At 45.0% G+C, this 54574-nt stretch carries 70 protein-coding genes and 2 pseudogenes (1 of these 72 cut by a window edge); 47 read left to right on the forward strand and 25 right to left on the reverse strand.

The window, feature by feature from the left end; genetic code table 11:
- Positions 1-42 precede the first annotated feature (42 nt).
- The 15 genes and pseudogenes from BP688_RS08590 to BP688_RS08660 form a co-directional block, all read left to right on the forward strand.
- Entirely contained in the window at positions 43-225 is a 183-nt protein-coding gene (locus BP688_RS08590; RefSeq protein WP_290624599.1) for a hypothetical protein, read from the forward strand.
- Positions 226-227: 2 nt separating this feature from the next.
- Complete coding sequence (locus BP688_RS08595) at positions 228-476, forward strand: ATPase (protein WP_290624011.1); 249 nt, start codon at positions 228-230, stop codon at positions 474-476.
- 5 nt (positions 477-481) lie between these two features.
- A complete protein-coding gene (locus BP688_RS08600; protein ID WP_290596509.1) occupies positions 482-1048 on the forward strand; it encodes a V-type ATP synthase subunit E in 567 nt (188 codons plus the stop codon).
- Positions 1049-1053: 5 nt separating this feature from the next.
- The gene (locus BP688_RS08605) at positions 1054-2070 is read left to right on the forward strand and encodes a V-type ATP synthase subunit C (protein ID WP_290596510.1); all 1017 of its coding nucleotides are present in this window, start codon (positions 1054-1056) and stop codon (positions 2068-2070) included.
- On the forward strand, positions 2067-2372 hold the full coding sequence (locus BP688_RS08610; RefSeq protein ID WP_290596511.1) for a V-type ATP synthase subunit F: 306 nt from the start codon (positions 2067-2069) through the stop codon (positions 2370-2372). The genes BP688_RS08605 and BP688_RS08610 overlap by 4 nt, the downstream gene beginning before the upstream one ends.
- The gene (locus tag BP688_RS08615) at positions 2363-4108 is read left to right on the forward strand and encodes an ATP synthase subunit A (RefSeq protein WP_290596512.1); all 1746 of its coding nucleotides are present in this window, start codon (positions 2363-2365) and stop codon (positions 4106-4108) included. The genes BP688_RS08610 and BP688_RS08615 overlap by 10 nt, the downstream gene beginning before the upstream one ends.
- Positions 4109-4113: 5 nt before the next feature.
- Positions 4114-5526, forward strand: coding sequence for an ATP synthase subunit B (locus BP688_RS08620; RefSeq protein ID WP_290596513.1), 1413 nt, complete (start codon positions 4114-4116; stop codon positions 5524-5526).
- A gap of 26 nt (positions 5527-5552) precedes the next feature.
- On the forward strand, positions 5553-6182 hold the full coding sequence (locus tag BP688_RS08625; RefSeq protein WP_290596514.1) for a V-type ATP synthase subunit D: 630 nt from the start codon (positions 5553-5555) through the stop codon (positions 6180-6182).
- Positions 6183-6363: 181 nt separating this feature from the next.
- Positions 6364-6993 (forward strand): cation:proton antiporter domain-containing protein, encoded by a 630-nt coding sequence (locus BP688_RS08630; RefSeq protein ID WP_290596515.1) that lies wholly within the window; start codon positions 6364-6366, stop codon positions 6991-6993.
- 49 nt (positions 6994-7042) lie between these two features.
- The gene (locus tag BP688_RS08635) at positions 7043-7300 is read left to right on the forward strand and encodes a hypothetical protein (RefSeq protein WP_290596516.1); all 258 of its coding nucleotides are present in this window, start codon (positions 7043-7045) and stop codon (positions 7298-7300) included.
- Positions 7301-7496: 196 nt separating this feature from the next.
- Entirely contained in the window at positions 7497-8207 is a 711-nt protein-coding gene (locus tag BP688_RS08640) for a hypothetical protein (protein WP_290596517.1), read from the forward strand.
- A gap of 49 nt (positions 8208-8256) precedes the next feature.
- Complete coding sequence (locus tag BP688_RS08645; RefSeq protein ID WP_290596518.1) at positions 8257-8460, forward strand: hypothetical protein; 204 nt, start codon at positions 8257-8259, stop codon at positions 8458-8460.
- Positions 8461-8477: 17 nt separating this feature from the next.
- The gene (locus BP688_RS08650) at positions 8478-8942 is read left to right on the forward strand and encodes a hypothetical protein (protein WP_290596519.1); all 465 of its coding nucleotides are present in this window, start codon (positions 8478-8480) and stop codon (positions 8940-8942) included.
- 559 nt (positions 8943-9501) lie between these two features.
- Positions 9502-9678: a hypothetical protein gene (locus BP688_RS08655; RefSeq protein ID WP_290596520.1), complete on the forward strand. Its 177-nt coding sequence runs from the start codon at positions 9502-9504 to the stop codon at positions 9676-9678.
- Between the two features lie 84 nt (positions 9679-9762).
- Positions 9763-10268: pseudogene (locus BP688_RS08660) on the forward strand (transposase); the annotation flags it as partial.
- A gap of 178 nt (positions 10269-10446) precedes the next feature.
- Here the strand turns inward: BP688_RS08660 and BP688_RS08665 are convergent.
- Genes BP688_RS08665 through BP688_RS08700 form a run of 8 tightly spaced genes read right to left on the reverse strand, consistent with a single transcriptional unit; the run spans position 10447 to position 16212 of the window.
- Positions 10447-11070, reverse strand: a complete 624-nt coding sequence (locus BP688_RS08665) for a Dph6-related ATP pyrophosphatase (protein ID WP_290597890.1) — start codon at positions 11068-11070, stop codon at positions 10447-10449.
- An 11-nt stretch (positions 11071-11081) separates the two neighbouring features.
- A complete protein-coding gene (gene cbiX / locus BP688_RS08670; RefSeq protein ID WP_290597889.1) occupies positions 11082-11465 on the reverse strand; it encodes a sirohydrochlorin cobaltochelatase in 384 nt (127 codons plus the stop codon).
- Positions 11462-12046, reverse strand: a complete 585-nt coding sequence (locus BP688_RS08675) for a cobalt-precorrin-7 (C(5))-methyltransferase (protein ID WP_290597888.1) — start codon at positions 12044-12046, stop codon at positions 11462-11464. The genes cbiX and BP688_RS08675 overlap by 4 nt, the downstream gene beginning before the upstream one ends.
- Positions 12000-12899, reverse strand: a complete 900-nt coding sequence (locus BP688_RS08680; protein ID WP_290597887.1) for a cobalt-precorrin-5B (C(1))-methyltransferase — start codon at positions 12897-12899, stop codon at positions 12000-12002. The genes BP688_RS08675 and BP688_RS08680 overlap by 47 nt, the downstream gene beginning before the upstream one ends.
- Positions 12880-14232, reverse strand: coding sequence for a precorrin-3B C(17)-methyltransferase (cobJ, locus tag BP688_RS08685; protein ID WP_290597886.1), 1353 nt, complete (start codon positions 14230-14232; stop codon positions 12880-12882). The genes BP688_RS08680 and cobJ overlap by 20 nt, the downstream gene beginning before the upstream one ends.
- Positions 14216-14947 (reverse strand): cobalamin biosynthesis protein, encoded by a 732-nt coding sequence (locus tag BP688_RS08690; protein WP_290597885.1) that lies wholly within the window; start codon positions 14945-14947, stop codon positions 14216-14218. Before BP688_RS08690 ends, cobJ begins: the two co-directional genes overlap by 17 nt.
- Positions 14919-15623, reverse strand: coding sequence for a cobalt-precorrin-4/precorrin-4 C(11)-methyltransferase (locus BP688_RS08695; RefSeq protein WP_290597884.1), 705 nt, complete (start codon positions 15621-15623; stop codon positions 14919-14921). The genes BP688_RS08690 and BP688_RS08695 overlap by 29 nt, the downstream gene beginning before the upstream one ends.
- A 1-nt stretch (position 15624) precedes the next feature.
- The gene (locus BP688_RS08700; RefSeq protein ID WP_290597883.1) at positions 15625-16212 is read right to left on the reverse strand and encodes a precorrin-2 C(20)-methyltransferase; all 588 of its coding nucleotides are present in this window, start codon (positions 16210-16212) and stop codon (positions 15625-15627) included.
- Between the two features lie 135 nt (positions 16213-16347).
- On the opposite strand from BP688_RS08700, the gene cbiM reads away from it, so the two are divergent.
- From cbiM to BP688_RS08740, 8 genes and pseudogenes are all read left to right on the forward strand, one after another.
- Positions 16348-17001 carry a cobalt ECF transporter S component CbiM gene (gene cbiM / locus BP688_RS08705; protein WP_349677353.1) on the forward strand — a complete coding sequence of 218 codons (654 nt, stop codon included), beginning with the start codon at positions 16348-16350 and terminating at the stop codon, positions 16999-17001.
- A complete protein-coding gene (locus BP688_RS08710; protein ID WP_290597882.1) occupies positions 16998-17267 on the forward strand; it encodes an energy-coupling factor ABC transporter substrate-binding protein in 270 nt (89 codons plus the stop codon). The genes cbiM and BP688_RS08710 overlap by 4 nt, the downstream gene beginning before the upstream one ends.
- On the forward strand, positions 17251-17973 hold the full coding sequence (cbiQ, locus tag BP688_RS08715; RefSeq protein ID WP_290597881.1) for a cobalt ECF transporter T component CbiQ: 723 nt from the start codon (positions 17251-17253) through the stop codon (positions 17971-17973). The genes BP688_RS08710 and cbiQ overlap by 17 nt, the downstream gene beginning before the upstream one ends.
- Positions 17961-18953 carry an energy-coupling factor ABC transporter ATP-binding protein gene (locus tag BP688_RS08720; protein ID WP_394329820.1) on the forward strand — a complete coding sequence of 331 codons (993 nt, stop codon included), beginning with the start codon at positions 17961-17963 and terminating at the stop codon, positions 18951-18953. Before cbiQ ends, BP688_RS08720 begins: the two co-directional genes overlap by 13 nt.
- Entirely contained in the window at positions 18931-19425 is a 495-nt protein-coding gene (locus BP688_RS08725; protein WP_290597879.1) for a methyltransferase domain-containing protein, read from the forward strand. Before BP688_RS08720 ends, BP688_RS08725 begins: the two co-directional genes overlap by 23 nt.
- 39 nt (positions 19426-19464) lie before the next feature.
- Positions 19465-19583: pseudogene (locus BP688_RS08730) on the forward strand (IS630 family transposase); the annotation flags it as partial.
- 85 nt (positions 19584-19668) lie between these two features.
- Positions 19669-19794, forward strand: coding sequence for a hypothetical protein (locus BP688_RS08735; protein ID WP_290624009.1), 126 nt, complete (start codon positions 19669-19671; stop codon positions 19792-19794).
- A gap of 368 nt (positions 19795-20162) precedes the next feature.
- Positions 20163-21890, forward strand: a complete 1728-nt coding sequence (locus tag BP688_RS08740; protein WP_290624007.1) for a long-chain-fatty-acid--CoA ligase — start codon at positions 20163-20165, stop codon at positions 21888-21890.
- On the opposite strand, the gene BP688_RS08745 is transcribed toward BP688_RS08740, so the two are convergent.
- The 3 genes from BP688_RS08745 to BP688_RS08755 are packed head-to-tail and all read right to left on the reverse strand — an operon-like array spanning position 21887 to position 25112.
- Entirely contained in the window at positions 21887-22900 is a 1014-nt protein-coding gene (locus BP688_RS08745) for an adenylosuccinate synthetase (protein WP_290624005.1), read from the reverse strand. The genes BP688_RS08740 and BP688_RS08745 overlap by 4 nt on opposite strands.
- 24 nt (positions 22901-22924) lie before the next feature.
- Entirely contained in the window at positions 22925-23935 is a 1011-nt protein-coding gene (locus tag BP688_RS08750) for a carbon-nitrogen hydrolase family protein (RefSeq protein WP_290596012.1), read from the reverse strand.
- 37 nt (positions 23936-23972) lie between these two features.
- Positions 23973-25112: a geranylgeranyl reductase family protein gene (locus tag BP688_RS08755; RefSeq protein ID WP_290596011.1), complete on the reverse strand. Its 1140-nt coding sequence runs from the start codon at positions 25110-25112 to the stop codon at positions 23973-23975.
- 48 nt (positions 25113-25160) lie between these two features.
- On the opposite strand from BP688_RS08755, the gene BP688_RS08760 reads away from it, so the two are divergent.
- Together BP688_RS08760 and BP688_RS08765 are read left to right on the forward strand one after the other, a co-directional pair.
- The gene (locus tag BP688_RS08760; protein WP_290596010.1) at positions 25161-25451 is read left to right on the forward strand and encodes a hypothetical protein; all 291 of its coding nucleotides are present in this window, start codon (positions 25161-25163) and stop codon (positions 25449-25451) included.
- A gap of 1 nt (position 25452) precedes the next feature.
- Positions 25453-26370: a B12-binding domain-containing radical SAM protein gene (locus BP688_RS08765; protein WP_290624003.1), complete on the forward strand. Its 918-nt coding sequence runs from the start codon at positions 25453-25455 to the stop codon at positions 26368-26370.
- Positions 26371-26392: 22 nt separating this feature from the next.
- On the opposite strand, the gene BP688_RS08770 is transcribed toward BP688_RS08765, so the two are convergent.
- Positions 26393-26677, reverse strand: a complete 285-nt coding sequence (locus tag BP688_RS08770; protein WP_290596008.1) for a GYD domain-containing protein — start codon at positions 26675-26677, stop codon at positions 26393-26395.
- A 102-nt stretch (positions 26678-26779) separates the two neighbouring features.
- On the opposite strand from BP688_RS08770, the gene BP688_RS08775 reads away from it, so the two are divergent.
- Genes BP688_RS08775 through BP688_RS08785 form a run of 3 tightly spaced genes read left to right on the forward strand, consistent with a single transcriptional unit; the run spans position 26780 to position 28966 of the window.
- Positions 26780-27751: a tyrosine--tRNA ligase gene (locus tag BP688_RS08775; protein ID WP_290596007.1), complete on the forward strand. Its 972-nt coding sequence runs from the start codon at positions 26780-26782 to the stop codon at positions 27749-27751.
- Positions 27748-28041, forward strand: coding sequence for a translation initiation factor eIF-1A (eif1A, locus tag BP688_RS08780; protein WP_290596016.1), 294 nt, complete (start codon positions 27748-27750; stop codon positions 28039-28041). The genes BP688_RS08775 and eif1A overlap by 4 nt, the downstream gene beginning before the upstream one ends.
- A 1-nt stretch (position 28042) precedes the next feature.
- A complete protein-coding gene (locus BP688_RS08785) occupies positions 28043-28966 on the forward strand; it encodes a DUF1152 domain-containing protein (protein ID WP_290596006.1) in 924 nt (307 codons plus the stop codon).
- Positions 28967-28969: 3 nt separating this feature from the next.
- Here the strand turns inward: BP688_RS08785 and BP688_RS08790 are convergent, their stop codons facing one another.
- Both BP688_RS08790 and BP688_RS08795 read right to left on the reverse strand, forming a co-directional pair.
- Positions 28970-29647: a hypothetical protein gene (locus BP688_RS08790; protein WP_290596005.1), complete on the reverse strand. Its 678-nt coding sequence runs from the start codon at positions 29645-29647 to the stop codon at positions 28970-28972.
- Between the two features lies 1 nt (position 29648).
- The gene (locus BP688_RS08795) at positions 29649-30587 is read right to left on the reverse strand and encodes a replication protein A (RefSeq protein ID WP_290596004.1); all 939 of its coding nucleotides are present in this window, start codon (positions 30585-30587) and stop codon (positions 29649-29651) included.
- Between the two features lie 79 nt (positions 30588-30666).
- Here BP688_RS08795 and BP688_RS08800 point away from each other — a divergent pair, with 79 nt between their 5' ends.
- The 4 genes from BP688_RS08800 to BP688_RS08815 are packed head-to-tail and all read left to right on the forward strand — an operon-like array spanning position 30667 to position 33590.
- Positions 30667-31605: an L-threonylcarbamoyladenylate synthase gene (locus BP688_RS08800; RefSeq protein ID WP_290596003.1), complete on the forward strand. Its 939-nt coding sequence runs from the start codon at positions 30667-30669 to the stop codon at positions 31603-31605.
- A gap of 45 nt (positions 31606-31650) precedes the next feature.
- Positions 31651-32484, forward strand: coding sequence for an alpha/beta hydrolase (locus BP688_RS08805; RefSeq protein ID WP_290596002.1), 834 nt, complete (start codon positions 31651-31653; stop codon positions 32482-32484).
- Between the two features lie 19 nt (positions 32485-32503).
- The gene (locus BP688_RS08810; RefSeq protein WP_290596001.1) at positions 32504-32719 is read left to right on the forward strand and encodes a hypothetical protein; all 216 of its coding nucleotides are present in this window, start codon (positions 32504-32506) and stop codon (positions 32717-32719) included.
- A complete protein-coding gene (locus BP688_RS08815; protein ID WP_290596000.1) occupies positions 32709-33590 on the forward strand; it encodes a hypothetical protein in 882 nt (293 codons plus the stop codon). The genes BP688_RS08810 and BP688_RS08815 overlap by 11 nt, the downstream gene beginning before the upstream one ends.
- Here BP688_RS08815 and BP688_RS08820 read toward each other — a convergent pair.
- Positions 33562-34293: a histone deacetylase family protein gene (locus BP688_RS08820; RefSeq protein WP_290595999.1), complete on the reverse strand. Its 732-nt coding sequence runs from the start codon at positions 34291-34293 to the stop codon at positions 33562-33564. The two genes, BP688_RS08815 and BP688_RS08820, sit on opposite strands and share 29 nt — an antisense overlap.
- Positions 34294-34342: 49 nt before the next feature.
- On the opposite strand from BP688_RS08820, the gene mvk reads away from it, so the two are divergent.
- Genes mvk through BP688_RS08850 form a run of 6 tightly spaced genes read left to right on the forward strand, consistent with a single transcriptional unit; the run spans position 34343 to position 38894 of the window.
- The gene (gene mvk, locus BP688_RS08825; protein ID WP_290623999.1) at positions 34343-35203 is read left to right on the forward strand and encodes a mevalonate kinase; all 861 of its coding nucleotides are present in this window, start codon (positions 34343-34345) and stop codon (positions 35201-35203) included.
- Entirely contained in the window at positions 35190-35915 is a 726-nt protein-coding gene (locus BP688_RS08830) for an isopentenyl phosphate kinase (protein ID WP_290595997.1), read from the forward strand. The genes mvk and BP688_RS08830 overlap by 14 nt, the downstream gene beginning before the upstream one ends.
- On the forward strand, positions 35912-36955 hold the full coding sequence (gene fni, locus BP688_RS08835; protein ID WP_290623997.1) for a type 2 isopentenyl-diphosphate Delta-isomerase: 1044 nt from the start codon (positions 35912-35914) through the stop codon (positions 36953-36955). Before BP688_RS08830 ends, fni begins: the two co-directional genes overlap by 4 nt.
- 1 nt (position 36956) lies before the next feature.
- Positions 36957-37910: a polyprenyl synthetase family protein gene (locus BP688_RS08840; RefSeq protein ID WP_290595995.1), complete on the forward strand. Its 954-nt coding sequence runs from the start codon at positions 36957-36959 to the stop codon at positions 37908-37910.
- 49 nt (positions 37911-37959) lie between these two features.
- Positions 37960-38199: a PRC-barrel domain-containing protein gene (locus BP688_RS08845; RefSeq protein WP_290595994.1), complete on the forward strand. Its 240-nt coding sequence runs from the start codon at positions 37960-37962 to the stop codon at positions 38197-38199.
- Positions 38196-38894 (forward strand): DUF1614 domain-containing protein, encoded by a 699-nt coding sequence (locus tag BP688_RS08850; RefSeq protein ID WP_290595993.1) that lies wholly within the window; start codon positions 38196-38198, stop codon positions 38892-38894. Before BP688_RS08845 ends, BP688_RS08850 begins: the two co-directional genes overlap by 4 nt.
- Here BP688_RS08850 and BP688_RS08855 read toward each other — a convergent pair.
- Positions 38877-39794: an NAD-dependent epimerase/dehydratase family protein gene (locus tag BP688_RS08855; RefSeq protein ID WP_290623995.1), complete on the reverse strand. Its 918-nt coding sequence runs from the start codon at positions 39792-39794 to the stop codon at positions 38877-38879. The genes BP688_RS08850 and BP688_RS08855 overlap by 18 nt on opposite strands.
- 63 nt (positions 39795-39857) lie before the next feature.
- Here BP688_RS08855 and BP688_RS08860 point away from each other — a divergent pair, with 63 nt between their 5' ends.
- The 3 genes from BP688_RS08860 to lonB are packed head-to-tail and all read left to right on the forward strand — an operon-like array spanning position 39858 to position 42364.
- On the forward strand, positions 39858-40082 hold the full coding sequence (locus BP688_RS08860) for an LSM domain-containing protein (RefSeq protein WP_290623993.1): 225 nt from the start codon (positions 39858-39860) through the stop codon (positions 40080-40082).
- Complete coding sequence (locus tag BP688_RS08865; protein ID WP_290595990.1) at positions 40079-40465, forward strand: helix-turn-helix transcriptional regulator; 387 nt, start codon at positions 40079-40081, stop codon at positions 40463-40465. Before BP688_RS08860 ends, BP688_RS08865 begins: the two co-directional genes overlap by 4 nt.
- Before the next feature lie 33 nt (positions 40466-40498).
- Positions 40499-42364, forward strand: coding sequence for an ATP-dependent protease LonB (gene lonB, locus BP688_RS08870; protein ID WP_290623991.1), 1866 nt, complete (start codon positions 40499-40501; stop codon positions 42362-42364).
- Here lonB and BP688_RS08875 read toward each other — a convergent pair whose 3' ends face one another.
- A complete protein-coding gene (locus BP688_RS08875) occupies positions 42365-42892 on the reverse strand; it encodes a ribbon-helix-helix protein, CopG family (protein ID WP_290595988.1) in 528 nt (175 codons plus the stop codon).
- A gap of 228 nt (positions 42893-43120) precedes the next feature.
- On the opposite strand from BP688_RS08875, the gene acs reads away from it, so the two are divergent.
- Together acs and BP688_RS08885 are read left to right on the forward strand one after the other, a co-directional pair.
- Entirely contained in the window at positions 43121-45100 is a 1980-nt protein-coding gene (acs, locus tag BP688_RS08880; protein WP_290623989.1) for an acetate--CoA ligase, read from the forward strand.
- A gap of 1 nt (position 45101) precedes the next feature.
- A complete protein-coding gene (locus tag BP688_RS08885; protein ID WP_290624602.1) occupies positions 45102-45683 on the forward strand; it encodes an acetate uptake transporter in 582 nt (193 codons plus the stop codon).
- A 30-nt stretch (positions 45684-45713) separates the two neighbouring features.
- Here the strand turns inward: BP688_RS08885 and BP688_RS08890 are convergent, their stop codons facing one another.
- Both BP688_RS08890 and BP688_RS13520 read right to left on the reverse strand, forming a co-directional pair.
- Positions 45714-46145, reverse strand: coding sequence for a hypothetical protein (locus BP688_RS08890; RefSeq protein ID WP_290595985.1), 432 nt, complete (start codon positions 46143-46145; stop codon positions 45714-45716).
- An 85-nt stretch (positions 46146-46230) separates the two neighbouring features.
- Complete coding sequence (locus BP688_RS13520) at positions 46231-46374, reverse strand: helix-turn-helix transcriptional regulator (protein ID WP_349677311.1); 144 nt, start codon at positions 46372-46374, stop codon at positions 46231-46233.
- Between the two features lie 175 nt (positions 46375-46549).
- Between BP688_RS13520 and BP688_RS08895 the strand changes: the two genes are divergently transcribed.
- Positions 46550-47773 (forward strand): translation initiation factor IF-2 subunit gamma, encoded by a 1224-nt coding sequence (locus BP688_RS08895; protein ID WP_290595984.1) that lies wholly within the window; start codon positions 46550-46552, stop codon positions 47771-47773.
- Complete coding sequence (locus BP688_RS08900) at positions 47740-48150, forward strand: type II toxin-antitoxin system VapC family toxin (RefSeq protein WP_290595983.1); 411 nt, start codon at positions 47740-47742, stop codon at positions 48148-48150. The genes BP688_RS08895 and BP688_RS08900 overlap by 34 nt, the downstream gene beginning before the upstream one ends.
- 3 nt (positions 48151-48153) lie before the next feature.
- On the opposite strand, the gene hisG is transcribed toward BP688_RS08900, so the two are convergent.
- Together hisG and prs are read right to left on the reverse strand one after the other, a co-directional pair.
- Positions 48154-49068, reverse strand: a complete 915-nt coding sequence (gene hisG, locus BP688_RS08905) for an ATP phosphoribosyltransferase (RefSeq protein WP_290623987.1) — start codon at positions 49066-49068, stop codon at positions 48154-48156.
- 24 nt (positions 49069-49092) lie between these two features.
- The gene (gene prs / locus BP688_RS08910) at positions 49093-49950 is read right to left on the reverse strand and encodes a ribose-phosphate diphosphokinase (RefSeq protein WP_290595981.1); all 858 of its coding nucleotides are present in this window, start codon (positions 49948-49950) and stop codon (positions 49093-49095) included.
- Positions 49951-50021: 71 nt separating this feature from the next.
- On the opposite strand from prs, the gene tgtA reads away from it, so the two are divergent.
- On the forward strand, positions 50022-51470 hold the full coding sequence (gene tgtA, locus BP688_RS08915; RefSeq protein ID WP_290595980.1) for a tRNA guanosine(15) transglycosylase TgtA: 1449 nt from the start codon (positions 50022-50024) through the stop codon (positions 51468-51470).
- Complete coding sequence (gene arcS / locus BP688_RS08920) at positions 51457-53046, forward strand: archaeosine synthase subunit alpha (RefSeq protein WP_290595979.1); 1590 nt, start codon at positions 51457-51459, stop codon at positions 53044-53046. The genes tgtA and arcS overlap by 14 nt, the downstream gene beginning before the upstream one ends.
- On the opposite strand, the gene BP688_RS08925 is transcribed toward arcS, so the two are convergent.
- The 4 genes in view from BP688_RS08925 to BP688_RS08940 are tightly spaced (at most 19 nt apart) and all read right to left on the reverse strand, a layout consistent with a single transcriptional unit that may run on beyond the window.
- On the reverse strand, positions 53047-53475 hold the full coding sequence (locus BP688_RS08925) for a hypothetical protein (protein ID WP_290623985.1): 429 nt from the start codon (positions 53473-53475) through the stop codon (positions 53047-53049).
- On the reverse strand, positions 53472-53744 hold the full coding sequence (locus BP688_RS08930) for a DUF7521 family protein (protein ID WP_290595978.1): 273 nt from the start codon (positions 53742-53744) through the stop codon (positions 53472-53474). The genes BP688_RS08925 and BP688_RS08930 overlap by 4 nt, the downstream gene beginning before the upstream one ends.
- Positions 53744-54187, reverse strand: a complete 444-nt coding sequence (locus BP688_RS08935; RefSeq protein WP_290595977.1) for an Lrp/AsnC family transcriptional regulator — start codon at positions 54185-54187, stop codon at positions 53744-53746. Before BP688_RS08935 ends, BP688_RS08930 begins: the two co-directional genes overlap by 1 nt.
- A 19-nt stretch (positions 54188-54206) precedes the next feature.
- Positions 54207-54574, reverse strand: partial view of a DUF2298 domain-containing protein gene (locus BP688_RS08940; RefSeq protein WP_290595976.1) — the final stretch only. 1531 nt of this gene lie beyond the right edge of the window; 368 of the gene's 1899 nt are visible here — the last part of the coding sequence; its start codon lies beyond the right edge, outside the window — the gene reads right to left on this strand; it ends in the stop codon at positions 54207-54209.

Here is a 54574-nt window from a genome sequence, read left to right on the forward strand (position 1 = left end):
ATACTGATGTTCGCCTACGGGTAAATGATCGGAGAAGAGTTTGTGCACAAAATCGCAAGGAGAATTGCGACGGAAAAGAACGTAGAGAGGTTTGTCAGATACTACTGGATAGTATCGACATTCAGACTCTCGCTCGGCGCTTCAATAGCGCTCCTGATATTATTTTTTGGATACAGGTTTGAAGATACTGTAAAGTGGATCGACATACTGTTAGGAGGTGGTTAGAAATGGTTGATGCCCTGATAAGTGATGAAGCATTCATAAAGGGATGCGCTGCTGTAGGAGCTGGACTTGCTGTAGGACTTGCAGGAATTGGTGCTGGTGCTGGTGAGAGCGGTATTGGTGCAGCGGCAGTAGGAGCGATTGCAGAGGACAGAGGTTTCCTCGGTTTGGGTCTGCTGTTCACAGTTATTCCAGAGACCATCGTTATATTCGGTCTCGTTATTAGCTTCATACTGATGTTCGCCTACGGGTGAAAGAGATGCCTCTCGAACCCGTACTGGAGGAGATACAAAAAAGAGGCGATGAGACAGTAAAGAAGATAAAGGAGGAGGCAGAAAAAGAGGCCGAAAAGATAATAGAAGAGGCCAAAAGAGAGGCAGAGGAAATACTGAAGAGGGCAAGATATGAGGCAGAGAGGGAGGGTGAGGCTCTTAAAAAGCAGGAAATATCGGCTGTTACACTTGAAATGAAAAGATTGTTGCTAAACAAGCAGAAGGAGATAGTAGAGCAGGTATTTGATCTTCTGAGGCAGAAAGTGCGAGACATGGACGAGGGAACAAGAAAGGAGATCATTAAAAAGTTGCTAAGCAAAAATGCTTCACCCGGCATGCTTGTATACTCAAGGAAGGAGGACGAGGGAATCGTGAAGGATGCTCTAAAAGAGCTGAAGCTTGACCTCAATTATGCCGGAAACATCGAATGTATTGGTGGAATAATACTTGAAGACCCTAAGGGGGAGGTGAGGATCAACCTTACATTCGATGAGTTGCTGAATCAAGTTTACGAGCAGAAACTGGCTGAGGTCTCGAAGATTTTGTTCGGGTGATTGCAATGATTTCGAGGACGAAGGCTGCCTACGCCTACATAGTCGCAAGAACAAAAGTGATGAAGAGTAGACTGCTAAAGGGAGAGGACTTTAGAAAGCTTTTGAACATGTCCTTCGATGAAATAGTGAGATTCTTAGAAGAAACAGAATACAGGAAGGAAATTGATGAGATAGGTTACAGGTATTCGGGTCCTCGGCTGCTCGATTACGCTCTTGCCTCAAATCTTGCAAAAACCTACAGGAAGATACTTCAGGTCTCCTTCGGAGATGCGAAGATTCTCATCAGGGAGTATCTGAAAAGATGGGATGTCTGGAATATTATCAATATAATTAGAGGCAAAAACGCTGGTGTACAGCCAGAGCTAATGGAAGAGACCATTGTCCCAGCCGGGGAGTTCAGTGAAGAATACCTAAAATCACTGATGGTTAAAGAGATGGATGAAATAGTCAAAGAGATGGAGGGTACGCCTTACTACGAAGCTTTATCCAAGATAGGCTCAGTTCCCATGAACGTCGTTGAGGATGAGATGTACAAGGCCTACTACAGAAAAATCGTCGAGATGCCGGCAAGAGAGTTTGAAACCAAGCTCTTTGTAAACTTCATCAAAATGGAGATTGACATAAGAAACATAAAGACAATTCTCAGGTTGAAGATTGATGGCGCATCAACGGAGGAGATTCTGGAGAGGATAATACCCGGTGGATACGAGTTAACGGAGGATGAAGCAAGAAAGCTTGCAGCGATGTCCTTTGATGAGATATCGAAATCCTTGGAGGGATACTGGTTCTGGAAGGAGGTCGAGAATGTTACTGAAGAACTTTCGGAGATTGAAGTCAACTTCGACAAGGCCTGGATTTCTGCAATTGCGAGGAGGGCGAGCAATTATCCGCTGAGTGTATTGCCAGTTCTGCAATACATGGTTCTGAAAAAGGTCGAAGTGGACAACCTCAGAATACTTGGCTGGGGTAAGTATTACGGGTTGCCGAACGATGAAATTGAGAGACAGATGGTGATAATATGAAGAAGCTTGCGGTAATCGGCGATACAGACTTTAGCCTTGGTTTTATGCTTGCAGGGATACCTGAGACATACGAGGTTTCATCGGACGAGGAGATTGTTAAAGCTGTTGAAGAGGTTTTAAAGAGAGACGACGTTGGTGTTGTTATTATCAAGCAAGAATATCTCCAGAAGCTCCCTCCTGTGCTGAGGAGGGAGATTGATGAAAAGGTAGAACCCACCTTTGTTTCGGTGGGTGGAACTGGAGGTGTGGAAGAGATTAGGGAGAAAATAAGAAAGGCGATAGGTGTTGACCTATGGAAGTGAAAGAAGCTGGATTGGTAGGAGAAATTTACAGGATATCTGGGCCCCTTGTCGTAGCCGAGGGACTCAAGGCGAGAATGTATGATCTGTGTAAGGTCGGTGAAGAGGGGCTGATGGGAGAGGTAGTTGGTTTAGTAGGTGAGAAAGTTCTCATTCAGGTTTACGAGGATACTTCTGGTGTCAAACCTGGTGACAGGGTGGAGAACACTGGAATGCCGCTCAGCGTTGAACTCGGGCCTGGGTTAATCAGAAACATATACGACGGTGTCCAGAGACCTCTTCCTGTTCTGAAGGATGTAAGTGGAGACTTCATCGGTAGAGGTATTGAAGCTCCCGGTTTGGACAGAAAGGCAAAGTGGGAGTTCAAGCCAATTGTAAAGAAGGGTGACAAGATAACTCCAGGAGAGATCATAGGAACGGTTCAGGAGACTGAAGTTGTAGAGCAGAAAATACTGGCTCCACCAAACATCAAGGAAAGTACGGTAGCGGAGGTTTACGAGGGCAGCTTTACCGTTGAGGATACCGTTGTGGTTCTTGAAGACGGGACTGAACTCAAACTCTACCACAAATGGCCTGTCAGAATCCCGAGGCCATACGTGGAGAAGCTTCCACCTGTAGTGCCACTCATCACGGGACAGAGAATTCTTGACACGTTCTTCCCGGTTGCAAAGGGTGGTACTGCAGCAATTCCCGGTCCGTTCGGAAGCGGCAAGACTGTGACACAGCACCAGTTGGCGAAGTGGAGTGATGCACAGATTATCGTTTACATTGGATGCGGTGAGAGAGGAAACGAGATGACGGAGGTTCTTGAGGAGTTCCCAGAACTTGAAGACCCAAGAACTGGCAAGCCGTTGATGGAGAGAACCGTTCTCGTCGCTAACACATCCAACATGCCTGTCGCTGCGAGAGAAGCTTCAGTTTACACTGGAATCACAATTGCAGAGTACTTCAGAGACATGGGGTACGACGTGGCAATTCAGGCAGACTCGACAAGCAGATGGGCAGAGGCAATGAGAGAGATTTCGGGAAGGCTTGAGGAGATGCCCGGTGAAGAAGGGTATCCGGCTTATCTGGCATCGAGGCTTGCAGAGTTCTATGAGAGAGCCGGGAGAGTCAAGACTCTCGCAGGAAACGTAGGAAGTGTTACGGTTGTTGGTGCGGTTTCTCCACCGGGTGGAGATTTCAGTGAGCCTGTTACCCAGAACACACTCAGAATTGTTAAAGTGTTCTGGGCTCTCGATGCGAAGCTTGCTGCAAGAAGACACTTCCCCGCCATCAACTGGCTGCAGAGCTACAGCCTCTACATTGACACCCTGAGAGATTGGTTCACAGAGAATGTTAGTGAAGAGTGGGACGAGTTGAGGAAGTGGGCAATGGAGGTGCTGCAGGAGGAAGCGAACTTGCAGGAGATCGTGCAGCTTGTCGGTAGTGATGCTCTGCCAGAGTCCCAGAGACTGCTGCTTGAAGTTGCGAGAATCATCAGAGAGGTTTATCTTGTGCAGTATGCATACCACCCGGTTGACACATACTGCAGTGTTGAGAAGCAGTATGACATGCTGAAGGCGATAAAGCAAATTAACGACTGGTTCTTCAAGGCGCTCGAAGCAGGAAAGACAATTGACGAGATCACAGGAGTTGAAGGTATGGAGGAGTTTGCAAGGTCAAAGCTTGAGGAGGACTACAAGACTGCAATGAATGCTGCGCTTGAGAAGATTAGGAAGAATTTGCTTGGAGAGTGATAAAAATGAAGGAGTATAAGACCATAACTCAGGTTGCCGGACCTCTCGTTTTTGTTGAAAAAACAGAGCCAGTTGCCTATGGAGAGCTCGTTACGCTCACACTTCCCGACGGCTCAACCAGAAGAGGACAGGTTCTCGACACGTCGAAAGATATTGTCATAGTTCAGGTTTTTGAGGGAACGAGAGGTGTTGATACCACAAGCACTGTGAGATTTACGGGAGATATTGTTAAGCTGAACTGTTCCAAGGACATGCTGGGAAGAATTCTGAGTGGTTCCGGTGATCCGATTGATGGTGGTCCGAAGATAGTGCCTGAAGAGAGGAGACCAATTGTAGGTGCTGCAATTAATCCCTATGCGAGGCAGTATCCGAGAGAGTTCATCCAGACCGGTATTTCGGCTATTGACGGGATGAACACTCTCGTCAGAGGTCAGAAGCTTCCGATATTTAGCGGTTCAGGTTTGCCGCACAACGACATTGCTCTGCAGGTTGCGAGACAGGCGAAGGTTCTCGGAGAGGCTGAGGAGTTCGCTGTTATATTCGCGGCTATGGGTATTACTTACGAAGAAGCTTATCAGTTCATGAAGGAGTTCGAGAGAACCGGAGCTCTTGAAAGAGCCGTTGTTTTCCTGAACCTTGCCAACGATCCTGCTATCGAAAGGTTGCTCACCCCACGTATGGCACTGACAGCAGCAGAGTTTCTCGCATACGAATATGACTTGCACATCCTCGTCATCCTGACGGATATGACCAACTACTGCGAAGCTCTGCGAGAGATCTCTGCAGCAAGAGAAGAGGTTCCGGGAAGAAGAGGTTATCCGGGTTACATGTACACTGACCTCGCTACGATATACGAGAGAGCAGGAAGAATTAGAGGTAGAAAGGGAACGATTACGCAGATGCCAATCTTGACGATGCCCGGTGACGACATCACCCACCCGATTCCCGACCTGACAGGCTATATCACTGAGGGACAGATCGTTCTGAGCAGAGAGCTGCATGCTAAGGGTATTTATCCGCCAATCAACGTTCTGCCGTCTCTCAGCAGGCTGATGAAAGAAGGTATTGGTGAGGGCTTCACAAGAGATGACCATCCGCAGTGGAACGACCAGATGTATGCTGCCTACGCTGAGGGTGTTGATCTCCGTGGATTGGTTGCTATTGTCGGTGAAGAAGCTTTGTCAGAAAGAGACAGGCTCTTCCTGAAGTTTGCAGATGAATTCGAGAGGAGATTCGTCCAGCAGGGCAGATACGAAGACAGAGACATCGAGCAGACCCTCGACCTTGGATGGGAATTGCTCGCAATGCTACCTGAGAGAGAACTGACCAAGGTTGAGAGGAAGTTCATCGAGAAATATCACCCCAAGTATAGAAAAGGGCAGGCTAAGGCAGAGGAGGCTGCAGAGGAGGCCTCCTGAAAATATTTTTCAGGGGTGACAAAGAAATGGCAGAGGTTCAGCCAACACGAATGGAACTCATAAAGCTCAGAAGAAGGATAAAGATGGCCACCCGTGGTCATGCTCTGCTGAAGATGAAGAGAGATGGTCTCATCATGGAGTTCAGACAGCTCCTGGAGGAGGCTAAAGAAGTCATAAGCGGAATGGTCGAGAAGTACAAGAAGGCTCAGCAGAAATTAACTCTGGCAATAGCTGTTGACGGAATTGTGGCTGTAAAGTCAATTGCCCTTTCATGCTGCCAGATTCAGCCTGAGTTCAGCATGAAGAGGAAAAACATAATGGGTGTAGTTGTTCCAGTGATAAAGCGTGAACCAGTTAGGAAAAAAGCAACTGAGAGAGGTTACGGTATTTTGAGCACATCAATGAGAGTTGATGAAGCAGTAGAAGCATATGAAGAGCTTGTTGACGCCATTCTTGAGGTGGCTGAGATTGAGACTACACTGAGAAAGCTGATAGAAGAAATCGAAAGGACTAAAAGGAGAGTTAACGCTCTTGAATACAGAGTTATTCCAACAATGGAAGAGCTTGCGAAGTTTATTGCCTTCAAGCTTGAGGAAATGGACAGAGAGAACATTATCAGGCTGAAGAAGCTTAAGACGAAGAAGGCTGCAACATAAATTTTTTTCTTCGTATAGTTTTAAAGTGGAGCATCCCACCTATGTGGAATCTTTCATGGGTATTTGGTCAGCAGATTGATAAAGCTTCCTTCCTCTTTAGCATGTAGTAGATGCATACCAGCATTTTTCTTGATTCTTAGATAAAAGTTGCGAAGGTATCCATCGTGATAACGGAAATAAGATGCTCCCCTTAATTGTCACCGCTGCTGCGATTGCCGCAATACTTAGCAGAAAACTCAGAATAACACCGATTCCAGCATACATTTTCGTAGGCATCGCTCTTAACCAGTTGGGATTACATCTGGCTGAAGACATTGAGATTATAGGGAAGCTGGGTGTTGTTTTTCTTGTTTTACATTGGGATGAAAATAAGTCCTGCTACGTTGAAGGCGAGAGGTTCGAAGATACTGCTAAGCGGTTTTGTAGACTTTGCCTTCAACTTTTCCCGGCTTTTCTTGTTCTACTTTACCTCGGCTTCAACATTCACGATTCGCTCATCCTTGCTTCCGTAGTTTACATCAGCAGTTCTGCAATTAATTTGAAGATGCTGGTAGATAACAGAAAGCTGATTTTTGCCTTTGCGGAAATTGTCATCCTTTTGATGGTCTTTGAAGCAGCAGCCTTTGATATTTACCTTCTTTATCCGTTCTTAGGGAATTTGATGGATAGAGAGGATGAGATTCCATACCTTTTGACTTTCTCCATCCCGTCCATTTCCCTCTTTCTGGTGGAAAAAGCTGAAAGTTTCCGAAGCACTGGTTGCGGTGCTTTTGGCATTTCTCTTCACAGAAGCAAGTTTGACAAATTCTGATTTCCTTTAAGGAAGTTTTCATAGCCGTCTTTTCATCTTTTTCGGGACGATGATAGATTTCAGGCTGGATTACCTCGCTCTCCTGCTCGTAATTCTGGCAGTGGTCGGGAAGATGGCGGGAGCTTGTTTCATTGGAGAAATTGTTCACAAATCAAAGAGGGATGCAAAGGAGATTTTCAACTACACTCTGGTGATAGGTGAGTTCCCGGCAATCTTTCCCGCCCTCTTTGCTCCCGAATACGTTCCAGCGGTGGCGGTTGTTGTTCTTTATACGTCAATTGTGGGTTTGTTGATGGCGAGGGGTTAGGTTTGGCAAGAGCATTAATGTAGTTTGTTGATAACATGCAACATAAAATATATATGCTATAGCATCTCAGATTGGTTGGTGATGGCATGGCAGGCAGGAAAGTGTTAAACCTGCTGCTGGTTTTGGTGATGCTTGGAAGTGGAGTGGTGCCGGTGATGGCTGCAGACAAAAAGAGTTTAAAACAGAAAGTGAACTAATGGCTAAAGAAAAACATCTGATTTCGGCGGTAGACTCGAGTAGGGTAATAAAAAGCAGCAAAGAAGTAGAAAAACTGTTAGAAATCGTACATGAAATGGCAAAAAGTGGAATCGAAGAATCTGTAAAAGCTTTTAGTAACAGTTTCACAACAAAGTCAACGGTTTATTTGGGTGTTGACGAGACGTTTTATGATTCCAATTGTGGTGACAAGGGAGCTTCACGATGGGGAGCTGCACCAGCATGGTATGGTTCCGAGTATTATTTTTCCCAAAACAAAATAGAGGTAGCGACTTTGTTAGGGCCAGGTGGATATGGAGGAGCCTCTGCATGGGGATGGATAGGGAAATCATTTTATGTCAGTGGAAGTGGTATGAAGCCAGCTAACATAATAATGCGTGGACACATTTATGGACTAACAAGTGCCTTCGCAGGGGGAAACAGCAATGTAAATGTAAATCTGGTTGTTTATGACGCTACAACAGGTACTAAATACTCAACAACGATTTATCAGCACTCCGAAGGCGGTGTTGGGTGGACTGGTGTAGATGATGACTTTAACAACGGGATTTCAGTAAATCTACAAGCAGGTCACACATACATAGTTTACGTCGAAGTAATTACCAGTGCAGCAGTATACGGGGCTGGAGAGGCAGGCTCAGACTTTGGACGATTTGATGGAGATTACCTGGGGGGGAGTGTGGTATTATAGCATCACAATAGATTTTTAAATCTATTTTTTTAACTGAGGTGTGAGAAGAATGAAAGAAGAGACACTTGAGGCTGTAGAGATTGTGGGAAAAATTCTAATTCTGTTCCCAACGTTAAGTAGCTTAATTCTTTTACTGTATTTCGGCATAACAGGCAACTCCATAGAGTTGGGTCCAGGTTTCTGCTTGGGGACAATAGTGGTCTCTGGTATAATAATGGTTGGATACAGCACGCTGAAGAAATTATGTAATTAAGTATAGCGAAAGGATTTATGAAGCTACTGAACGTAACGCTCTACAACGAAACTTTCAGCTACAGCTTCCAGATTCTTGCCTACGGTGTAGAGTACGAGCAGTACAATGTGAGCATTGTGACAAGAATAATGCCAGTAAACGATACGAACCTCTTCATGACGATTGTAAACATCGACCCGAGGGATGACAAGGCTCAGCCAGTAGCGGATGTGGTGTTTTTCGCAAACAAGACAACTCTAGCGGAGCACTACAGATTGCTTGACAAGGTGCTAAATGAGATCAGGAAGAACGATAACACGAGCCGGATTTGGAACAAGGTTAAAGTTGAACTCAATGACTTGGCGAGGGGGGGGGTCGAGAGGGGTTTGAGGGAGTATAACGTTGAGGGGTTCGGTGGTGCTGTGGTAATTGACGATCTTTGTACTGAAGCTTGTAAGTTTAGTTTGCAGTATGGCAGGAGCGGACGTGTCCACTTAACATAAACAACAGTATGCGGTCCGCTATTGTCTCAGTTTTGTTAAATATGAATCTCAAAATCCTATTTTTAAATTTTGTAAGGAACGATTTTATTAGCTGCAGTATTCAGCGCTGTTCTTTTCTTACATTTCGGAACGAGTGTGCTGTTTGCTGCAATGATTTCTCTGTTCATTGATTTGGCGTACGTTTTGCGCAAAAAAGGAGTTCTGAGGAGAGGAGAAATTAAAGTTCATAACTACTGGCCAAAGTTGGCATTAAAAGAGTTTGTCGTGGTAATTTGCTCGATAACAAGTTTCTTTTTACGCGTTAACATCTTAAAAGCTCTCGGAATTGGATCCTTCTTTTTCATCATAGCAGAAATTTATTAATACGTCGTTACCCAACCTGATAAGATTCTCTCACACGGCTCTTACTGTAAGAAAAATTCTGTGTTTTCTCAGCGTTACAATGGGCTGGTATTCGCTGATGGAATTGAATTTTGTCTTGAGCATATTAGCGGGGTTTGTGACGTTCTTACTCATCGAATCTAACCGGAAAGTAACAAAAAGGTTATACAAACTGAATATGCTTTCAGAAGAAGATTTGAGAAAAAGTGCGGATAGAGTTCTTATGACCCTCGGATTGGTATTGGGCATGGCAGCAGGCTGGATGATCGGAAAAGGAGTATTTGAAACTGATTGGTTACCTCAATTATTCAAGTTCTATCCACTAACTATTTTATTCTATCTTTCAATCTACTAACTGGCTTAAAGTATATCTAACATGAGCGAAAGTATAGGTGAAGATGTATGTTAACTAAACTCTTCTTAACGGTCTTTGGAATGTACCTTGACGCCCCTATTCTTTTACGTATATCTACAAGTTCACGAAAGCAGGATTTACCTGATCTTAAAAATGCTTAGGAGAAAGAAGCTGATCAGGTTTGGAGATTCAATAATTGGATAAGGGATTTTACAGCTACAGAACTTTAATCGGGATTAGATACGGCATAATACTGATTATCTCAAAAATTTCAGGTTTGAGAGGCTTAGAGGTTTGATAAGCTATCCTCTTTTCATATTTAACTCGAAGAACGTTGAGAAGGAGAAGAAAAGGTATAGAAGGCTGATTAAGAAGTTGTTTGAAGGATTAAGTCTAAATCTTAAGAGTTTTGAGGAGCATAATAGAGGACGTAATAAAACTGGGGAAAGAGGCTTTCAGTTTGAAGAAGTTGCACTGCTATGATTGCGAGCCAGTTAAAAAGAGGTGTTCTCTTTCTGTCCTGTTGACAGTGACTTTTAAGCTCAGATTCAGGGGAAAAGAGGGTTATTCAGAAATTATCTGAGTGGTGAGATGGAGAAGACCCCACTCCTTTTTTAGTATTTTTGCAATACAATTGCGTTACACCTGTATCCCTCATACACTTCATCTATGGCTTTTATTTCCTTCTCTAATAATTATTTTCTCAGATTTCTGCCCGTTCTGGCTAAAGTGGGAAATAATTTCGAGAAAAGACATTAAAATAAAAATTCAGAGAGCTTTTATCCTCAAATGGTAATATTTTTCGCTCTCAAAAACCTCTCCAAACTCGAAACTAACCCTTTCTCTGAAAATCGGCCCATCAACGACAATTGTATGGAACTCCCCGTCCTCTCCGCAGGGGTCAATTCCGTTTTTCAATGCAAAGTCAATTAGCTGCCTGTCAAACCTTCTGCCAAGAATCTCCTCTAAATCCTTTCTCACTGCGATAACGTAAGCCTCGAATCCAGCATCAATGAATTCCTCCGCAAGCCTTTTTGTATCTTCACCCCAAAGAGGGAAAACGGGCTCAACTCCAGCTTCGCTGCAAACCCTCTCTATCCAGTCTCTGTGCTCCTGCAGGTAAATGTCCCCGAAAATCGCCTTGTTAACACTAAACTTTCTGAAAACACTCTTTAACCTCTCCTCGTAGCTTTTCCATGTCACCTCTTCAATAAAGATTTCTTTGCCCATCGCCCTCTCCTGAGCTCTGATAATCTCGACATCAATGCCATGTGCCCTTGCCTTACCCTCGTGAACCATGCAAAGCAATCTGTCAACGTTCATTTCTTTCGATGCTCTCCACAAAGCGAGGCTGCTGTCCTTTCCCCCACTCCACATTGCTATGGTACTCATCTTTCATCCCTCTATTCTCTCCCGATTCTGTAAACCGAGTTAAGTATTGCATACGTCACAAAGTAATCTTCGCCAATTGGCTCGCAAATAACAACTTTCTTACCCTCAAACTCGCCTTCCTTTATCCCCCTCCCCCTCGGAAATCCGAGTATGTCAGGCAGGTCTTCTGTGACGTGGAGGCCATAGGAGATGAAGAGCGGTACAACGTAAACGACATCACAGTCCATCTCTCTTATGGCCTCGTCAGGCATCGGTCTCCTTTTCCTCGCAGCGAAGGCTATTTTAACCTCATCAAAAGCTCCACTATCCTCAATTCTCTTCCTGTGCAGCTCCATAACCTCTCTGTAATGGTTTAGCTGGCTCCCGTGTCCAACAATCAACAAACCCTTCCTCATTCAACCACCTCCTTTTCGAGGAAAATTATCGTATAATCAGATTTGATCTCAGCTGAGTCTGCAAAATCCTCTCTTACCATTTCATTCTCCATACAGAGATTTTCAAGGATTACAACCCTCCTCTTTCCAAGCTTGGTAAGATCAAATCTTCTGTCAGCTAAGATGAGCAAATGGCGATATCTAAGAAAATCAAGCAGTGATGAATCGAAATCCCTCGCATGGCAGTCAACAACCACAACCTCTGTGAGATCGACCTTGAGCTTTGCCAGAGCGAGCTGAACGCTCGAAATTCCCGGCTCTATCTCTACCTCTGCATCAATCCCCCGAATTCTTCTCCCAAGCCCGGCGACCATCGGATCTCCGGTGGAGAGCACAACCACTTCTTTCCCTGCTCCCTCTCTTGCAATCTCCTCGAAAACAGAATCGTCAAATCTGGTAAGGATTCTCTTTTCCTTTACCTCGACATTCATTAGTTCAAACGCCCTTCTGCTCCCGTAAACGACATCTGCTCTTCTCAGCAATTCCCTACCTCTCTCAGTGATCTGCCCCTGACAGATACCAGCTCCAACTACCCATATCATCCTCAATTACCTCCACTCTCGCTCCAGCTTTCTCAGCTTTTTCCTGAATCTTCTCCCTCCCACCAGCCCAGATTGAAAGCAAACCGGGAAAGCCGACGATAATTTTCTCCCCCGGATGCTTCAACGCTTTGTCGATATGAACGCCAAAAACAAAGGGCTGGTAATTGGGATACTTTTTCAAAGCGTAAAACCACGCTTTCCTGCCGGTTGTAATGGCAATCTTCCTGTACTGCATCGCAATTTTCAGCTTGGTTTCTACAAGCTTCCTGCACCACGGCTCCACTAATCCGGTGGTCCCCAGAATGGATATACCTTTCATCACTCCCACTCTTTCGTTTCCAGTCTTCTTTGCCACCTTTCTCCCCTCAGGGACTTCAACGACAACTCCGCCTCTGTATCCAAACTTCCTACTGTAAAAGTCGAAGTTCTCGACAATCTGCTTCATCGCAGATTCACTAACAGCCTTTTCACCTTTTTTCTCACCAATTCCCTCACCGAACTTTATCCCAGCATCAATTAAACGAGCCTCGAAAACAAGACCGTCAGTTACGTCAAACTCGTGGTCACCTGCAAATTTCCTAACCCTCGCAAAGCCATTCTCAGCCTCCTCCACCTTAACCCTGACTTTGATTCCTACTGGCGTGAAAACCTCTACCTCCTCAACTTCATCAAATTTCGAGCAGATTGCTGCTGCAACCGCTGCTGAAGCAGCTGTCCCAGTCGTTATCCCTCTCCTCAGAAAACCGTCCTCTGTAAGAATGTAAAGCCCTGACTTCACCTTATCAGCCAATTCTGCATCTCCTCTGTGCCAGTCAAAGGGATACTCGTAGAGTTCAATCGGATCTCTCAGCATGCTCAATCAGGCAGTTAACTATTGCAGCACAGATTCCACTCCCTCCTATCGACCCCTCAGTTGTGACCGATGGAATTTCAAGGCTCCTTATTGCCTCTTTGGACTCTGCAGCGTTCACGAAACCAACGGGTGTGGCCACAATGAATCTCGGCGGATAATCTTGAGCAATCTCATACAAGGCCAAGGCAGCCGAAGGTGAATTGCCTATTGCAACAATACTCCCTTCAATCAAATCGCTGAGATTTCTTAAACCTGAAGCGGTCTTCGTGCTTCTATCACCATCAGCAAAATCAACGGCGGCTATCGAATCTCTCCTCAAACCGGCCTTTACCATGTGAACGTCAACAATTATCCTGCATCCATCCTTCAAAGCCCTTACACCCTCATAAACGTCTCCCTTAAACCTCAAAACGTCCCTGATGGAAGCATCTCCAGTAGTTGCGATGCATCTCCTCACGATATCCCCTTTCAACCCTTCTTCTGGGTGTAAGGCTTTAAGAATTTCCTCGCTCTTCCTCGCAATCTCTACAGCTTCTCTTGTTTCTGCGCCCATCTTAGCTACTTGTTTTTGTTCTGCTGAAATGCTGTACTTCCTCGAATAGCCCCTTGGAGTGTACATAACCTCTTTCGCCCCTTTTCTCACGACGGTCTCAGAATTCCCGACAATCAGAATCGTGTTCATGTCCACCTCATCGTCTTCAAGCTCCGAAACTCTCTTCATTGTAATGCTCTCGCAATCTCTGAAAGCATTTCTTACAACTCCAACCCAGACGTCCCCTCTGAACTTTCTTATCAGTTTCAGAGCCTTCTTTAGATTTTCCTTCCTTCTCCTGCTCGAAGGATTGTAAATTGCAGTGACAAAGTCTCCCTTAAGTGCGTGAACCAGCCTCTTCTCTATCTGATTCCAAGGAACTAGAAGGTCGCTAAGGCTCACAACCGCATGATCGCCGCTTATTGGAGAGCCAAGAAGTGCAGAAGCGGCATTCAAGGCTGTAACGCCCGGAACAACCTCGATTGTGACGTCCAGATTGTTCTCAACCACATACTCAATAACGAGAGGTAGTATGCCATAAACCGACGGATCACCACCGCTTATGAGAGAAACGACATGCTGCCTTGCAAGATTCAGAGCAATTTCAACCCTCTCAACCTCTTTCCTCATTGGAGTCGTCATTACCTTCTTACCCTCCAGCAAATCCGAAATTCTGTCAACGTACGTTTTGTAACCTATAACGTAATCCGACTCCTCGATGGCTTTCTTCGCCCTTACGGTCATCAGCTCAACATTTCCGGGTCCTATGCCAACGACGTAAAGCTTACCTTGCGATTGCAACCGTTACACCTCCGTAAACCGTTTTTGGGAGTAAAAGCTCGCCAGTATTTGATGCGTAAATCGCACAGCCTTCAGCAACATTCTTAACTCCAATTTTGACCGCCTTGGTTTCCCTCAAATCCATCGAATTAAGCTCTTCGGCCCTAACAAAAACAAGGGGCTTTTTCAACCTGTCCGCAACCTCCACAATTGCACTTCCTCTTTTAGCATCCAGGGTCGCAATGACTCTAACATCCCCCATCTCCGCTCCAATCTCGGCAAGAGCTCTGTTTATCGCATCAATAATCTCATCGGCTTTAACGTCCTTCCTGAATCCCACGCCTAAGCTAAGTCCGTTGCTGTATTCCATGGCTGTGCTTATCACCGCCTTCAAACCTACACTTTCAAGAAGCTTTGCAACATCATTTCCACCATGATGCCCCCCAAGCAGGACAACCGCATGTTTCAGGGGCTTATCAAGCACGACCACAGCAGGATCAGCCCACTTGCTCCTCAAATGTCCGCAAATCCCCCTAACAACTATGCCGGCAGCAAGGTAGGCAACAATGCAGTCGTAAACCATCAGCCTGCTCCAGACACCTCCTGAATATAGCACAAATTCGACTTCAGCATAGCTTTTCAGCAAATCGTAAATTTCTTCCAGCCTGTCCCTATCTTTTTCAAAGCACAGAAGAGCAATTTTCATTCTATCCGTAGAGGTGTGACCTTTCTTCATAACCCTCAACCACCTTACCCACAATTATCGTTGCCGTCTTTTCTATTCCTCTTTTCCTTACCTCTTCACCTATCTTTCCAAGTGTCGAGACAATTTTAACCTCATCTTCCCTCGAAGCATGAAATACTACAGCACATGGCTCTTCTTCGCCCCTGACTTTCGAAATCTTCTCTGCCACATACTCTATTCTGTCTGTCCCAAGAAGAATGACGAGTGTTAAAGGCAGCTTTGCCAGTTCGTCGAGGGGGTCCTCTTTAAGAGTCCTCCCTGCTGGCCTGACAATTGCCACGCCGGGTACGGATGGAGATGTAAGCTCTATGCGGAGCGAAGCAGCAGAGGCAAAAACGCTGCTAACTCCGGGTATAACCTCGCAATCAATTCCTCTCTTCCTCAACTCTCTTATCTGCTCCCAGATTGCTCCAAAAATTGATGGATCACCGCTCTGCAACCTTACGACTCTCTTACCCTCCCTCACTGCCCTTTCTATAATCTCCACAATCTCCTCAAGCTTCATTCCGTGACTGTTGATTTTCTCTCCACCAAATTCATCCAGAAATCTCTCTTCTACGAGTGATCCGGGATATATGATTAGATCAGCCTCCTTCAAAAGCCTGTAGGCTTTGAGTGTAAGAAGCTCAACATCTCCCGGCCCAAAACCAACAAAATAGACCTTCATACTACCTCCTCGCAACAAGAACGCTGAAGTAGCTCGAGTTTTCGGGCATCTCTTCGTAAAAAGCCTCACCCTCCATAAACATCTTTTCAAGAAGGAAGAACTTCTTAAACCCTTTCTCCCTGAGCTTTTTCTCTACGTCCTTTGGATTCTTAACCTTCAGAATGACAGCAACCTCTGTTTCACTGAAATCTGGGGTTGATATTATAGCTGAATTGCTAACGAAGGTCTCAGTGAGGGCCATAGCAGTTGAAATGCTGCTTATTCCAGGAATAATCCTGATTTCAGCGTCCGGTTTAATATTTCTCAACTCATCGACAAGGTGGTGAAATGTGGAGTAAAATACCGGGTCACCAATGCAGCAAAAAGCTATTTCCTCATTCAGCCTGCTGGCAATCTCCATTGCAAGATTTTTTACCACCTCTTCACTTTTACCCATCAGGAACTCCACTATTCTCGGTTCCCTGATATCCTTAATAATCTCATAAGCCATTTTACCTGGAACTATAACTTCATCAACCTTTTTTATGACTTTGATGGCCTCAAGTGTTAGATGCTCTTTAGTTAGCCCAATTCCCACTCCGTAAAGCAATCAAACCACCCCAACATTACGAATTTTCCTTAACCACTACACCAACCCTACTTTATCGAAGTTAATTAAACTTTACTCAACATCCAAAAAATTTAAATAAAGTTTTCTTGACGTAGAGTCAAAGGAGGTGGTTTAGTGCACATAATGGAGGGTTTTCTTCCCGCTGAGTGGAGTGTTGTATGGTATGCTTTTGCCATTCCCATCGTAATTTACGGGGCCTGGAAGACCAAGAAGCTCATAGATAGAGAACCAGCTATGAAGTCACTTGTAGCAGTTGCTGCAGGATTTATTTTCGTGCTTTCAGCATTGAAGCTTCCTTCTGTCACTGGAAGCTGCTCTCACCCCACTGGCACTGGAGTTGCCGTAGTTCTGTTTGGGCCATCAATAACAGCTTTCCTTTCGATCATCGTTCTCCTCTATCAGGCATTGCTTTTGGCCCACGGTGGCATTACGACCCTCGGCGCCAACACGGCGTCGATGGGTATAATTGGCCCATTTGTCGGATGGCTGGCTTACAGGACTTTGAAAAATTTTAACCTTAAAGCTGCTATTTTCGCCGCAGCCATGCTTGCTGACCTTGTTACTTACATTGTAACATCAATACAGCTTGCTTTAGCCTTTCCGGCAAGTGAGGGGGTTTCCGGGATTCTGACATCGACAGCAACATTCATGGGTGTTTTCGCCATAACTCAGATTCCTCTGTCAATTGTGGAAGGAGTGGTTGCGGTATTGCTGGTCTCGTACCTTATCGAGGTCAGAAGCGATGTTCTGGAGGTGGTAAAAGCATGATCAGGAATTTTTTACTTATCCTCTTCTCCGTCGCCCTGCTTTTAGTCACTGTCCAAGCAGAGGAATGGGCTGGGACAGATGAACAGGCAGAGGAGATCATTTCACAAATAAATCCCAATTACGAGCCTTGGTTTTCTCCAATCTGGGAACCGCCGAGTGGTGAGATAGAGAGTTTGCTATTCAGCCTTCAGGCAGCAATCGGCGCTTCTCTGATTGGTTACTTCCTTGGATATTACAGAGGACTGAAACATGCACGAAACGCTTGAAATTGTACAGATGAGGTCGAGAAAGATTATAGATGGAAATCTCAAGGTTTATCTTGCCTTATCCTCTCTTTTTCTTGTACTGGTTCTTGGAAAATTCTCTCAAATCCTTGCAGTAGTGATTTTCTCAGTGCTTTGCATTTACGCTGACTGGAAAGCTTACCTTAGAATAATACGGATTCCAGCATTCTTCCTGTTAGGAGCAATGGCTGTAATTCTTTTTACGATTGATGGAAAGGTTTTGGCGAGTTTCTGGATTTTTAGGATAACTGAAGAGAGCACTGGCATAGCTTTCTCTGTCCTGCTGCGTTCGACGGCATCTCTATCCATACTCTCCTTTCTCATAATGACCACCTCCATCCCTGAATTTATTACTGCACTCTCAAAGCTGAAAATCCCAAAGTTCGTTGTAGAGATGCTTATGCTCGTTTACAGGGCTATTCAGATTCTTTTTGAGGAAATATCGAGACTTGACACCGCAGCATCATCCCGTCTTGGCTTCCTTGGGTTCAGGAACATGATAAGAACTGCATCTCTCCTCGCATTTTCAGCATTTATGAAATCTCTGAAGAGGTCGGAGATTATGGAAGAGGCTTTGGAGTCGAGATGCTACCGCGGTTGCTACCCGTTGCTGGATTCCAGAACCGAGGGTGCTGGCATTTCAGCTCTGATACTCTCTGCACTGTTTCTCGCAGGGTGGTTTGGTTGATTCTTACGGAGAATCTTTGGTTCAGGTATGGTGAAAAAGACATTCTGAAGGGAGTCGATTTTAAAGCTGAGAAAGGAGAGGTTACAGTTCTGATGGGGAAAAATGGTGCTGGAAAGACGACACTGCTGAAGCACTTCAACGGTTTACTCAGGCCGTATGAAGGTTACGTTTCGGTTGACGGTGAAAGGCTAAGATACGACAGAAAAAGCCTCCTCAAAGTGAGAAAGAAGGTCTTTTACGTTTTTCAGAATCCGGACGACCAGATTCTCTCCCCAACTGTCTGGCAGGACGTTGCCTTCGGCCCGAAAAATCTCGGTATTGATGGGGAGGAGCTTGAAAAGGTTGTGGAAGTGGCTCTCAAGGCTGTTGGTTTGAATGGCTATGAGAGGAGACTTTGCAGCACATTAAGCGGTGGTGAGAAGAGGAGACTAACCATAGCATCCGCCCTTGCCATGAATCCTGAATACGTTATTATGGATGAGCCTTCCGCTAACGTCGATGGTTACGGCTTCGAAATGATTGTTGAGCTTATCAAAATGCTCAGAGAGGATGGTAAAGGAGTTGTGATTTCCACGCACGACCTTGATCTGGCCAAAGCCGTTGGGGACAGATTTTATTTTATGGACTCTGGCAGAATTGTTTGGGAAGGGGAAAGACTGAGCTGGGACATGGCAAGGAGGCTTGGGATCAGAACTTTTGCGTTTGGGAAGATTGTTTTGTCCTCGTCTCTGGATGGGGAATTTGATTTCGTTGGTGTTGTGAATGGGAGTTCGAGTGGGTTTGAGATTGAAAATGAAAGAGTAATGGAAAGTAAGGGGCTTGATGTTGTTGAAAAGGCCATTTTGAGGGCGATTGAGGGGAATGAAGTTTTGCTAATTTGCGATGATGGCTGCATGCGGGATGTGGCTCAAATTATTGAGAGATATCCCGTGGAGCTTGAGGTAAGGGTGGGAAAAGATGGGGAAGTACACGAAAACTGAGGTTATTGGGGTGGTTTTTTCAAAGCTAAAACCAGACAAAAGCAAGGTTTTTGCAGATATAGGGTGTGGGAGTGGTGCCGTTACGGAATTTTTCGCTCCATACGTCGCGAAGGCCTACGCTGTGGATTCAGGCGTTGAAGCCATAAAGCAGGCTCAGGAGAGGCTGAGGGAGTTTGAGAACGTTGAGGTGATTTGTTCTGACGGAAGGGAGTTTCTTGAAAGCCATAAGGTGGATCTGGTGTTTTTTGGAGGTACTAAAGGGATTGAGACCATGCTTGAGGTTTGCAGGGTTGAGAGAGTGGTCGTGAACGCTGCAAGAGTTGATGTTGCTGTAAAGGTTGCAGAGAAAATGAAGGAGCTTGGGATTTTTGAGGAGATTGTGGTGGTGAATGTTGCAAAAAGTTATGAACTTGCTGGTGGTCTGGCCTTCAAACCTTTAAATCCGGTTTTTGTCGTTTGCGGTCGGATGTAAGTTATTTATGGTCTTAGCATATTTATACTAAAAAACAACGTGGGTAGAAAGCGAGTTTACGAAGTTGTAAAACATCTGCCAGTAGAAGAACTGGATAAAATGATCAAATCGAAAAAGATACGCGAATCCTAAGAAGGCTTTACTTCATAAGATATCTTGAGACGAGAATGATTTTGAGAGTATCTTCAAAAACGTGATTGAAAAAAGGAGTTGCAAGGGACCACGTTCTGAGGGAGTTGGGGCTTGAGCCTCCTAATCCCCATGGTGAGAAGAGTTGGCGAAAAAGTTCCAACCCTTATGAAACATCCCACATACAAGAGAAAGGTGGATTTACGCAGAAGATTAGCTGGAGAGACAAAAATTCTGTAAGAATGCTGACAAAAACCATCAAAAAAGGAAAATTGCTCAACAAATTGTTCTACCATCTACTGCCACAGTGTCTCTCATGACAGACCAGTTTTATGACTTCCAAATCCACGTATCCGCAGCCCACCTCACATAAATTCCCTTATAAGAAATCTTAAATCTCAAAGCAGAGTTAAAAATTTCTCTTGTAAATTGAGTGTCCTATTTCGATCTAACAACCTAATGCAAGGGTATTTGCCAGTGCCATATCAAACTTTTCTTTGAACTTCATTGAGGTGATATTTCAAAAACAACCAGTTCTGGTCAACAATTTTTTCAGATTATGCGTGAAAAAGGAAAAAATTTATAAAAAATCTTGTTCACGTTCTATCATGGTGCTTGGTGTAGAAGGAGAAAACATACGTGAAGTTGATCCGGAGAAGATAAACAGGGTATGGCTTAAATTTTACGATGAGGGTGTGAGAGCGAACATTGACTACCCTGTTATCCCAGCATACAAGCTACTGGATAATGCTGCCGCAACTGACCCAAATAAAATATGTTTCGAATTCTTTGGGGCGAAGTGGACTTACCAGCAGGTTAAAGATGCATCGGATAAGGTTGCAAATTTCCTTTTTGACATAGGTGTTGAGAAGGGTGACAGAATCGTTGTCGGACTCCCCAACACACCCCATTACGCAATCATCGCTTCTGCAATCTACAAAGTGGGAGGTATAGTTGTTCAGTGTAATCCGATATACACCGAGAGAGAACTGAGATACATTGTCAAGAACAGTGAGGCAACGAGGATGTTCTGTTTTGAAGGAATGTACCCCAGAGTCAGGCCCCTGATTGAAGAGGGAGACCTTGAGAAGGTTGTTATCTGCAGAATTGAGGACTTCCTTGGCTGGTTGAAGGGGGCACTTTTCAAAGCGTTCCTAAAGAGGAAAGTTGTTGGAAAAGTAGATATTGATAAAAGGAGTGAAGTCGTTTTCTGGGATGATGTGATGAGATACGAGAGAACAGAAAAAAGGGAAGAGATAAATCCGCTTGAAGATGTTGCGATGTTCCAGTATACTGGGGGAACTACTGGCTTTCCTAAGGGTGTTATGCTCACACACTACAACCTTGTGGTGAACGCCTATCAGGTTGCAGAGTGGGATGTAAAGACGACACCCTTTGATGTTGCTGTTGGCTGTCTGCCAGTTTTCCATGTCTACGGCATGACGATGATGAATGCATCGGCAGTTTTGAGAATGAAGGTTATCCCCATCCCAGACCCAAGAGACGTTGAGGCGATCATGAAAGCTGTACACAAGTATAGAGCAACGACTTTCACAGGTGTGCCGACCATGTTCATCGCAATGCTGAACCATCCAAAATTGCACAAATACAACCTGAGGAGCCTAAGGGTCTGTGTCAGCGGTGCCGCACCATTACCAGTTGAGGTCAAGCGAAGATGGGAGGAGATTACAGGTGGTAAACTCGTTGAGGGTTATGGACTGAGTGAAGCTTCACCCGTCACCCACTGTAACCCGCTTTACGGACAAAACAAGGCCGGAAGTATAGGAGTGCCGTATCCAGACACCTACGCTGTCATCGTTGATGAGGAAGGCACAATTCTTCCACCGGGCGAAGATGGGGAGTTGGCAATCTTTGGCCCTCAGGTGATGAAAGGCTACTGGAAGATGGATGAAGAAACGGACAAGACTTTGATAAACGGATGGCTGCTGACTGGAGATATGGCAAGAATGGATGAGGATGGCTACTTCTACATCGTTGACAGGAAGAAAGATATGATCGTGGCTGGTGGATACAACATCTACCCCAGAGAGGTTGAAGAAGTGCTCTTCGAGCATCCAGCAGTGGCTGAGGCTGCAGTTGTCGGTATTCCTGACCCCTACAGAGGAGAGACTGTAAAAGCTTACATCGTCCTCAGACCGGAGTATAGAGGAAAAGTTACGGAGAGGGACCTTGATAAGTTCTGCAGGGAAAGGTTGGCAGCTTACAAGGTGCCAAAAATTTACGAGTTCAGAAATGAACTGCCCAAGTCCCTTGTTGGGAAGGTTCTGAGAAGAGTTCTCAGAGATGAAGAACTTGAGAAGCTGAAAAAAGGTTAAAGCTTTTCTTTTCTTAAATCTATTATCTGCTTGGTCTCGGGCCCTGTGGAGATCAGAGTGACCGGAACCTTGACATCATCTTCAACCTTTTCCACGAACTGCTTTGCCTTTGGTGTTAGTTTCTCCCACTCGGTAACACCATAACACTCCTTGTCCAGCTTGTCCACTCCGGTTAAAGCAACCTGAGTGGCACCGTTCACCATCGCGGAGTAGCGGGCAAATTCTCCATCCCAGTAACCTATTCTCCTCCTTCTACCAGTAACTGTCCCGTATTCTACAATCCCAAGCTTCTCTGCCTCCTCCTGTGGCATCTCAGTCGGAAAAGGTCCAGCACCGACTCTCGTTGGGAAGCACTTGAAAACCACTATAACGTCGTCAATTCTCGTTGGTCCTACACCAACATCCGATGCCATTGCAGAGGCACTTGTATCCTTCGATGTCACGTAGGGATACGTGCCATAGTAAAGACTCAAGCCAAATCCCTGACTGCCCTCGATCAAAACAAACTCTCCCCTGTCTATAGCCTGGTTAACTTCCAGTGGCACGTCAGCCAAGAAATCCTTCAGCTCAGGGATATCTTTCGCTTGCTTTGCAGTTCTGTTCACCCTATCAACATTTGCTGGCCCGCAGCCCGTTCCAGTTGTGCCAATCTTCTTGCTCAAATGCTCACTCCCCTTATCAGCCTCGATGTGTTTTGGCTCGATTACGGAACACCTGTAGTCAATTCTCGCCCTGTCAGCCACATTCAACAGCTCAACCTCCCTCAAAAAGACCTCAGGATTTACGAGGACTCCAGCACCGATAAAAAGCTTCGCATCCTTGTAAACGAACCCTGAAGGTATCATCCTCACTCCAAACTTCTGACCGTCAATCTCAACCGTATGCCCCGCGTTAGGCCCTACTCCTCCCCTCGCGATGATTGTAGGTTTGTCACTGTATGCAACATGTGCCACAATCTTTCCCTTGCCTTCATCTCCCCAAAATCCGCCAACAACTATCGTAGCTCCCATAACATTAAAACTTTTCTTGGCTGTTTATTTCATTTGCGATTTTTCAGCCACTATTTTCTCAAGCTCGCCCACCCTTTCTTCTATTTCTTCCAGCCTTTTCTCCATTTCAATCTTCTCAAATTCTTTATGCTTGATTTCCACCACATCCCATCTGCTGTAATGGCCCACACAATCGAAATAAGCCTTTGTAACCATTCTCTCCCGCACGTCTATGTCGGCGTATATTATCTCCGCCCTATTCAAAACGGGTTCGACAATGTAAAGGGAAGAGGGATTTACAACTGAGCTCCCCCCGGCTGCTATGTCGAAGGCACCCTCTGGGAGCAAGTCGGATGAAAGATACATATTTGCACTAAGAACGAAGGTCTGCGTCTCGAAAGCGTATTCTCTGATCGCACAGTCAACATCGCATTGGTGAATTCTGTCCTTCTCAGGGTCAAATCTCCTCTTTACTGCGGTCGTTTTTTCTGCTACCCAGTATCCGGGCCAGAGAGCAATGTGAATTTCCTCACCCTTTAGTGCAAGTAGAGACTTTATAGGTGTCATGTGGTTTTCGTAGCAAACTAACCCTCCAATCATCCCAACATCGGTTTTGTAAGCCTCAATATCTCTCCCATCCCCCAACCCCCAGACCATTCTCTCTCCGTGCGTTGGCATCAACTTTCTGTGTCTCCCCAGATACTCTCCCCTCGAGGAAACGAAAGCAATTGTGTTGTAGAGAGTGAGGCTTCCAGGTTTATCGTCAAGCTCACTCACACCAAGCACAACGTTAATATTGCCCTCTTTTGCAGCTTCCATGATCGGAGAGAGGTCTTGAGGCAACCTTACAGAATTGCGCTGATATTCCAGCATATAATCTGCCCACTTCTGTCCGGTAAACCCCCTCCAGTAGGGGTATCCGGGGATAAAGGTCTCAGGGAATGCAATTATCTTCGCACCCTTTTTTCCTGCTTCTTCTATTGCCTTCACAGCCCTATCAATGCTCCCCTCCTTGGACATGTAATCTGGTTCAATCTGGGCAATGGCCACTTTCATAATAATTTAAAAGTAAAGAATCAATAAAAGAGTTTCCTTAAATAAATTTCTCGACTATAGGTAGGAGTGGGGAAATAAGTCTGATTTTCGCTGGTATTCTGCATCTGAGAATTTTTCCCATATCTGCATCGCTCGCCAAACTCAATATTCTCGTTATTCTTTCATCGCTATCCGAGAATCTATCCCATAACCTTTTCAAGTAGTATGCATTCATCAGTGGTTGGTAAAGATATCTTTTCCACAACCTGTCATATTCCTCAAGCTCAGCATTTCCGTCAAAGTAACCGTTTATCACCTTTGCAGCCGCATCTCCAGCAACCATTGATGGGGGTATCCCTCCTCCAACATGGCTGATCACCATACTTGCGGAATCTCCTGCAAATAGAACGTTTCCGTAAACTGCCCTTTCCACAGGCAGATCAACTGGCACCACGGCACCAATGCCGCTCACAACCTCAGCCTTTTTCAGAAATTGTGAGGAATATGGATATTCCCTGACGAATCTGTCAAGTGCTCTGACAATTGTATCTCCTTTGTTGCTGTATTCAGGCCTGAATCCAATTCCAACGTTTGCCACACCATCCCCTTTGGGAATTATCCACGCGTAGGCTCCGGGAGATATTTCTCTGCCAATATACATGTAAACCACGTCCTCATCGCACTCAACACCCCTCATGACATATTGCTTTGCAGGCGAGAATTCCCTTTTCGGCAGGTTAAGAGCTTTAGCCAACCTTGAATTTGGACCATCGGATGCCACAATAACCTCCGCATCAATCTCTCCCCTTTCCGTGATTAGCTTATCCCCCCTCAATCCTTTGATCCTCGTTTTCAGCATTAGCTCATGTCCAGACTCTTCTGCAATGGTCTGGATCATCTTATCTCTTTCTACAACATGAAACTCAAAGTCTATTTCGTAGGTTCTTCCATTCGGGAGAATGAAGTGGACTTCTTTCGTTCTGTTACTCTCAAATCTCTTTGGAATGTTAAAAAGAGAGTAATCTTCAAGATTTGGGAGGAGGACTTTCATCTCCTTTTTTGTGGGTATGATCTCTCCACATTCAACCGGATAACCAAGCTTTTCCCTCTTATCAATGCCCAAAACTTCCAGCGAGCCTTTTAAACCTCTTAAAACGAATGCACCAGCGATCCCGACGCCCGCAACGGCAACATCCATGAGCCAAGATGGGCATCAACTTTTTAAAGTTTTCATATGACTCTGAGCATGGATGAGGAGATTTCATTATACGCATCCAGAGTCCTCGATTCCTTTGAATTTCTAAAAAAATTACTCGTTGAAAGAGGAGAATGTAATGAAAACGAGATTACTATTTACGATGACCCTCTGAAGGTTGTTGTAAAGAGGGACAGAATTGATTTTTACATCGGCGAGGTGTATGAGGGATCAGTGGGAAGAAATTTTGTGAGACTGAGTGACGAAGTTCTGGAGGAGGCGAAAATGTGGTTACAGGGTTTAGCGCTGCTCAAGTTCAAAAGATTCAGTGTGAGGAGGTAACATGTACGACTTCCCACCCTTCCGCCCGCCAAGTGAGGCTGGGAGCTATTTGATAAGAGCTGTTAGAGGTTGCAACTGGAATAAGTGCGCTTTTTGTGCGATGTATAAAGGTATGAGGTTTGAGATCAGAAAAAAAGAGGACGTTATGAGGGATATAGATAACATTCCCAAGCACTTCCCACCTTCAAAAACCGCCTTTATTGGTGACTCCAACCCCCTCATTCACCCAGACATACTTGAGATTGTCAAATACCTGAGGGAAAAGAGGAGGGAAGTGGAGAGAGTTACAGCCTATGCAAGAATCAAGACGATAGCAAAGATGCCAGAGAAGAGGCTTGAGGCATTGAGTGAGGCAGGATTGACAAGGCTGCACATGGGTCTTGAAAGTGGAGATAGAGAGGTGCTTGAGCTTGTAAATAAAGGGATAAAGCCTGAAGATGCTGTTGAAGCAGGTAGAAAGGCAACGAAGTATTTTGAAGTTACATACTATGTTATGACGGGTCTCGGCGGGAGAGAGAGGAGTGAGAGGCATGCAAGGAATACTGCAGAGGTGATAAACAAGGCAAAACCCACATTCGTAAGAGTTCGTAACTTCACGGTTATAGAGGGGACGCCGATAGAGGAGATGATAGGAAAGGAGATAACTTTGCTCAACGCAAGGGAGCAGCTTGAGGAGCTGAGGATGCTGATTGAGGGAATAGAAATCAAGACGTATTTCACCTGCGACCACGTTTCCAACTACCTCTTCACGAGGGGCGGCCCAATATTTTTCGGTGTTCACGGCATGCTGCCAGATGAAAAAGAGAATATGCTTGAGCAGATTGACGACACAATCAGGACAGTGGAGGTGCTGGAAAAGAGCGGAGAGAGGGTTTTGACGAGCAATGACATGTATAAACTTGGGCTGATAGGGCTATAGCATTTCAGGAGGAAAAAATAAGTCAAGATTTAAGCTTCTCTATCAGTTCATCTACTGGAATGGCGGGCATGGTGACAGTCCTTATAGTTCCTCTGCTCGCCAGTTCAACCATTGCTTTCATAACTATCGCATTATCCTCTGCCTCCACAATATTGACAAAATCATATTCCCCAAAAACCGCATATTGCTCCAGAACCCTTATCCCCATTCTTTCAAGCTCCTGATTTACTTCTTTTATTCTCTCAGGCTTTTCCTTCAGGGTTTCTGCTCCCTCATCCGTCAGTCTGGAGAGGATTACATACTTCATTTGCCTCACCCCATTATTGTTAATAATTAAACGTATTTAAAGTTAATTGGCCTGTGACGTGGAACAAGACAATTTTAAAAACCGCCATGAAATGCAGAGCATATGGATGTCGCTGAAAAGCTAAAGCTCGCAATGAGAAACGCAGAAGAAGTTGTAACTGAGGAGGAGTTAAAACATCTGATTGAAACCTCCGAAAGACCCACAGCATATGTCGGTTACGAGCCGAGCGGTGAGATACATCTGGGACACATGATGACTGTGCAGAAGCTGATAGATTTGCAGAAAGTTGGATTCAGAATTATCGTTCTTCTTGCTGATATTCACGCTTACCTGAATGAGAAAGGTACGTTTGAGGAGATTGCTGAGGTGGCTGAATACAACAAGAGGGTTTTCATAGCACTTGGTCTCGATGAGAGTATGGCAAAATTCGTGCTTGGCAGCGAGTATCAGCTCAATAGAGACTACGTCCTCGATGTCCTGAAGCTTGCGAGGATTACGACGCTCAACAGAGCAAGAAGAAGTATGGATGAAGTAAGCAGAAGAAAAGAGGATCCGATGGTATCGCAGATGATATATCCACTCATGCAGGCTCTTGATATAGCACACCTTGGGGTTGATTTAGCTGTTGGTGGGATAGACCAGAGAAAAATACACATGCTTGCAAGAGAGAATCTACCAAAGCTGGGTTACAAATCACCAGTATGCTTGCACACTCCAATTCTTGTCGGGCTTGATGGTGAGAAAATGAGCAGTTCTAAGGGTAACTACATCTCCGTCAGAGATGCCCCGGATGTCGTGGAGAGAAAGATCAGGAAAGCCTACTGTCCTGCTGGTGTTGTTGAAGACAATCCCATACTGGATATTGCGAGATATCACATCTTTCCGAGGTTCGGGGAGATGAAAATTGAAAGAGACGCTAAGTTCGGAGGAGATGTTGAATACGAGAGCTTTGAAAATCTGGTAGAAGATTTCAAATCAGGCTCGCTACATCCACTTGACCTAAAAATTGCCGTGGCAAAATATTTAAACAAGCTTCTCGAAGATGCAAGAAAAAGATTAGAGGTGTCTGTCTGAGTGATGAAGAGGATGTAATCAGGGTCAGACTTCCGGACAGGAATAAGGGAGAGATGTTCGGGATAGTGACGTCTATGCTGGGAGCTGGGCACATAAGGGTCAGATGTGAGGATGGTGTAGAGAGACTGGCAAGAATTCCGGGAAAGATGAGGAAGAGAATCTGGATCAGGGAAGGAGACGTTGTCATAGTCGTTCCCTGGTCGTTCCAGAAAGATAGAGGAGACATAGTCTGGAGATACACAAACCCGCAGGTTGAGTGGCTTGAGAGAAAGGGATATCTGAAGTTCTGAAATGGAGATTATTGATCTTCTGAAAGAGGCGGAGAGTAGGAAAGCTCTTGCTTTCGGAATCGGTGGCGGAGGAGATATAGTAAGCACGATACCCATTGCGGGGTTTCTGAGGCATTTTGGGTTTGAAGTCTACCACGGTAGCATAATCTGGGACAGAATAGTTGTTGATCCCAAACCCGGTCCGAGAAGTCTGGAGGAACTTGAAAGCATTGAAGTCATTAACAATACTGTAGGAATTGCAAACGTGAAAACGAGAACCAAAGACGGGGTCACACCCAATATCGCGAGGAGTGCAAGGCATTTCGGGAGGGTTGTGGCGCTCGATATCACGAAGGGTGTGGCAAAGCTGGCAGAAGGGATAAGAGACTTTGCGGAAAAAGAGAGTATTTCAGTCATAATTGGAGTTGATGCGGGGGGAGATGCGATCTCAGTAGGTTTTGAGTCTGGAGTTAGAAGTCCCCTCGCTGATGCGATGTGTGTCGCAGCGTTAAAGCAGGTTGATGGAATAGTTGCGGTTACGGGCTTCGGCAGCGATGGAGAGCTGAGGGTGGAAGAGCTTTTGCTAAACATTTCGCAGATTTTAGCCAATGGGGGCTTTCTCGGATGCTCATCCATGAGTAAGAGGGATTACCTGCTGATGAAGGAAGTAATCAGAGATGTTACAACGGAAGCGAGTCTGATACCTGTTCTGGCTTACGAAGGTGAGATGGGATTGAAGAAGCTCAGAAAGGGTAGAACAGCTTTAATTACCCCTCTTTCAACCCTGATCTTCTACTTCAAAGCGAAGGGCGTTTTTGAAATTAATGAGGCTGCAAAAATTGTTGAAAAAGCTTCAAATTTTGAGGAGGCTAACAGACTGCTCAATGCAGAGGGGATTCTGACTGAATACGACTTTGAGAGGGCTGTGAGCGGGTTAAAGATTTGACTCTCAGTCTTCAAGTAGCTCCGTGAGGTCTATTTCCTCCTCCTCTATATCAAAGTCTATATCACCCTCTTCTTCGATCTCTTCCTCCTCTACAATCTCTTCTTCCTCTTCAACTGTGTACTCCTCCTTAAGCCTCAGCAGAGCCTCTTTGACAGCCTTCCTATACTCCTCAACGTCAGTGCCATAGATTTCCCTTGCAAGCTTCACGTTCTCCCCTTCTCCTCTCTCCATCTCCCTGATCCTCTGTATCGTAGCCTTTGCAGTCTCAACAACCCAGTAATCCCTCGATTCCGCATCTGCTATGCTTATACTCTCCGGTCTTAGAGAGACAAACTTTCTCGTCTCACCCTCGAACAGCCTGACCTTGGCTGTAACAGCAACGAGATTTAGAACGTCAATCTCTGCGATGGCATCGTAGGCTTCGGGCTGAAACCTTCCGATATATCCTACAAAGCTCCCCGTCTGATCGGTAATGCGGATTCTGTAAATGCTGCTATCTTCTCCAACATCCGTTTTCTCCGTGAGAGCGCCTATGATGAAAACTCTGTTGCACTTCAGTCCGAGGGGAGTTAAGATGTAAACTGGGCTCTTCTCACCCTCATCTCTCATCGCATAGGTAGAATCCATTAGCTCTTTGGCAAAAACTCTCCTTGCTACCTCTCTTTTCATAAAAACAGTCATTTTATCCCTCCTCCAGCTCCGCCAGAAGCTCGTTTATTTCATTCTTGATGTCCGGTCTGTAGAACTCGACCTGTTTTGCCACGAGATACCTCGGCGTAAGACTTCCGACAACCTTAAGATACTTGCCCAGCAGTAACTTTTTCAGCTCTTCAAGAACTGCTCCTCTGTCGTAGTTTTCCTCAGCCATTTTTTTCGCCTTTTCGATGTCTATTCCCGTAAGCTCCTTTACACCTTCCTCGTTTATTATTACCTCATAAGTCCTCTCTCCATCGTCAAGCACACCCTTTATCCTCAAATCGTCATACCACTTCGTTTTTCCGTGAACCGGGCACTTACCCGACTTTATAACCCTGTTGCATCCTTCCTCACCACACCTCTGTATCAGGCCGCTGTTCTGCTGTATCGCTACCAGAGCCCCGACAACCTCTGTGTCCTCTCGCAAATCTTCAATTGGCTTTACCGCAATATCCTCCTTCAATTCCTCTATCTCACTTATCCTCGTGACATTCAACCTTAAAACATTGCCATAGTCGTCAACAACCACATTTCGGAATATGTAGCTTTTACCCTCAACAACGGGCTGTTTGTTCGCCTTTGCCCAAATCAGAAATCTTATCACACCTGTTTCATCCCCAATCAAGCCCGTTTGTGCTATTGACGGACTGCCAGACTCCCAGAGCTGGACAACTTTGGCTTTAACGCTCACCCACTTTCCAGCCTCCTTTATATCCCCAATCTTCGTAAATTGCTCTTTCAACTCTTCTCTGGGAACCTTGTACTCCCGAATGATGTAGTTGTTCATCGTCCGTATGGCCTCGCTTTCAGGAACCTTGAATTCCAGAAGGAGCTTTTTCAGTTTCTCAACAATTTCCTTCCTGTCAACACCATAATCCTTATACTTTTCGTAAATTTCGTTCGCGAGTGATTCAACTTTATCCATCCGATCACCTTATCACCCTTTATCAAACCTGTAAAAAGCTTTTCCGAAAGTTAAAAAATCGAGATATGAAGAGATTTGTGTGGCTAAGGTACTTGACGGCAGTACAGATGGGGTAAAAAGAGCTGTGGAGATTCTGAAAGAGGGTGGACTGGTTGCTTTTCCAACGGAGACGGTCTATGGATTAGGATGCGACGCTTTGGATGAGAACGCTGTAAGAAGAGTTTTTGAAGTCAAAAAAAGACCGCTTTCCAAACCGCTTATTGTTGGAGTTTCGGAAATTGATGAGGTTTACAAAATTGCAGAGGTTACCGGAGAAGCTGAAAGACTCATGAAGGAGTTTTTTCCCGGTCCTCTGACAATCGTTCTGAGAAAGAAGCTGGTTATTCCCAGCATCGTCACTGCAGGGATGAACAAGGTTGCGGTGAGAATGCCAGATCACGAAATTCCGCTCAAGCTTGCCAAAAAGCTCGGAAGACCGATTGTAGTTCCATCAGCCAATAAAACTGGGAAGCCAAGCCCGACGACCTACAAACATGTGCTCGAAGACTTGGGAAATGAGATAGACGCAGTAATCGTTGGGGAATGTTCTTTCGGCATAGAGTCCACTATCGTTGACCTCACAGTTAGACCTGCAAGAGTCTTGAGAACGGGGGCCGTTAAGGTGAACGAACTCAGAAAATCCATTGATGTTGTTGTTGAACCTCAAAAAGATGAGATATACACCATTTCATCCCCCGTTTACGTTTTTGTAGGGGAGAGGGCTGAAGAGAGGGTCAGAGAGTTTGCTGAAAGAATGGCAGAGAGAGGAATGAAGGTTGCAGTGATCGCGAGAAGGAAGATATTCGAGAACACAATAATCCTTGGAGAGTCAATTGAAAAATACTCATCAAAGCTTTTTTCAGCAGTAAGAGAGGCAGAATTGTTGAGACCTGATTTAATTGTTATTGAGGGCATCGAAGAGGAGGGGATTATGGACAGGCTTCGAAGGTTGGCAGGAGAGAAGATTTTCAGGGCTTAGGAAATTTGTGCAATGTTTAATATACACAAATGAATTTATCTTTTCATGGAAGAAATCTGGCTTGGAAAGGATGGTGAAAAATTCCATGCCCTCCTTTTCAGAAATGGTAGTGAAGCATGCATTGTGATGGCTCATGGATTCGGTGCAGTGAAGGATGCTTTGCTCCCCTACGCTGACGTTTTCAAAGAAAAATTTGATGTTCTTCTCTTCGACTACAGACATTTTGGCAAAAGTGACGGAGAACCGAGGCAACTCATCAGCATCAAAAAGCAGCTTGAGGACTGGGAGAGGGCTGTGAAATACGCCAAGGAAAGATATCGGAAGGTGGCTCTGTGGGGGTCATCCTTCAGTGGAGGACATGTTTTGGTGACAGCATCTAAACTCGATGTTGATGCAGTGGTATCTCAGGTTCCCTTTGTTGATGGAATGGCATGTGTGAAGGCTGCGGGGATGAAGGATTCAACTCTCCTAACACTGGCTGCCTTTGTTGATCTGCTTGCTTCTCTCTTTGGCAGATACTTTAATCTACCCATTGTCTCACCTCCCGGTAAGCTCGCCTTCATGAATACACCGGATGCCATGAAGTATCTCGAAATGCTGCCAGAAGGGGTTGAGTGGGAGAATTCAACACCCGCGAGAGTTGCTTTATCCCTCCCAAGATACAAACCAATTAGATTTGTAGATAAAATAAAATGTCCCGTGATGTATGTAATCGCCGAGAATGATTTGATAACACCAGCCTACGCAGCCCACAAAGCGGCGAAGATGACAAAAAAAGCAGAAGTTTTCAGCCTTGATTGCGGACACTTCGATGTCTATCTTGATTATTTCGATAAATGCACGAAAGCAGAGATGGAATTTCTCGAAAGAAATTTATGATATGCCTCCAACCCTCTACATGGAATACATCGAGATTGACTGCCCCATATGTGACGATGCCAAGCTGCACAAAGCAGAAGTTCTCCAAGTCAGGAAGGGAAAGTTCAGGAGGAGAACTTCAGAATTTGATGCCACAATTTTTATAGTCAGATGCACAGATTGCGGGACAAAGGGAATCGTTAGGAAAGTTGAACAGATTAATATGGAGAGCTATGAGTTCCCCTTTGAGGATTAGCTTCGACGAAAATATCGCTGAAGACCATGTGGTGTGTTGGGGGATAACAGTAGCACTGCTTAAAAAATCCCTTTTTGGGAAAACTCCTGATGAAAGGCGTGAAGTCATCAAAAGGAAGATCACTAAAGCAATAGAGGAGCTTGAGCTTGAGAGAGTTGCGAATGAGTTCAAGGTATCAATGCTCTCCGCGTGGGTGAGATACTACGTTTTCAAGATTGATGGGGATGGAAAAAGCTATGTTCTCAACATTCTGGCCCCCAATTCGCCAATCAATAGCTTTCGCGAAATACTTGACCCGTTGAAAGGGGTTTTTGAGAAATACAATGAAAATATTGCAAGACCAATAGCCTATACAGATGAATTCATGCTCCAAGAATGGGTTGACGGCATACCTCTCTCGGAATTCAGAGATGGAGACATCATGAAGAGCGACCCTAAAACTGTGAAGATGATTGAAGAGTCAATTTTCAGGAGTGTAAAGCTACTCTACAGCCTTTGGAAGGATGGATACACCTACACACCCTTTGAAGACTATGAAGCCATGTACTGCAAAGGAAAAATCGTCCTGCTCGACGTTACGAGGTTCTCAAGGAGAATGAACACAGATGAGGAGTTTTTTGATTGTTACTACGGTACTCCATTCACACCACCTGACGTGCTGAAGCCGAGCGACAATCCTGTTAATCGCCTTTACTTCCGGGGCGTTAGTGAGAAGGACTACTTCGGGGTTGACAGGAAGAGGTATCTTGAGCTGTTTCTAATGGGGGTTGCGAGTGAGTGCGAGAGCTTCGAAGAATTCAGCAGTGTCTGCCCTCCAGATGTGGACGCTGAAATGATTTGGGCTATTTCAAACCCTCAACAAAGGCTCTGACATTCTTTCCAAGCACCGAGTGATTGTATCCGCCCTCAAGAACTGCAAATCTCCTCCCTTCACATTTGTTCTCCGCATTCTCTCTCACGATTTTCCCAATTTCTCTGTAGTCTTCAGTTTCCAATATTCCGCCCCAGTCATCCTTATGCCTGTCGAATCCTGCTGAAACTGCAATGATGTCATACTCTTCTTTCCTCAGAAAATCGTCAATTCCTGCTACATCTCCTCCCTGCATGTGAAAATATTTCACCCTCTCATCATTTGCAAAGGTGTTGGCAGTCCCGTCTCCAAAGTGCAGATCAAAGTCAACTATTGCTGCCCTCCTTATTTTACCTGTATTCAGCAGCTTTTTAACCGCTATAGCTATGTTGTTGAAATAACAGAAGCCCCAGCTGCTATCAGGGCTTGCATGATGTCCCGGAGGTCGTATTGCTGCGAATGCAGGCTCGGTGAATGCAATTTGTGATGCCTTAATCGCTCCTCCTGCTGCAAGGACTGCAACCTCATAAACCTCCGGCTCGCTCCTGACGTAAGCGTAGTGCTCTGATGTATGAACGAGCAGAATATCCTCTTTTGTTGCAGATTCTGGCTCAACAAACTCAAAATCTCGGAGCTCTTCAACAATTGACTCCATCCTTCCAGATTCCGCAGCAGGGTCTGAGGTGTAAACTGTATAGAACTTGGGATGAAACACAATTTTCATACAGATCAATCTCCACAAAATTCTTTAATTTTTCCGATTATATGCCCTAATGATTGCATCCGCTCCGGGCAAGATAATTCTGTTCGGCGAGCATGCAGTTGTTTACGGAAGGCATGCCCTCGTTTCAGCAATAAATAAGAGATGTAGGGTTAGGGTGGAGAAGGCAGAGGACTTCAGAATAAAATCTCAGCTTGGGATAACCGGACTGGACTTCAAGATTCATCCATACGTCAGCTTTGCCGTTAAAAGGTTCGGAGAGGTCGTGGACATTAAGGGTGCTGAAATAGAGATTGAAAGTGAAATTCCCATAGGTTCGGGACTTGGAAGTTCTGCTGCCGTGATTGTGGCGACGATTAAAGCATTAAGTGCCGAGTTTGATGTTGGTCTGAGCAAAGAGGAGATATTTGAGATGGCAAAGAAAGTTGAAATTGACGTTCAGGGGAGAGCGAGCGGAATAGACCCATTCATATCCACCTACGGTGGAGCGTGGCTATTTCCCGAAAGAGTAAAGGTTGAAGTTCCCTTCAGCTTTTTCGTCTTCAATCTCGGGGAGAAGTCAACAGCTGAAATGGTTTCAAAAGTGGCTGGGCTGAAAGAGAGGCATCCAGAAATTGTGGAAAAGATTTTTGATGCAATTGACATCATCTCGCTCGAAGCGAGCAAGAACATGGACGATGTTGAATTCATAAATGAACTTATAGCCCTCAACCAGTCCCTGCTGAGAGCAATAGGTGTAAGCACTCCAGAAATAGACGAGGTGATTGCCGAATTAGAAAAACAGGGGATGACGGCAAAAATAACCGGGGCAGGTGGAGGAGGATGTGTGTTTGGTATCTACACGGGAAATAAACCAGAAGGGAGTATGATCGTTGAATGCGAGACGGAAGGTGTTAGAGTTGAGGAAGATTAGAATACTGAAGGTTGGCGGGTCTGTTATTACGGACAAGGACGAGGGTGCTTTTGAAAAACTTAATAGAGATGCTCTCAAAGAGGTGTGCAGAGCCATATCTGAAAGTTGGGATGGTCTGATTGTCGTTCACGGTGCTGGCTCATTCGGTCACCCCCACGTGAAAAAGTATGGTCTGAACACTCTTGGAGCTTCAAAGGTTCATCTTGCATGTCTTCGCCTGAGTGAGCATTTCTGTTCCACCCTTGTGGAATTTGGAGTTGCAGCACTACCAATCCATCCCATGACCTTCTACACACGCACTTCAGACCTTGAGTGCAATGTGGAATACATCACGAGAGCCTTAAATTCTGGCTTCCTTCCGGTTCTCCATGGCGACGTCATTTTTGGTAAAGATGGCATAGAGGTTCTTTCGGGGGATGACATCGTGATTCATTTGGCAGAATGCATCAAACCATCCCGAATCGGCTTCGCCACTGATGTTGACGGCGTATTGCTCAAGGGAAAGGTTGTTGAAAGGCTGGATATTGAGACTGTGGAAAGGATCGAGTATGAAGGGAGAGAGAAGACTGATGTAACGGGAGGAATGCTGAATAAAATTCGGAAGGTTTTCAGCATGAACCACAGATGCGAGGTTTTCATCTTCAGAGGAGATTACAGTAATTTGAAGAGGTTTTTGAAGGGAGAAAAAGTGGGAACGGAGGTGGTTTTGTGAGCACATCAAAAAGGAAGATAGACCACATAAGAATCTGCCTCGAAGAAGGGGTCGAATCGGAGTATACCGGACTTGAGGACGTCATGCTCATCCATAAAGCCTTACCTGAGGTAGATTACTCAAAGATAAAGACTGAGGTTGATTTTTTTGGCAAAAAACTGTCTTTTCCCTTCCTTATAGCTTCGATGACTGGTGGACATCCAGAAACAAAGAGTATCAACGCGAATTTGGCTGAGGCTGTTGAGGAGATGGGAATAGGGATGGGTGTTGGAAGCCAGAGGGCGGCTATTGAGAATGAGGGTTTGGCTGATAGCTTTACGATTGTAAGAGAGAAGGCACCAAAAGCATTCATTTACGCTAACATAGGTGCACCTCAAGTTCTTGAGGAGGGTGTTGAGATTGTGGAGAAGGCTGTTGAGATGATAGACGCTGATGCTGTTGCTATCCACCTCAACTACCTTCAAGAGGCGATTCAGCCTGAAGGAGATGTGAATGCAGAAAAGTGCGTAGATGCAGTCAGAGAGGTGTGTAGAGATATCAAGGTGCCAGTGATAGCAAAGGAGACTGGAGCTGGGGTCAGCAGAGAGGTCGCGGTTATGCTCAGAGATGCCGGAGTTGCTGCAATAGATGTGGGAGGAAAGGGGGGGACGACATTCAGCGGGGTTGAGGTTTACAGAGTTGATGATGAAATAAGCAGGGCTGTAGGCCTCGACTTTTGGGACTGGGGAATACCGACTGCATTCAGCATAGTTGACTGCAGGGGTATTCTTCCTCTCATTGCAACTGGCGGTATAAGAAATGGTATTGACGTTGCGAAATGTATTGTGCTCGGAGCTGAAGTCGCGAGCGCTGCCTTACCATTCCTCAGGGCAGCAGTTGAGGGTGTTGAAGCTGTAAAGGAGATCATCGAATACTTCAGGAAGGGGCTGAAAACGGCAATGTTTTTAACTGGTTGCAGAGATACTGACGATCTGAAGAGGGCACCTGTGTTCATCAGTGGATGGCTGAGAGAGTGGATTAGGTTTCGAGAAGGGAGGTAGCATGCTGAAGGATGAAATTGAAAAAAGGGCTGAGATAATTAATAGAGCAATCGAGAGATTCTTGCCCGAGATGGAGCCTGAAGGACTCTACTCTGCAGCAAGACATCTAATTAAAGCTGGAGGAAAAAGGTTGAGGCCAGTTATAAGCCTCCTTATTGCCGAGGCTCTTGGTAAAGACTATAAGAGAATTATTCCAGCTGCCGTTAGCGTTGAGACTGTGCACAACTTCACACTCGTCCATGATGATATAATGGACAGGGATGAAATGAGGCGAGGAGTTCCGACTGTTCACAGGGTTTACGGAGAGGCTACCGCAATTCTTGCAGGTGATACCCTCTTTGCCGAAGCTTTCAAACTGCTGACGAAATGTGATACTGAACCAGAAAACATCGTAAAGGCTGTTGAAACTCTCTCCAATGTGTGCATTAAAATCTGTGAGGGGCAATATATGGACATGAGCTTTGAGAGCAGGGATGTGATTTCTGAAGAAGAGTATCTTGAAATGGTCAAGCTCAAAACTGGCGTTCTTATAGCAGCCTCATCCTCTCTACCTGCCATTCTGCTGGGTGAAGATGAAGATGTCGTGAACAGCCTTTGGGAGTATGGGATCCTGAGTGGAATAGCTTTTCAGATACACGACGATGTTCTCGACCTAACCGAAAATACGGGGAAGGACTGGGGAAGTGACCTGCTCAAAGGAAAGAAAACCTTAATCGTGATAAAGGCCTTTGAGGATGGTGTTAAGCTAAATACGTTCGGCAAGCAGGTTGCAAGCGAAGAAGAGATTAGATACGACATTGAAAAGCTCAAGAAATGTGGAGCTATTGACTATGCTGTAATAAGAGCAAGGGAGTATGCGGAACAGGCAAAGGAGAGATTGACGATACTGCCAGAAAGTGACGCAAGAGAAGTGTTGATTGAGCTTACCGATTACCTTGTTAGAAGAAAAAAGTAGCGACAAAAATTTATATGGGTTAAATTGAAATTTAAAAAGGTGAGAGAAAATGTACGTTCCTGCGAGGAGTCTGGCGAGAAAGTCCGTAGTCCTTACAGATGGTACCGTTGTTGGAACGCTTTACAACATCACTGTTGATTTCAAAACTGGGAGCATCGTAAATCTGCTTGTAAAGCCACAGAATGAAGTTCCTGAGTTTAAGAAGGAGGAAGGGCTGTATATAATCCCCTTTGAGTGTGTGAGGTCTTTAAAGGATTTCATAGTAGTTGACAGAAGAAGAGTCAGATGAGAGATTACCTATTTCCACCCCTTGTCCTCCCACTTTTCGTCCTACTCATAGTTCTCCCCTTCTTGCTTATCCTGTTCATATTTACTGGTACTGCAGTTTTTCAGATTGTTTTCGGTGTTGATGCGAATACGGCTTTAATGATATTTGCATTAATTTTATTCGGTAGCATTATCAATATCCCGATTTATGAAAAGGAGGGAATTGTCTACGAGACAAGATATAGAGTATTCGGATTTATCTACGCGATCAGAAGAAGAGGAAAGATAGTTGTAGCGGTAAATCTGGGAGGATGTATTTTCCCGTCAATTCTCGCCATTAAGGCTTTATCAGACCTGCTCAAATATATGAGCACAGAATTCTGGCTTTTCATATTTGTTCTCACGTCTGTCGTTATATACTCCTTCGCTAAACCTGTGCCGGGTGTGGGAGTGGTCGTTCCAATGCTTATACCCCCACTAACAGCGGCATTCTTCAGCTTTATAGCCATCTCTTTGGCAAATCTACCCTTAATCTTGCTTCCAAAACTTGCATTTTCGACCGGTGTTCTTTCTGCACTTTTCGGTGCAGACATACTACACATGAAAGACTTGGACAGGATAGGTTCAGGAGTTGTAAGTATCGGAGGTGCAGGCACCTTTGACGGGATTTTCCTGACGGGTATTTTTGCAGTTATCTTCTCAGTTTTGCTTATTTAGCTCTTCAATCAAATCCCTTACCGCCATCCTCACTGCCTCCTCGCTGCTGTATTTAGGTCTCCATCCGATTTTTTTCAGTCTCTCTATGCTCAGCAGCATAACTGGCACATCCCCTTTCCACCCCCTGTCACCTCCCGTAAAACGGAACTTGGGGTTCAAATCCAGTTCCTCGCAGACAATCTCCGCGATTCTTCTGACCTTAACCTGATCCTCACTGCCTATGTTGAATATGTTGACCCTTTCATTAGCTTTCAGACCTGCAAACATAGCATCAACGCAGTCACTAATGTAGATATAGGATTTATTCTGCTCACCATTTCCGAGAATCTCAAGCTCCTTCGGATTTTTCCTTAGTTTCATCATAAAATCGTAGATAACCCCATGCGTGCTTCTTCTGCCGATCACGTTGGCAAATCTATATATCCACGCCTGCATGTCGAAGGTGTGACAATACGACTCGATTAAAGCCTCACAAGCGAGCTTTGAAGCTCCGTAGAGGCTTATCGGGTGGGTGGGATAATCTTCAGGAGTGGGAATGACCTTTGCTTCTCCATAAACAGTAGAGGTGGATGTGAATATTATTCTGCTCACCTTAGTTTTCCTCATAGATTCAAGAAGTCTGTATGTAGCGAGAATGTTATTTCTGTAAATCTCATCTGGATTTTCTGCACCAATTCTAACATTAGGATTTGCTGCAATGTGCCAGACCTCTTCTGCACCGCTAATATACTCTGTAACTTCCTCAGAAGATATATCAGCTTTAACAATTTTTGCCTCCGGATTGACAAACTCCTCTTTCCCACTGGAAAAGTTGTCTATAACTATTATCTCATCGGATTCTATCAGCTTATCAACCACATGACTGCCGATGAAGCCTGCTCCTCCCGTTACCACTATCATTGGGAAAGATTTTAAAATGAGTAGTTATATACTTTTTCTGCACACGCCAGTGAGGTGATAGTGGTGCTTCCAAACCAGATGGTAAAGTCAATGATAGGAAAAATAATTAAGGTTGAAATGAAAGGCGAAGAGAGCCAGTTGGTTGGCAGGCTTGAGGGGGTAGATGACTACATGAACCTCTATCTCACAAATGCAATGGAATACAAAGGAGAAGAGAAAGTTAGAAACTTAGGTGAAATAGTGCTTAGAGGAAACAACGTTGTGTTGATTCAACCACAAGAAGAATGACAGACTTTCAGATAACAGACACAAGGGAGGAAATCCTGAAAATACTCGAGGAAAGAGGAGCTGTTCTACAGAAGGATTTGTGGAAGGAGCTGAATATTGATAGCAGCAAATGCTCCAGAATTTTAAGAAAGCTGGAGAAAGAGGGGCTGATAAGGAGAGTCGAAGTTGTCGTTGATGGAGTTAAGACCTTCAAGATAATTCCTGCTGGTGCAGAAGAGGAAGTGGAAGAGGAGGAGGAACTTGATCTCAAGGCAGTATTAAGCAGAATGGAGGAGGTTGCAAGACTTCCACCTTGCTTTGCCTGTATTGAAACTGACTGTGAGGCTGAGAAATGTTTGAAGCTTGAGGTGTGGTTTTTGGGGAGATGCAGAATGTTGAGTTAGATATTTTAATATGTTTGAACTATTTGGTTAGGAATGAGTGACGAAATTGCTGAACTCCTCGGTGGCTTGGAATTCGAATCAACGAAGGAGGTTACTGTCCCAGAAAGGTTGATAGACCAGGTTATAGGCCAGGATCATGCAGTGGAGGCTATTAGAAAAGCTGCAGTTCAAAAAAGACATGTCATGCTCATAGGCTCACCCGGAACGGGCAAATCTATGCTTGCAAAGGCAATGGCAGAACTTTTGCCCAAAGAGGAACTTGAAGACATACTCGTTTATCCCAACCCGCAAGACCCAAACCAGCCGAGAATAAGACTCGTTCCTGCGGGCAAAGGGCGGGAAATCGTTGAAGCCTACAAAGAAGAGGCGATGAAAAAGGTTCAGGCGAGAAACTTTATTATATTTACGCTCGTCTTCCTTGTTGTAGGATACACAATTCTGATAGACATTAAAAACCTGATCTGGGGCATAATCGCCGCAGTCCTAATTCTCATGCTCTCCCGGTACTTCATGCCGAGGGAGGACAGAAACATTCCCAAGTTACTTGTTGACAACTCCGAGAAAACAACTGCTCCCTTTGAAGATGCTACTGGAGCTCACGCTGGGGCATTGTTTGGTGACGTCAGGCACGATCCATTCCAGAGCGGTGGTTTGGAGACTCCCGCTCATGAAAGAGTTGAGGCGGGAGCAATTCACAGAGCACATAAAGGTGTGCTTTATATTGACGAAATAAACACGCTCACTATTGAATCCCAGCAGAAATTGCTCACGGCTTTACAGGACAAAAAGTTCCCCATTACTGGACAGAGTGAAAGAAGCAGTGGAGCGATGGTGAGGACTGAACCTGTGCCATGCGATTTTGTTCTGGTTGCTGCAGGAAATCTTGATGCTCTCATGGGTATGCATCCCGCCCTGAGGAGCAGAATCGAGGGTTACGGTTATGAGATTTATATGAACGACACAATGCCCGATACGGAAGAAAATAGGAAGAAGCTGGTTAGATTCGTTGCTCAGGAAGTTGTGAAGGACGGCAAGATTCCACACTTCGACAAATACGCGGTAGCGGAAATAATCAAGGAGGCGAGGAGGAGAGCGGGAAGAAGAAACCATCTAACCCTCAGGCTAAGAGAGCTTGGTGGGTTAGTGAGGACTGCGGGAGATATAGCGAAAAGTGAGGGATCGGATATTGTCAGGCTGGAGCATGTCCTGATGGCCAAGAAAATTGCCAAAACTATAGAGGAGCAACTTGCTGATAAGTACATCGAAAGGAGGAAGGACTACAAGCTGTTCCTGACTGAAGGTTACGAGGTTGGAAGGGTTAATGGACTGGCGGTAATTGGAGAGTCTGCGGGCATCGTGCTGCCCATAATCGCCGAGGTTACGCCAGCAATGAGCAAATCCGAAGGAAAAGTTATAGCCACCGGAAGACTCCAGGAGATTGCGAGAGAGGCGGTGATGAACGTTTCGGCTATAATCAAGAAATACACTGGAAGGGACATTTCAAGTATGGATGTCCACATTCAATTTGTTGGAACCTACGAAGGCGTTGAAGGAGATTCAGCAAGTATAAGCGTTGCAACCGCCGTTATTTCGGCAATTGAAGGGATTCCGATTGATCAGTCAGTTGCCATGACTGGCAGTCTTTCAGTCAAGGGCGAAGTTCTGCCTGTAGGCGGGGTTACGCAGAAAATTGAGGCAGCGATTCAGGCGGGACTGAAGAAGGTGGTAATTCCCAGAGATAACCTCGACGATGTTCTGCTCGATGCGGAGCACGAGGGTAAGATAGAGGTTATACCCGTTTCGAGGATAGATGAAGTTCTTGAGCACGTGCTTGTTGAGGGTGAGAAGAAGGAGAAGCTGATAAACAAGTTCAGAGAACTTGCACTTGCGGTAGCGTGACTATTTTTCTACCACAATCAATTTTCCAAAACCTTCTTTTATATCTGCTTTAATTTCCTGGCCCTCAAAAACCTTTTCCAGAAAGACCTTGACGAACCTTTTAATTTTCAGATCATTGAGGATTAGAGTGTAAATTCCCCTCTTCTCTTCTTTAATCTCATACCAGTTTGCCTTCTCAACATAACGCAGAATCTTCTCCACGGTGTCCAGCCCCTTCATTTTGTACTGCAACGCGTGGCTCAGCCCAATCTCCTCCATTTGCTTCCAGAAATCATTGCTGTCAACTCTCTCAAGCTCGTTGAATATAACCCTCCAATGCTCGATGTCAAGAATCATATGCTGCCTCTTCGCCAGATAATCAATCCAAGCTTTAAGAGATTCAGTATCAACTCCAGTCTGGTAAATCTCATACCCCAAATCAATCAGATCTCTAATAAGCTCGCTTGTACCCTTTCTCGTTTTATCCTTCAACCTCTCAAGTTTCTCCTTCGATTCATCATCAATTGATATACTCAATCTTTCAACCATTTGATTTTTTTGTAAAAATCTTGTTAATTAGTTTTTCGATATGCAAATTGCAGAGCAGTAATATTCTTGCACAACTACAGGCAAGTTTACGTATAATTATTATCCAGATACAGGCTGGAAAACAGTCAACTGCAATCTTACGATTGATTTGGCTATTTTTTAACATCCTTATTTGTTAATCATAAATAAATTTAAATATTGATAATTTAACCAGTTACTGGTGGTGTTATGGAGACAATTCAGAGTTTGCTCCGTGAGGGGAGGGTATTTTACCCTCCAAAGGAGCTCGTAGAGAACTCAAACATCAAGCGTTTCATGGATAAAATTGGAGTTAAAGACGAGGACGAGTTAAGAAAGAGGGCTCTGGAAAATCCAGAATGGTTCTGGAGCGAAATGGCAAAGGAAGTCGGAATAGAGTGGTTTGAGGAGCCCAAGAAAGTTCTGGAGTGGAACCCGCCCTATGTAAAGTGGTTTGTAGGGGCTAAGTATAACATAGTGCATGATGCGGTTGACAAGCAGGCGAAGTTGAGAGGTGATAAGATTGCATACATCTGGGAGGGTGAGCCGGGAGATGTGAGAAAGATAACATACGCCGAGCTCTACAGAGAAGTTAACAGGTTTGCCAATGCATTGAAGGAGCTTGGAGTTAAGAAGGGAGACAGAGTCTCAATATGGCTGCCGATGATTCCCGAACTGCCCATAGCCATGTTAGCATGTGCAAAGATTGGGGCGATTCATTCAGTCGTTTTCTCAGGTTTCAGTGAAAAAGCCTTGCTGGACAGAATTCAGGACGCTGAGGCTAAGATTCTCATTACTGCCGATGGCTTCTATAGGGGAGGTAATGTTGTTGAGTTGAAGAACCGGGCTGATACCATTCTCAGCCAAGCACCAAGTATGGAACATGTTATTGTATACAAGAGATGTGGGAACAGCACAAACATGCAGGAAGGTAGAGATGTCTGGTGGGATGAAATTACGGAAGAGCATAGTGACAAGTGTGAGACTGAGGTGATGGACGCAAACGACCTGCTGTTCATCCTCTACACGTCAGGAACGACAGGAAAGCCGAAGGGAGTTATGCACGCCCATGGGGGGTATGCAGTGGGCGTTGCCTCAACATTGAAGATGATTTTCGACATCAAGGAGGACGACATCTGGTGGTGTTCTGCCGACATAGGCTGGATTACCGGGCATAGTTACATAGTTTATGCCCCCCTCATCCTCGGGGCCACATCCATAATGTACGAGGGTGCTCCGCTGTATCCAAAGCCCGACAGGTGGTGGGAGATCATAGAGAAGTATAGTGTTACTGTATTCTACACCGCCCCAACCGCAATCAGGATGTTCATGCGTCTTGGAGAGAAGTGGCCTCAGCAGCATGATCTGAGCAGTTTAAGACTTCTCGGAACTGTTGGTGAACCAATAAATCCAGAAGCGTGGGTGTGGTATTACAAGTACATCGGAAACGAGAGATGTCAGATAATGGACACGTGGTGGCAGACGGAGACGGGGATGCAACTTATATCACCTCTGCCAACAACCCCACTGAAGCCCGGTTCAGCAACAAAGCCGTTTCCAGGGGTTGAAGCGGACGTCTTTACTCCAGAAGGCGAGTCACTCTACAAGAAGAATACAGGCGGGTATCTCGTGCTGAAGAGGCCATGGCCAGCCATGCTTCGTGGGCTATGGAGGGCTGAGGAGAGATACATAAAAACTTACTGGAGCACTTACAGGGATATTTACTTCACCGGAGATGCTGCGAGAGTTGACGAAGACGGCTACTTCTGGATACAGGGAAGACTGGATGACGTCTTGAATGTATCTGGGCACAGGATTGGCAACAGCGAGGTTGAGTCTGCTTTGGTCAGCCATCCAGCAGTGAGTGAGGCTGCTGTTGTTGGCAAATCACATGAGGTAAAGGGAGAGGCGATAGTTGCGTTTGTGATTCTCAAAGAAGGACACAAACCATCTGAGGAGCTAAAGGAGGAGCTTAGGGAGCACGTTGCTAAGGAGATCGGGAAAATTGCTCGCCCAGATGAAATTTACTTCGTTCCAGATTTACCAAAGACGAGGAGTGGCAAGATAATGAGGAGAGTTTGCAGAGCTGTCATGCTGGGTAAGGACCCAGGAGACATCTCGACGCTCGCAAATCCAGAAGCTGTGGAGATTGTTAAGAAAATTGTCACGGGAGATGAGTACTACGGGTGATATGATGCAAAGAGAGATACAGGAACTGGTAATAAAAGATATCACAGCCAATCCTGCTCCCCTTGGTTTGATGGGTTTCGGTATGACGACGGTGTTGCTGAACTTGCATAATGCAGGGTTCTTCGCCCTCGGAACAATGATTCTTGCCGTGGGCATATTTTATGGGGGTCTGGCACAGATTATTGCAGGTGTTATGGAATGGAAAAAGAAAAACACGTTCGGAACAACAGCTTTTACATCCTATGGGCTTTTCTGGCTAACACTGGTTGGTCTAATAGTAATGCCGAATTTGGGGTTGGGAAGTGCTCCAGAGAGCAGTGCAATGGTAGCATATCTATTCATGTGGGGACTATTCACCGCAGTGATGTTTTTGAGTACACTTAAACTAAACAAAGCATTACAATTCGTTTTTGCAACCCTGACGATACTGTTCTTCCTGCTCGCTATAGCTGACGCCACAGGAAACATCATTATAAAGCAGATTGCTGGTTATGAAGGAGTGATATGTGGATTTTCAGCAATCTACACTGCTCTCGCTCAGGTGTTAAATGATGTGTATGGAAGAACGGTCGCTCCACTCTGACTTAACTATTTTTTAAAGGCGGCAAAACAATCAGACATAGGTATCAACCAGAACGGCTTTGTATCCATCACTGAACTCGCCTACAATAACAAGGTGGTCGTCATTTTTCCCATAATGCGGGTTGAAAACTTTCGATAAAGCACCCGGACCCTGTGGACACTGTCCAGCCTCAAACACCCACGTGTCACCTATTTTAGGTTTCGACGAGTAGTTGACGAATTCCTCACCGTTTACAACGATTTTAATCCCCACAATTTCCCCTAAATCTATCCCACCGTGAAATGTAACCCTGAATCCGTCTCCCGTTGCTTCGGCAAGAAACAACTTGGAGGTGTGAAAGTTCTCCGGTTTTATTACAGAGCCAGTAACGTAAGTGTAGGCTAAAGCGGCAATTGCAACTGTAACGAGAATAGCCAGTACCTCACCTATTATAGAGGATACACCACTGCTATTATTTCTCACACTCGGAAAGAATGGGTTCGACTTTAAATTTTTATCGCTGACGGAGTATTACTTTATCCTGACCACGCGGTCTGATCGAGGGCAGTCATAGTAACTTCGACTTAATGTCATCACTCAGCTTAACGACTTTTTGCACTCCATCTTGATACCTCACAACAATGTTCCGTGATTCGAGGTTTGTGAGTGTCCTCGATACAGTTGCATGGCTCAGCTTGGTTCTTGCGACAATTTCGCTTTGATTCGACTACTTTTCTCTCATTTAGATGAATAATTTTCCTAAAAAGGCTGAAAAAGCAACTGCAAGCATAGATCGAGGTTAGTTTCTGTAAAATTACAGTGACGATTAAACGTTTTAATTTAACACTTTACTCAAAATTTAAATACATGCCCCTAAAATTGAGTCTATGGGTGAAGTTCCACTTCCAGAAGTTAATATTGGTCTCGTTGGTCACGTTGATCACGGTAAAACCACACTTGTTGCAGCTTTAAGTGGAGTTTGGACTGATAGACATAGTGAGGAGATAAAGAGGGGAATATCAATAAAGCTCGGATACGCAGATGCTACATTCCGCAAATGCCCAGAATGTGAACCTCCTCAGGCGTATACTGTTGAGGAAGTCTGTCCGGTTCATGGCGTGGAAACAGAAATTCTCAGGACAGTTAGCTTCGTTGATAGCCCCGGACACGAGATGCTCATGGCAACGATGCTCAGCGGTGCTGCAATAATGGATGGGGCAGTGCTTGTGATTGCTGCAAATGAAAAATGCCCGAGACCCCAGACCAAAGAGCATTTGATGGCGCTGCAGATTATCGGCGTTGAAAGGATCGTCATTGCCCAGAACAAAATAGACATTGTAAGCAAGGAGAGAGTTCTTGAAAACTATGAGGAGATAAAAGAGTTTGTTAATGGGACAATTGCTGAAAACGCGCCAATTGTTCCAATTTCAGCCCAGCAGAAGGTAAACATAGATGCAATAATCGAGGCAATCGAAGAAACCATACCGACTCCAGAGAGGGATTTCGACTCGCCACCATTGATGCACATTGCAAGGAGCTTCGATGTCAACAAGCCCGGTACTCCACCTGAAAAGCTGCTTGGCGGTGTTTTGGGAGGTAGCCTGCTGAGAGGAAAGATAGGGGTTGGGGACGAGATAGAAATACGGCCGGGAATAAAGGATGACAGGGGGAAGTGGTCGCCTCTGGTAACAGAGGTGCAGAGCATCGTCGCGTCTGGCAGATTTGTTGAGGAGGCGACGCCAGGAGGGCTTGTTGGTGTTGCAACGAAGCTCGACCCGAGCTTAACCAAGAGCGATGCTCTTGTTGGAAATGTTATAGGCTACCCAAATGAGCTTCCGGATGTGCTGACGAGTTTTACAATGGAAGTAAAACTGCTTGATAGAGTTGTCGGGCTCGACGAGGAAATGGAGGTTGACAAGATAAAAATGAATGAGCCCCTCATGCTCGCTGTTGGCACAGCAATAACACTCGGAGTCGTTACTTCAGCAAGAGACGACGTTGTTGAAGTCAATCTCAGAAGGCCCGTGTGTGCTGAGACAGGGTCGAGAGTCGCCATCAGCAGGAGAGTAGGGAGTAGATGGAGACTGATAGGTTCAGGAACAATAAGGTAAGATGCGCTGTAATTGACACCAACGTTCTCATGTATATCTACTTAAACAAAGTTGATGTGATTTCTCAGCTGAGAGATTACGGTATTTGCAAGTTCATTATCACTGAGAGTGTGTTAAGCGAACTTGAAAAGCTTGAAAGGAATTTAAAGGGTAGAGAGAAGATTGCAGCAAGGTTTGCAAGAAGGCTCATTGAAAGTGTCGGTTTTGAAATTGTAGAGACTGAAAGCAGGGGAGATTTATCCCTCATTGAAGCCGCTGAAAGATTTGGGTGTGCAATCATCACAAACGATAAGATGCTGAAGAAAAGAGCTAAGGCTAAGAAGATACCCCTCGGCTATCTAAAGGGAGATAGAAAGGTCGTGGTCGAGATACTATAAACCTCAATCACCAAAGGTTATCACAGGGGAGGTGGCTATTCTCTTCGCTCCCATGTCCCGCATAATGGGCTTCAGGAACTTTACCTGCGAGCGATCTATGATTATGTGCACCGCAGCACCACCCTTAGCAAGCGGAGATATTGTGGGATCAAAGCCTCTATCTGTGAGGTAACCAATTATTCTTTTAAGGTCCTCCTCATCTGGAACGTTGAAGTATAGGCTAACGAGATTTCTCGACTCTATTACCTCTCTCAAATCCGTTACGAGATTTTCCATAACTCTCCTCTTCTCCTCCTCCTTTATCGAGTCCCTGTTCACTATAAAGACCGAATGAACCTTTTCCATGACAACATCAATGATCCTGCACATGTTCTCCTTTAACGTCGTCCCGAACTCTGTAACCTCTATAATAAGGTCTGCTTCTGGCATAGGTGGAAGGAGAGAGGCTTCTGTTTTCCCTATCGGGTCGAAAACAATAGCATTAAGTTCGTGTTTTTCGGCATATCTCCTCGCTATTTCTGGAAATTCGGACGCTATGAAGACCCTTTTGTCTCCCACCTCTGCTTTGAAGTCCTCGATTGTCTTTACATTTGGATATATTTCTTCGGAAATAGCTGCCACAAGCTTCGTCGGTCTTAGTGGTAATTCTTCAAGAACCTCAACATTCTGCAAATCGGATTTGAGCACCCAGTTTTCAAGGATGTCTTCTCCAGTTATTCCACCATCACCTTTCCCCATTTCTATATAAAAGGGCATGATCTGCGGCCTAACTTGCTTAAATATGAGGTTGGGGTGATCAACATCTATAAGATAACCTCTCTCGCTTTTGCTTAACCTGTAGCCTGCCGTAGTTAGAGCATCCCATATGGGCTTTTCGAGATGACCGTCAGGAAAGTAAACCTTAACCCTCTCATTCATGCCTTATGGGATATCAGGCGGGTTTTAAAAATTTAGTGCAGCAGCAATAGTTTCGGCAACGCTCACGTGACTGACGGGACTGAGGATTGTGTCGGTCGCAACAACACCTTCAATCCCGGATTCGAGGATGCGCATCATAGCATCTCCCGCAAGAATTGCGTGGGTGCAGGCAGCGAAAACTCTTCTGCATCCCGCCTTCTTCGCGATTCTTGCTGCTTGACAGACTGTTCCTCCTGTTGAAACTATATCATCCACAATAACCACATCCCCTCCAAGGACAAGCTTTACCGGATCAATTATCACATTTTCAGCATCTATTCTTATCTTTCGAAGGGCTATTACCTCACTATCCGACTTTTCAGCAAATTTTTTCGCCCAGTATACTGCCTTCTCGTCGGGGGCTATGACTGTAAAGCTGTCTGAAAATTCCTCAAGACAGTATTCTGCGAGTTTTTCCATCCCTGAGATATCAGTATGCTCAATTCCAAAAACATTCTTTTGCAGATGGAAGTCAACCGTGCATATCCTCTTTATGCCAGCATTTTTGAGCATTTTTACAATGGCGTGGATCGGTGTGGCTTCTCCTCTGACACTTTCAGCATTTCTGGCGTAGGCAAAGTATGGAAAAACGCAGCTTACCGATTCCGCACCGCTCTCGTATGCTGTTTCGGCAATCAGGATGGTTTCAAAAAGAATCTCATCTGGATTCGGGTGCATGGAGTTAAAAATTATGACATCCTCTCCACTAACATCACACGCAAACCTAAAATACTTCTCACCGTCAGGATACCGGTCAATTTGAGAGTAACAGATGGGAAATCCAGTTATTTTGGTAACCTTGAGTGCCATAACACCATTCGTTCCGGCAACAAGCACTGGCATGTATTTTCGTGGTTGTGAATGTAAATATACCCATCGGAAGTATTATCATCCCTCCAACAATCCCTGAGTTAATGCAGAAATTCGAAATAATTGACAAGGATGCAATGGGAAGGATTTGCAGAATTGACACTCCACACGGAAGGATAGAAACCCCCACAATTCTCCCCGTGATTAATCCCAACATCCCCTTCATCCCCTCAGACAAGATGAGGAGATTTGGAGCTGAGGCTGTAATCACAAATTCTTACATAATATACAGAACAATGAGAGATGAAGCCATCGAAAAGGGAATTCACAGAATACTTGATATCAACATGCCGGTTATGACTGATAGTGGAAGCTACCAGCTCATGGTCTACGGGGATGTTGAGATAACAAACGCCGAAATTGTTGAATTTCAGAAGATTATTGGCTCAGACATCGTAGTTCCCCTTGACATTCCAACCCCTCCGGATGCTGAAAGAGGCACGGCATCAAATGACCTCAAAATCACGCTCGAGAGAGAAAGGGAGGCAAAGATGCTTCTTTCAGATTCAGAATCGCTACTCGCCTTACCAGTTCAGGGCTCAACTCATCCTGATCTCAGGAGGTTTTCTGCTGAAGAATCCAAGAAAATTGGTGGTGATATTTATCCAATTGGTGCAGTCGTGCCACTGATGGATGCCTACCGATTTAAAGACCTTGCAAGGATAATTCTTGAGGTCAGGAGTGTTATCGGCGTTGAACCCATTCATCTGTTTGGCTGCGGTCATCCTATGCTGTTTGCAATGGCAGTTGCACTGGGTTGTGACCTATTCGATTCAGCGGCCTACGCCCTTTACGCCAAGGACGATAGATATCTGACGGTTTACGGCACAAAGAAGCTTTCCGAGATGAACTACTTTCCGTGCAAGTGCCCCATCTGCTCATCATACAGCCCTGAAGAGCTCAGAAAGATGGAAAAGAGCGAGAGAGAGAAGCTCATCGCCCAGCACAACCTATATGTGAGCTTTCAGGAGATAGACACGATAAAGCAGGCTATAAAGGAGAACTCGTTATTTGAACTCGTCGAGAAGAGAGTGAGGGCGCATCCAAACCTTCTCGCAGGATGGAGACTCATAAAAGAGTATGCTGATCTTATGGAGAGGTATGATCCGAAGATGAAGAGAAAGTTCCTCTACACTGGTCTGGACAGCATTTACAGGCCGGCAGTCAGAAGACATAGCAATGCCCTGCTCAACATCGAGTGGGAGAAGGATGTGCTTGTAATTTCAACCGATTTCGGCATGCTGGCAGATTTATACCTCAGACCTGTCTTCGGCCCAGTCCCTGCTGAGATGCTTGAAACATATCCCGCTGGTCATGCGGAGATTCCCGACGAAGATTTTATTGAAACAGAAGCTATAAAATCTGCCGCAGAGAACCTACTGAAGCTTCTTAAAAACAACCCAAATAAAAAATTCAGGATATACGTTTCGGAGATTTGGGTCAGCTACCTGAAAGACCTACCACCCAACGGTGAGCTGAATGTTCTATCCTGAGAAAAGAGATGGATACTCGCGGATTGGCAAAATAAAGACTGAGAATTTAGTCCTGAATACACCCACACTGCTTGAGTTTAACGGCAAACCGGAACTTCAAGTGGATTTTGGAAAGGCTCCTTATGCTCTAAGGTTCATTTCGGAAACACTTTATGAGCGTTTGAAACCAATAGAAAAAGAAATAAGTGTTCTGACAGGTTTAAATGTCCTGTCTCCTCGCCAAATCCTTCAAGCCTTCGAGGAAAAGCGATCAACAAAGCCTCTTTACGCCGTTGCTGCTGCAACAACCTCAAATGTTGCTCTGCTGTTCTATCTTGGAGCAGATATCGTTGACAACATTCTTGCAATTGCAAAAGCATATAGCGGCCTTTACTTCGTCGGTGACATTGAGATGAATGTTTTCAAACTCAAAAAATTTCCGTGCAGCTGCCAGTACTGTAAAAGTCGGTCGCTAAATGATCTAAGCAGAGACGAAATTTACGAGATTGCCGCTGGACACAACACGGAAATGCTGAAACTTGAAGTCGAGAAGTGCAGGCATCTCATTGAGAGAGAGGAGTTGAGGAACTACGTTGAGGCGAAGGTGAAGCTTCATCCTGAGATGACAGCCGTTTTGAGGGTCGCTGACAGCTACGGAGATAAAAAGTATTTTTCAAGGTTCAAAAAGTCCAGATGCCACTTTTCAGCTATGGAAAGTGCAAATCGCTTTGAGGTCAGCTACTTTCTCAACAGAGCACTTGAATGCTACAAACCGGTAACGGATACGGTTCTTCTTCTACCCTGCACCGCGAGAAAGCCCTATCTCACCTCAAGAACTCACAGACACATAAGGAGCAGGGTCAGGATTAACGTTAACGAAATTATAATCTCTTCTCCCCTTGTAGTTCCGAGAGAGTTCGAGCTTACTTACCCCGCTATCAACTACGACACACCGGTAACCGGACACTGGAGCGAGGATGAGATAGCTTTCGTGGCCTCGTGGCTCAGAAGGTTCATAGAGAAGGGAGGATTTAGAAAAGTCGTGGCGCATGTGGAGGGAGGATACAGAAAGGTTGTAGAGAGGGCACTTGAGAACTTACAGATCGAGGTGGTTTACACAGTAGAGGATGGCATATTGGGAGAGGGATCAATGGAGAGATTGAGGGAGGAGGTTGCGGGATTAAAAGGGTTCGACCTCTACGAGCGAATTTTCGACCACATGCTCCGATACCAGTTTGATATTGAATACCGGAACTGCAGATATTCGGGCAAATATCCTGAGATCGAGATGCTCAAAGGGAAAGAAAGAGTTGCAAGAGTGGATGTCAGGTATGGTATGCTCGACATTTACGAAAAGATTGCCAGAATCTTGCTCGATAAGGGCATATACACTGTTAAAATCGCGGACTTCGACTTCACAAATACGATTTTCGCAGCTGGAGTCCTTGAAGCGGATGAAAACATTAGACCAAACGATGTCGTCGTTTTCACCAGCAATAGCATTCTTGGTGTTGGAATAGCGGCTATGAGCGGGGGAGAAATGGTGGAGAGTGAGAAAGGTATTGCCGTTCGTGTGAAAAGAAAGTATCCAGTATAGCTATTTACCTGCCTTCACCCTCACCCTTATCCTGCAAGCCTCCCCACAACTCAACTCCACTTCAACATCCAAGTTGAAGGCCTTGAAAAAACCCTCGACGAATCCCCTGCAGACTTCATTTCTTTTGACGTCGGTCATCGCGTAAGCCGGGCAGCCTGAGTAAACAGCGACGTCATCCCCTTTATCTACAGTAACACCCGTGACCATCCCGAGAAACTCAGCCACATCATCGAACGTTTTCAGAGCAATGTTTCTCCTAACTTCCTTGCCCTTCTCAATACCATATCCGACAGAATATCTGTAAAGCATTTCTGAGATGCCTTCAACAGAGTTTAGACACTCCTCAATAAACCTTGGAGCAAAATCGCTCCTCTGCATTTTGGAGAGTTTGATCAGCCTCCACTTTTTGGTTAGCTTTTCGCCCCTCATTTTACGACCGAATAGAATATTGTCGAAAGACCAGCAATCTGTAACAAAATTGCGACAACTACCGTGCTTCTATCAAGAACCGCCACTGTGTAGCTTAGAACAGGCAAAGCTGCTCCAATGATCAGGAAGAAAAACCCCACGGAAAGGTAAAGCATGAATTTCTGTTTCGTCCTCTTATATGAGTCGTAAATGTATATTATGAATCCGCCACCAATCAGAAGGTATATCGCTGCCAAAACCAAGATAAGTGTTTGATAGTAGTCATACATCATACCACCTCCAGATCAGGTGTCCAAATCTCCTCCTTTAGTCTTCTGGTCGTTACAATACATTCCACCATCATAACACCCTCTATTGCGGAAATTTTCGAGGTTATTTCACCAATCCTATCGAGATTTTTACTCCTAACCTTCGCCACCATACTGAAGTTCCCGAGGGTTTTGTAAACCTCAACAACGTCCTTAGCTTGTTTTATCTCATCAAAAACCTTTTTTGTATCTTCAGCACTGATAAGCAAAAAGGCTGTTACCGAATCAAACTTATCAGGATTGATAACTGCCGAATACTTTTCGATAACTCCCCCACTCTCAAGTTTCTTAATTCTCTTGTGTATGCTCGAAATGGACATTCCAAGAATTTCAGAGAGTTCAGAGAGAGTTGTTCGAGCATCCCTGACAAGTTCTGCAATTATCTTCATATCCTTGTCATCCATGTCGAAAAATGTGCGCCATTTATGATATATTTTTTGTTGCAAATATGTAAGTTCCCCTGCTTTCGAAGACTTTTGTGAAACATCTTTCAAATTTTTCAGGTGATACGGAGAAAATCCTCTTTTCCTCGTATCCAAAAAAAACATAGCTTATATTATACTTACTGACAATCTTTAACATCTCATCGCATGAACTGGTTGTGTAGAACTCTCTCACATCATTCGCTCTTTCAGCTATTATCGGGTAATCTCTCCTCCATGCAAACTCGTGATTAGTCCACGCAATCACTGCAGGATTTCCAGTAAAGGCTGAAACTCTGCCACCATATTTATAACCGCACAAGGCTCCATGGGTGCAACCTTCCTCTATTATAACCCCACTCTTCCCTT

The organism is Archaeoglobus sp. UBA230, from assembly GCA_002507545.1.
Lineage (GTDB): Archaea > Halobacteriota > Archaeoglobi > Archaeoglobales > Archaeoglobaceae > Archaeoglobus.

What these genes read in the sequence shown, in the direction of transcription:
- BP688_RS08595 (WP_290624011.1), top strand. Translation starts at nt 228, where the DNA reads ATGGTTGATGCCCTGATAAGTGATGAAGCATTCATAAAGGGATGCGCT.
- BP688_RS08600 (WP_290596509.1), top strand. Translation starts at nt 482, where the DNA reads ATGCCTCTCGAACCCGTACTGGAGGAGATACAAAAAAGAGGCGATGAG.
- BP688_RS08605 (WP_290596510.1), top strand. Translation starts at nt 1,054, where the DNA reads ATGATTTCGAGGACGAAGGCTGCCTACGCCTACATAGTCGCAAGAACA.
- BP688_RS08610 (WP_290596511.1), top strand. Translation starts at nt 2,067, where the DNA reads ATGAAGAAGCTTGCGGTAATCGGCGATACAGACTTTAGCCTTGGTTTT.
- BP688_RS08615 (WP_290596512.1), top strand. Translation starts at nt 2,363, where the DNA reads ATGGAAGTGAAAGAAGCTGGATTGGTAGGAGAAATTTACAGGATATCT.
- BP688_RS08620 (WP_290596513.1), top strand. Translation starts at nt 4,114, where the DNA reads ATGAAGGAGTATAAGACCATAACTCAGGTTGCCGGACCTCTCGTTTTT.
- BP688_RS08625 (WP_290596514.1), top strand. Translation starts at nt 5,553, where the DNA reads ATGGCAGAGGTTCAGCCAACACGAATGGAACTCATAAAGCTCAGAAGA.
- BP688_RS08630 (WP_290596515.1), top strand. Translation starts at nt 6,364, where the DNA reads ATGCTCCCCTTAATTGTCACCGCTGCTGCGATTGCCGCAATACTTAGC.
- BP688_RS08635 (WP_290596516.1), top strand. Translation starts at nt 7,043, where the DNA reads ATGATAGATTTCAGGCTGGATTACCTCGCTCTCCTGCTCGTAATTCTG.
- BP688_RS08640 (WP_290596517.1), top strand. Translation starts at nt 7,497, where the DNA reads ATGGCTAAAGAAAAACATCTGATTTCGGCGGTAGACTCGAGTAGGGTA.
- BP688_RS08645 (WP_290596518.1), top strand. Translation starts at nt 8,257, where the DNA reads ATGAAAGAAGAGACACTTGAGGCTGTAGAGATTGTGGGAAAAATTCTA.
- BP688_RS08650 (WP_290596519.1), top strand. Translation starts at nt 8,478, where the DNA reads ATGAAGCTACTGAACGTAACGCTCTACAACGAAACTTTCAGCTACAGC.
- BP688_RS08655 (WP_290596520.1), top strand. Translation starts at nt 9,502, where the DNA reads ATGCTTTCAGAAGAAGATTTGAGAAAAAGTGCGGATAGAGTTCTTATG.
- BP688_RS08665 (WP_290597890.1), bottom strand. Translation starts at nt 11,070, where the DNA reads ATGAGTACCATAGCAATGTGGAGTGGGGGAAAGGACAGCAGCCTCGCT.
- cbiX (WP_290597889.1), bottom strand. Translation starts at nt 11,465, where the DNA reads ATGAGGAAGGGTTTGTTGATTGTTGGACACGGGAGCCAGCTAAACCAT.
- BP688_RS08675 (WP_290597888.1), bottom strand. Translation starts at nt 12,046, where the DNA reads ATGATATGGGTAGTTGGAGCTGGTATCTGTCAGGGGCAGATCACTGAG.
- BP688_RS08680 (WP_290597887.1), bottom strand. Translation starts at nt 12,899, where the DNA reads ATGCTGAGAGATCCGATTGAACTCTACGAGTATCCCTTTGACTGGCAC.
- BP688_RS08690 (WP_290597885.1), bottom strand. Translation starts at nt 14,947, where the DNA reads ATGAAGAAAGGTCACACCTCTACGGATAGAATGAAAATTGCTCTTCTG.
- BP688_RS08695 (WP_290597884.1), bottom strand. Translation starts at nt 15,623, where the DNA reads ATGAAGGTCTATTTTGTTGGTTTTGGGCCGGGAGATGTTGAGCTTCTT.
- BP688_RS08710 (WP_290597882.1), top strand. Translation starts at nt 16,998, where the DNA reads ATGATCAGGAATTTTTTACTTATCCTCTTCTCCGTCGCCCTGCTTTTA.
- cbiQ (WP_290597881.1), top strand. Translation starts at nt 17,251, where the DNA reads ATGCACGAAACGCTTGAAATTGTACAGATGAGGTCGAGAAAGATTATA.
- BP688_RS08725 (WP_290597879.1), top strand. Translation starts at nt 18,931, where the DNA reads ATGGGGAAGTACACGAAAACTGAGGTTATTGGGGTGGTTTTTTCAAAG.
- BP688_RS08740 (WP_290624007.1), top strand. Translation starts at nt 20,163, where the DNA reads ATGGTGCTTGGTGTAGAAGGAGAAAACATACGTGAAGTTGATCCGGAG.
- BP688_RS08745 (WP_290624005.1), bottom strand. Translation starts at nt 22,900, where the DNA reads ATGGGAGCTACGATAGTTGTTGGCGGATTTTGGGGAGATGAAGGCAAG.
- BP688_RS08750 (WP_290596012.1), bottom strand. Translation starts at nt 23,935, where the DNA reads ATGAAAGTGGCCATTGCCCAGATTGAACCAGATTACATGTCCAAGGAG.
- BP688_RS08755 (WP_290596011.1), bottom strand. Translation starts at nt 25,112, where the DNA reads ATGGATGTTGCCGTTGCGGGCGTCGGGATCGCTGGTGCATTCGTTTTA.
- BP688_RS08760 (WP_290596010.1), top strand. Translation starts at nt 25,161, where the DNA reads ATGGATGAGGAGATTTCATTATACGCATCCAGAGTCCTCGATTCCTTT.
- BP688_RS08765 (WP_290624003.1), top strand. Translation starts at nt 25,453, where the DNA reads ATGTACGACTTCCCACCCTTCCGCCCGCCAAGTGAGGCTGGGAGCTAT.
- BP688_RS08770 (WP_290596008.1), bottom strand. Translation starts at nt 26,677, where the DNA reads ATGAAGTATGTAATCCTCTCCAGACTGACGGATGAGGGAGCAGAAACC.
- BP688_RS08775 (WP_290596007.1), top strand. Translation starts at nt 26,780, where the DNA reads ATGGATGTCGCTGAAAAGCTAAAGCTCGCAATGAGAAACGCAGAAGAA.
- BP688_RS08785 (WP_290596006.1), top strand. Translation starts at nt 28,043, where the DNA reads ATGGAGATTATTGATCTTCTGAAAGAGGCGGAGAGTAGGAAAGCTCTT.
- BP688_RS08790 (WP_290596005.1), bottom strand. Translation starts at nt 29,647, where the DNA reads ATGACTGTTTTTATGAAAAGAGAGGTAGCAAGGAGAGTTTTTGCCAAA.
- BP688_RS08795 (WP_290596004.1), bottom strand. Translation starts at nt 30,587, where the DNA reads ATGGATAAAGTTGAATCACTCGCGAACGAAATTTACGAAAAGTATAAG.
- BP688_RS08805 (WP_290596002.1), top strand. Translation starts at nt 31,651, where the DNA reads ATGGAAGAAATCTGGCTTGGAAAGGATGGTGAAAAATTCCATGCCCTC.
- BP688_RS08810 (WP_290596001.1), top strand. Translation starts at nt 32,504, where the DNA reads ATGGAATACATCGAGATTGACTGCCCCATATGTGACGATGCCAAGCTG.
- BP688_RS08820 (WP_290595999.1), bottom strand. Translation starts at nt 34,293, where the DNA reads ATGAAAATTGTGTTTCATCCCAAGTTCTATACAGTTTACACCTCAGAC.
- mvk (WP_290623999.1), top strand. Translation starts at nt 34,343, where the DNA reads ATGATTGCATCCGCTCCGGGCAAGATAATTCTGTTCGGCGAGCATGCA.
- BP688_RS08840 (WP_290595995.1), top strand. Translation starts at nt 36,957, where the DNA reads ATGCTGAAGGATGAAATTGAAAAAAGGGCTGAGATAATTAATAGAGCA.
- BP688_RS08845 (WP_290595994.1), top strand. Translation starts at nt 37,960, where the DNA reads ATGTACGTTCCTGCGAGGAGTCTGGCGAGAAAGTCCGTAGTCCTTACA.
- BP688_RS08850 (WP_290595993.1), top strand. Translation starts at nt 38,196, where the DNA reads ATGAGAGATTACCTATTTCCACCCCTTGTCCTCCCACTTTTCGTCCTA.
- BP688_RS08855 (WP_290623995.1), bottom strand. Translation starts at nt 39,794, where the DNA reads ATGATAGTGGTAACGGGAGGAGCAGGCTTCATCGGCAGTCATGTGGTT.
- BP688_RS08865 (WP_290595990.1), top strand. Translation starts at nt 40,079, where the DNA reads ATGACAGACTTTCAGATAACAGACACAAGGGAGGAAATCCTGAAAATA.
- lonB (WP_290623991.1), top strand. Translation starts at nt 40,499, where the DNA reads ATGAGTGACGAAATTGCTGAACTCCTCGGTGGCTTGGAATTCGAATCA.
- BP688_RS08875 (WP_290595988.1), bottom strand. Translation starts at nt 42,892, where the DNA reads ATGGTTGAAAGATTGAGTATATCAATTGATGATGAATCGAAGGAGAAA.
- acs (WP_290623989.1), top strand. Translation starts at nt 43,121, where the DNA reads ATGGAGACAATTCAGAGTTTGCTCCGTGAGGGGAGGGTATTTTACCCT.
- BP688_RS08885 (WP_290624602.1), top strand. Translation starts at nt 45,102, where the DNA reads ATGATGCAAAGAGAGATACAGGAACTGGTAATAAAAGATATCACAGCC.
- BP688_RS08895 (WP_290595984.1), top strand. Translation starts at nt 46,550, where the DNA reads ATGGGTGAAGTTCCACTTCCAGAAGTTAATATTGGTCTCGTTGGTCAC.
- BP688_RS08900 (WP_290595983.1), top strand. Translation starts at nt 47,740, where the DNA reads ATGGAGACTGATAGGTTCAGGAACAATAAGGTAAGATGCGCTGTAATT.
- hisG (WP_290623987.1), bottom strand. Translation starts at nt 49,068, where the DNA reads ATGAATGAGAGGGTTAAGGTTTACTTTCCTGACGGTCATCTCGAAAAG.
- prs (WP_290595981.1), bottom strand. Translation starts at nt 49,950, where the DNA reads ATGCCAGTGCTTGTTGCCGGAACGAATGGTGTTATGGCACTCAAGGTT.
- tgtA (WP_290595980.1), top strand. Translation starts at nt 50,022, where the DNA reads ATGCAGAAATTCGAAATAATTGACAAGGATGCAATGGGAAGGATTTGC.
- arcS (WP_290595979.1), top strand. Translation starts at nt 51,457, where the DNA reads ATGTTCTATCCTGAGAAAAGAGATGGATACTCGCGGATTGGCAAAATA.
- BP688_RS08925 (WP_290623985.1), bottom strand. Translation starts at nt 53,475, where the DNA reads ATGAGGGGCGAAAAGCTAACCAAAAAGTGGAGGCTGATCAAACTCTCC.
- BP688_RS08930 (WP_290595978.1), bottom strand. Translation starts at nt 53,744, where the DNA reads ATGTATGACTACTATCAAACACTTATCTTGGTTTTGGCAGCGATATAC.
- BP688_RS08935 (WP_290595977.1), bottom strand. Translation starts at nt 54,187, where the DNA reads ATGGATGACAAGGATATGAAGATAATTGCAGAACTTGTCAGGGATGCT.